Origin of the sequence: Achromobacter sp. Root565 (genome assembly GCF_001427425.1) — a bacterium.
Lineage (GTDB): Bacteria > Pseudomonadota > Gammaproteobacteria > Burkholderiales > Burkholderiaceae_B > Achromobacter > Achromobacter spanius_D.
On record NZ_LMGO01000001.1, the window covers coordinates 2,202,664 to 2,258,200 of the forward strand.

A 55,537-nucleotide genomic window follows, 5' to 3' on the forward strand; every position below is an offset into this window, starting at 1 on the left:
AAGTATGCCCCCACGCTTCACCCGCTGCGCGGGTTCTCTGCCCCCCGAGGGGGCGCTTTTCCCCTTGGGGCGGCCCGGCGGGGAAAGTATGCCCCCACGCTTCACCCGCTGCGCGGGTTCTCTGCCCCCCGAGGGGGCGCTTTTCCCCTTGGGGCGGCCCGGCGGGGAAAAGGCCTTCTTGCGGGCAGGGGCAGGTTCTTTACAGTTGCTGGCCCGCGTTTCTCTTCAGTAGTCCACCCATGAGCCTGTTCCGTTCGGCGGCCACGGTCAGCAGCTTTACGTTGCTGTCCCGCATTTCCGGCCTGATCCGCGACATCCTGGTGGCCCGCGCCTTTGGCGCCGGCCCCATTACCGATGCCTTCTGGGTCGCTTTCCGCATTCCCAATCTGCTGCGCCGCCTGTTCGCCGAGGGCGCCTTCGCTCAGGCCTTCGTGCCCATCCTGGGCGCCGCGCGCAACAACCGTTCCGAAGAAGAAGTCCGCACGCTGCTCGACCGCGTGGCCTTGCTGCTGACCGCCGCATTGATGCTGGTCACGCTGATCGGCATCGTCGCGGCGCCCTGGGTGGTGTCGGCCATGGCCAGCGGCCTGCGCGGCGCGGCGCGCGACACCGAATTTGGCGCGGCGGTCTGGATGACGCGGATGATGTTTCCCTACATCCTCTGCATGTCCCTGATCGCCTTCGCGTCCGGCGTGCTCAATACCTGGCGGCGCTTTGCGGTGCCCGCCTTCACGCCCGTGCTGCTGAACCTGTCCATGATCGGCGCCTGCATCTGGCTTGCGCCGCGCATGGACGTGCCGGTCTACGCGCTGGCCGTCGGGGTCATGATCGGCGGCGTGCTGCAGTTGGCCGTGCAATGGGTGGCCCTGGCGCGCCTGGGTCTCACGCCGCGCTTCTCGCTGCGCTTCCGGCAGGCCTGGGCCGATCCCACCGTGCAGCGGATTCTCAAGCAGATGGCGCCCGCCACGCTCGGCGTGTCGGTGGCGCAGATTTCCCTCCTGATCAACACCAATATAGCGACGTGGCTGACGCCTGGCAGCGTGACCTGGCTGTCGTTCGCCGATCGCCTGATGGAATTCCCCACGGCGCTGCTGGGCGTGGCGCTGGGCACCGTCCTCTTGCCCAGCCTGTCCGCGGCGCATGCCCGCGACGACCACGGCGGCTACAGCGCGCTGCTCGACTGGGGCCTGCGCCTGGTGCTGCTGCTGGGCCTGCCCGCTGCGGTGGGCATGGCCATGCTGTCGGACGGGCTGGTCGCCACGCTGTTCCATTACGGCGCCTTCAGCGCGCAGGACGTGCTGCAGACGCGCTTGGCCGTCATCTCCTATTCGGCCGGGCTGATCGGCCTGCTGGCGGTCAAGATCCTGGCCCCCGGGTTCTACGCCAAGCAGGACATCCGCACGCCCGTGAAGATCGCCATCGCCGTGCTGGTGGTGACGCAGTTGCTGAACGTGCTGCTGGTGCCGACGCTGGCGCATGCGGGACTCGCCTTGGCCATCGGACTGGGCGCCTGCCTGAACGCCCTGGCGCTGCTGATCGGGCTGCGCCGCCGCGGCGTCTACGTGCCCGGCGCCGGCTGGACGGTGTTTGCCTTGCGACTGGTGCCCGCGCTGGCCGGGCTGGCGGCGCTGCTCTGGTATGCGGACACGCGCATCGACTGGATTGCGCTGCAGACGCATGCCGGCCAACGCGCCCTGTTGCTGGCCGGCGTGCTGGCGGCAAGCGGCGTGGTGTACTTCGGAATGTTGTTACTGTTTGGATTCCGACTCAGGGATTTTGGACGACGTCCTAAGCAGTAATTCCGCCCGTTCGGGCTACATTGCCTTCAAAAAGCCGGCCAAACGCCGGCTTTTGGCATTAATTTCGTCAAGAATTGACAACCACCCCGTAATCTTTGGTAAAAAACCTTTATGATTTAAAAATTGCCACTGAGAGGACCCCCTGTAGGCCCCTGCCTGCGGGAAGCATGAATTGAAGTACGCCCAAGGACAACCCATGGCGGACCAGGTGATCAATTGGCTGCTGTTGCTGCGCTCCGGCAAGGCAACGGCCCAAGACTACAACGACTTCCTGGCTTGGCGAGCGGCCGATCCTGTCCATGAAAACGCCTGGCAGCAACTGACGGGCACCCTGGCAGGATCGTCGTTCGGCCGGCTGGGCGACGCCTACGCCACCGGCAGCGGCGGCGCCGCTGCCGCTGCCCAGTCGCTGATCCCGCCCCCGCCCGCCGCCATCGTGCCGCCCCGCCGCCGTTTTCTGACTGGCGCGCTTGCGCTCGCCAGTACCGGCGCGGCCGCTGCCTATGTCGGCAACGCCTTCTACCCGCTGAACAACGTTGCCGCCGACGCGGCCACCGCAACGGGCGAACGCCGCCGCTACCTGTTGTCGGACGGCAGTCAGCTCCTGCTCGACGCCCGCAGCCGCGTCAACCTGGACTTCACGCCCGCGTACCGTCAGGTGCGGCTGCTCGATGGCGCCGTCACGGTGTCCGTCGCGCCCGACGCCCGGCGCCCCTTCCTGGTGCAAACGGCTCAGGGCACGGTCCGCGCGTTGGGCACCCGCTACATGGTGCGCCAGCAGGCGCAGCGAACGGTCGTGGTGGTGCACGAACACGAAGTCGAAGTCGAAACCATGTCCGGCGCACACGGCACGATCCGCGCCGGCACCGGCGCCCGCTTCGACAATGCCCGTATGGACACGCCGCGCGCCGAGCTCATGGCCGAGGCGGCCTGGGAATCCGGCTGGGTCGATGCCCGTGGCCGCCCGCTGGGAGAAGTCATCGCCGCGCTGCGCCCGTATCGCAGTGGCGCCCTGCGCGTGTCCATGGCCGCCGGCGGCCTGCCCGTGTCCGGCCATTTCCCGCTGGACGATACCGACGCCGCGCTGGACAGCCTGCAAGACCAGATGCCCATCCAGGTGCGCCGTTTTACGCCCTGGTTCGTCTCGATCAACGTCGCCGCCTGACAACGACCGCCCTGAAGGTGTGCCGAGCGGCGCGGTTTCCGTTGTATAATCGATACCTAGTTTTTATCCAGTGGTTTGATCCATTGGTTTTATCGATAGGCGCCGCGAATTTTCCTCGAGTTTTCAAGAGGATCAGACGCAAGGGTTCTCCAACCCGGGAATGTTTCCCAGCAGCGCCCTCCCGCCCGGTTGACGGGCGCTCCATCGGTTGAAGCGACATTAAAAGCTTGCATTCCCCACGGGGCTTGCTACAATGTTCGACTTTGCCGAATTCAACTTACAAAGCAACATGGCCAATACCGCCCAAGCCCGCAAGCGCGCTCGCCAATCCGTTGAGCGCAACAAGCACAATTCCAGCCTGCGCTCGATGCTGCGCACCGCCATCAAGCGCGTTCGCCAATCCATCGCCGCTGGCGACAAGGCTGCGGCTGGCGAAGTGTTCCAGAAGGCCACCAGCGTGATCGATCGCGTGGCTGACAAGAACATCATCCACAAGAACAAGGCCGCTCGCCACAAGAGCCGCCTGGCTGCCGCCATCAAGGCGCTGGCCTAAGCCATTCTGCCGCCCTGGTCTTCCGGGGCGACACGAATACGGCAAATGAAGAAGGATGCCCACGGGCATCCTTTTTTGCTGTCTGCGCGGTTTGGACAGGCCAGTTTCCCGCGCGCGCCTCTGCCTGCGCGCAGGGCCGGCCCTTCGGCCGTGCCCCACCCTCTTACCGCTTCATGCAGATTCTGCTGCCGCGAGCCTGTCCTCAATGGCCGCCGCAGCGTCGCGCAGCGATTCCATGAAAGCGCCGACCAGCGGATTGCCTGGACGGTGTTCCGGAAACACCACGTTGACGCGAAACGGAAACGATTGCGTCAGCGGCCGGATGTGCAGCCCGCGCCCCACAAAGTCCAAGGCGGTCAGCGGGTTGACGATCGCCAGGCCCAGCCCTTGGCGCACGAACGTGCAGACGGACACCGCGGTGGGCGTTTCCACGATGGACCGGGGCAGCACGCCCGCCTGGGCGAAGGCTTCGTCGATCTGGACGCGGTAGGGATCGCTGGCCGACAGGCTGATGAAGGCCTGGCCCGCGAAATCCGCCAGTGCCACTGCCGTGCGCGCCAGCAGCGGATGACCGTCAGGCAGCACACAGACCTCGTCGACCTGCACCAGCAGTTCGAGCCGCGTGCCAGCGGGCGCCGAATCATGTTCGGTCAGGCCCAGATCGTAACGCTGCGCCGTCAGCCACTCTTCTAGCAATGGCGATTCCTGGGTTTCGACCGACAGGCTCACGCCGGCGTGGCGGCCATGAAAGCGTCGAAATGCGTCGGGCAGGATCGAATGCGAAAACGCAGGCAAGGTGATCACCGATAGCTGCCCCTCGCGGAACGCCCGCAAGCGGGCCGCAGCGGACGCCACGCGCTCCAGGCCGGCGTAGGACTGCCGCACCTCTTCAAAGAGCGCCAGCGCCGGCATTGTGGGCCGCAGGCGTCCGGCAATGCGTTCAAAGAGCGCGAAACCGATTGTCTGCTCCATGCGAGCCAGCTCGCGGCTGACTGTGGGCTGCGACGTATTGAGCAGATCGGCGGCCTTGGTGACGCTGCCGGCGATCATCACCGCCCGGAAGACTTCGATATGCCGATGCGTGAGCATCGCCCCCCCATATCAAGAATGAATCGGTCTTGGAAATTTAAGCATTTTACTGGATGGATAGGCCGAGGCATCATGCCGCCTTCACTTCCCTTCCCAAACGGTTTCCTTCCATCATGACCTTCGATCCGCGCCAGCTCACCCAACTTGCCGCCGAACACGGCACGCCGCTCTGGGTGTACGACGCCGCCGTCATCCGCGAACGCATCGCTCAACTGCGCCGCTTCGATACGATCCGCTACGCCCAGAAGGCGTGCTCGAACCTGCACATCCTGCGCTTGATGCGCGCGCAAGGCGTGGTGGTGGATGCGGTATCCCTGGGCGAAATCGAACGCAGCCTGGCCGCCGGCTTCGACCCGCGCAGCGAACCGGAAGGCATCGTCTTCACGGCGGACCTGATCGACCATGCCACGCTGGCCACCGCGCTCAAGCACGGCATCACGGTCAACGCCGGATCGCTGGACATGCTGTCGCGCGTGGGCGAGGCGTCGCCGGGCCATCGCGTCTGGCTGCGCATCAATCCGGGCTTCGGACACGGCCATAGCAACAAGACCAATACCGGCGGCCCGCAAAGCAAGCACGGCATCTGGATTGACGACGTGGCTGAAGCGGTTGCCATCGTCCGCCGCCACGGCCTGAAACTGGTGGGCGTGCACATGCACATCGGTTCGGGTGTGGACTACGGCCACCTGTCCAGCGTGTGCGACGCCATGGTGGACGTGGTGAAGGCGCTGGATCACGACATCGAAGCCATTTCAGCGGGCGGCGGATTGTCCATCCCCTACCGCGACGGCGAGCCGCGCATCGACTGCGATCACTACTTCGAGCAATGGGATGCGGCGCGCCAGCGCATCGCCCAGTATCTGGGTCATGAGATCCGCCTGGAGATCGAACCCGGCCGCTTCCTGATCGCCGAGTCGGGCGTGCTGGTTGCCGAGGTGCATTCGATCAACCGGCGTCCCGAGCGCGACTTCGCCCTGGTCGATGCGGGCTTCAATGATCTGATGCGCCCGGCCATGTATGGCAGCTATCACCGCATCTCGGTGCATGCGCCGGACGGCAGCGCCCCGCAGGACACGCCGGAAACGCGTATCGCGGTGGCCGGCCCGCTGTGCGAATCGGGCGACGTGTTCACGCAGAACGAAGGCGGCGTCATGTCCGACCAGTTGCTGCCGCGTCCGCGCATCGGCGACTTCATGGTCTTTCACAACGCGGGCGCGTACGGCTCGTCGATGTCCTCGAACTACAACAGCCGACCGCTGGCGCCGGAAGTCCTGCTGGACCAGGGCGAGGCGCGCCTGATCCGCCGCCGCCAGACGGTCGCCGAGCTGCTCGCGCTGGAAGAATAAGCCGCCTGTAAAAGCAAACGGCGCCGGACAGTGTGCCTGTCTGGCGCCGGCGTAACGGTTTCGCTTGCAACGGCCAGTGCCCCGCACGGGGCCTGGCACATCAAGGCATCAGGTCGGAAACGCCTCGCGCAAGGCGAAGGTTGCCTGCTTGAACACACCCAAGTCGGTCCCCACAGCCACGAAGTGCATGCCCATGTCCAGATAACGGCGCGCGTCGGCATGCACCGGCGCCAGGATGCCCACGGCCTTGCCTTGCGCGGTCACGCGCTGATGCAGGTGGCGGATCGCTTCCTGCACTTCGGGGTGGCCGGGATTGCCAATATGTCCCAGGGCTGCCGCCAGGTCCGACGGGCCGATGAACACGCCGTCCACGCCTTCGACGGCGGCGATCTCGTCCACCGCCTCGATGCCCGGACGGCTTTCAATCTGCAGCAGCACGCAGATGTTGTCGTTGATGGTGTGCAGATAGTCCGGCACCGTGCCGTAGCGGTTGCTGCGCATCGCGCCCGCCACGCCGCGGATGCCTTGCGGCGGGTAGCGCGTGGCGGCCACCGCGCGGCGCGCGTCCTCTTCGGATTCGATGAACGGAATCAACAGGTTGTAGAAGCCAATATCCAGCAGCCGCTTGATCTCGACCGGATCGTTCCAGGACGGACGGCCAACGGCCGCACTGGCGCTGCCCTGCAAGGCCTGGAGCTGCTGCAGGAACATCGGCACCTCGTTGGGCGAGTGTTCGCCATCCAGAAGCAGCCAGTCGAAATCGGCCAGGCCGACGAGCTCGGCGGTGATGTGGCTGGACATGCACATCCAGAATCCGATGAGCCGCTCGCGGGCCAGGATGCGTTGCCGGAAGCGATTGGGAAGAGGTGAATTCATAGCCGCCTTCATGTCTTTAAGAGAGGGGATCCAGCAGGTACGGCGTGCCCGCGCGGTCGCAGATGCCGAGCAGGCGTTCGGCCAGCGCCGCAGGAATCGGGATGCCCTCGCGCAGCCGGCGCATGCGCTCGGCCGCTTCGGGCTCACCCGCCACCAGCACAGGTTCGGCGGGATCGGCGGGCGGGGTGTCGTGCATGGCGTCGATCATGTCGTCCATGTCGCTCTCGAACGACCCGGCCGCCCGGAAGGCGTCGGGGTTGAGCGCCAGGAAGAAATGTCCGACGTCGTCGGGTTCACCCGGACGGCGCGTGGCCGCACGCCGCGCGGCGAACGCGCTGCCGCTGAGCGTGCCGCCCAGGATCTGCGCCATCATCGCCAGGCCATAGCCTTTGTGGCTGCTCATGGCGGTCGTGCCGCCCAATGGGGTAAGGCCGCCTTCCGGGTGCTTGAAGATGAACTGCATGGCCGCGTCGGCGTCCGTGACCGGCGCGCCCTGTCCGTCCACGGCCCAGCCCGGTGGCAACGGCTTGCTCAGGAAGTCATAGACCTTGACCTTGTTGGCCGCCACCGTCGTCGTTGCCATGTCGAGCACGAAGGGTTCGTTGTACGCCGCGGGTGCGCCGAACGCGATGGGATTGGTGCCCAGCATCGGCATCGCGCCGCGCGTGGGCACCATGATGACGCCGTTGGCGCTGCTGGTGACCAGCCCCACCACGCCGCGGTCGACGGCGATGCGCGCGTAGACGCCCGCCGCGCCGAAATGATGCGAGTTGCAGACCGCCACCGCGCCCACGCCGTGCTCAAGGGCCTTGTCCACGGCCAGGTTCATGGCCTGCGCCGCGACCGGATAGCCCAGCCCGCCCATGCCGTCGATCAGCGCGCTGGCGCCGCCGTCGCGCACCACACGGGCCCGCGCGTCCAGCCGCAGCGTGCCGGCGCGCCATTTTTCCTCGTACGCGGGCAGCATCGAGATGCCATGCGAATCGATGCCCAGCAGGTCCGTACGCGCCATCAGGCCTGCCGTGGTGTGGGCCAGGTCTTCGGCCATGCCCCAGGCCATCAGCACCTGCAAGATCTGTTCACGCACCTGCTCCACCGGCACGGCCGTGGCGATTGCTCCGTTCCCTGACACTGTCTGTCTCCTGTTGCTTTGTATGTGTGGCGGGCGTTGGCGGCGGCGTCAGTCCCGGTCGCGATCGACCAGCCTGTGGCGGGCCTGGCCCAGATGGAATTGCATGGCGACGCGCGCGCGTTCGCCGTCCTGTTCGCGGATGGCGTCCAGGATGGCGGCGTGCTCGTCCACGACGCGCTGCGCGCGCTGGCGCGAGCCGGTGCGCGTCAGATTGAGGGTCAGGCGCATGAAGCCGCTGATGGACTCATGGATGCTTTCCAGCACGCCCAGATAGAAGTCGTTGCCGCTGGCCTCGGCGATGCTGGCATGAAACGCCAGGTCCGCTTCGGCGGATACCTGCCCCTTTGCAAGCGTGTCGGCAAAGGCGGCGTGGGCCAAGGCGATCTTGCCGAGCTGCTCGTCCGTGCGCCGCAGGGCGGCCAGGCGCGCGGCATCGCCTTCCAAGGCCACGCGCACCTCTTGCGCGCGCAGGTACGCGCTGACATTCTGCACATCGTTGAAGGCTTTCAGGCGCGGCGCGGGCTGGTGGCTGACAAATGTGCCCAAGCCCTGGTGCGCGGTGATGAGACCATCGGCGCGCAGGCGCAGCAGCGCTTCGCGCACGACGGGCCGTGACACGCCGAAGCGTTCGGAGATTTCGTTTTCGGACGGCAGCTTGTCGCCGACGTTCAGTCCGCCGGACACGATCTGTTCGAAGATCTGCCCGTAAAGCTGGTCCGCCAGCCGCACCCGATGCCCGCGTTCCAGCACAGGCGCGGCGGGCGCTTGCGGCGCGTCGGGCTTGTGCGGCGTGGATGGGGGGGATGCCTTGGGTCGAGCCACGTAACCTCCTGGTAGTAGGGCCTGTCCGCGCGCGGGGAACAGGCCCTGGGAGATGGCTGCGACGCGCGGACGGCGCTCATCGTACCTGCATTGCGTCCGCCGCGCCGCAGGGCGTTACGCCGTGGCGGTTTCGCGGTCCCAGGCGGCCAGCGCACGCGCCACGGGCGCCACGCGTTCGCGCTCGGCGCTGGAGATGCCGGTCAGGAGCGGCAGCATCGGGCCCATGTCCGCCACGCCTGAGAGCGTGACGGCGTCGTGCAGCACGCGGATGGGGCTGATGCCATCGCGGCAATCTTCCAGACCCATGTACTGTTCGCGCACGGCTTCCGCTTCATCAAAGCGGCCCTCGTGCAGCAGATGCAGCAGGCGCATCGAACCGCGCGGCGCCACGCACACGGATCCCGAGGTGAAGCTCTTCAGGCCAAATTCACGGTAGTGCACGATGGCCGGGCGCTCGCCGATGCCGCTGACGACCCAGCGCGAATCCACGGCTTGCAGCAGCGAGGACAGGTAGGCATCCTCAGAGGGATTGTCGCGCACGACGGCGTATTTGAAGGCGACGAGGCGCCCTTCCTCGATCAGGCGCGCCGCGGTTTCCGGGGCCAGGTAGTCGGCCGACTTGATGTAGACCACCGCGGGCTTGCCCAGCGCATCCGTGAAACGGCGCACGCCGTCGGCCAGCCCCGCGTCGGTGTACGGAAAGGACATGGGCAGCAGCATCGCAGTCGGAAAGGCGCGCGAGCGCAGGATGGCGGCCTGATCCATCATCTTGCCGTAGTCGGGTCCCACCGAAGGCAGGATCCACGTGTCCGGGCCCGCCAGACTTGCCAGCATATCCACGATGCGTGCATATTCGCTCACGCCCACGTTGTAGAAATTGGCGTTGCCGCCATACATGACGTTGCGCACGCCGCCCGCTTCCAGGTGGCCGAGCAGCGCCTTGTTGGCCGATTCGTTCAGCGACAGATCGGCGTTGCGCGCCAGCGGCGGCACGGCGATGACCGAGCGCTGCAGATCCTGGGCGGTGACCGGGGTGGTTTTCATGGACGGGCTCCTGGCGAATGGGGTTGTCAGTGCAGTTGTCAGATAAGTAAGGTGAAAAAAGTATACTTGGTTGACAAGCTATAGCTCAATACCTATATTTGTTTTACAAGTAGTTCGGCAGCACACAAGTCGCATGAGGCGCGGGCCGCATGCGGCTTTGAGCTCCCGGCTCGCCGGGAGCGGAATACCCCCAGAAACGATGCGCGGCCACGCGCACACCGAGGAGACGAATTCCATGCATGCAGCCCCTGTGCGAGGCCGGTTTCTTGCGGCCGCCCTGCTGACGGCCACCGCCTTTGCCCTGCCGGCCTCGCCGGCCTTCGCGGACTACCCCGAACGCGAAGTCAAGATCATCGTGCCCTTCCCCGCCGGCGGCACCGCCGACATCGCCGCGCGCGTGGTGGCGGCCGAATTGGGCAAGAGTTGGAACAAGCCCGTGGTCGTGGACAACAAGGCGGGCGCCGGCGGCAACGTCGGCTCGGCCGAAGCCGCGCGCGCCACGCCCGACGGCTATACCTTCCTGATGGGCACGGTCAGCACCCACGCCATCAATCAGTCCGTGTACGCCAAGCTGCCGTATGACCCGGTCAAGGATTTCGTTCCGGTGACGCTGGTGATCCCGGTGCCCAACATCCTTGAGGTCAACCCGAAGTTCGCCGACAAGCACGGCATCCGCAACGTGGCGGATCTGATCACGTATCTGAAGGCCAATCCCGACAGCGTCAACATGGCGTCCACGGGCAATGGCACGTCCACGCACCTGTCGGGCGAACTCTTCCAGAGCATGACCGGGACACGCATGACGCACGTGCCTTACAAAGGCAGCAGCCCCGCGCTCACCGACGTGATGGCCGGACAGGCGGACCTGATATTCGACAATCTCCCCTCTTCCATGGGCTTCATCAAGGCCGGCAAGCTGCGCCCGCTGGCCGTGACGACCGCTAGCCGCTCGCCCGCCTTGCCCGACGTACCCACGATGGCCGAAGCCGGCGTGAAGGGTTACGAGGCATCGAGCTGGTTCGGCCTGCTGGCCCCGGCCGGCACTCCCCCCGCCATCGTCGAAAAAGTCCAACGCGACGTCGCGGCGGCCTTGCAGCAGGAGCCCGTGCGCGCACAGCTCCAGGCGCAAGGCGCGACCCCGTCCGGCAACACGCCCGCCCAGTTCAAGCAGTTCATGGCCCAGGAAACCGTCAAGTGGGCCGACGTTGTGAAGAAATCCGGCGCCAAGGTCGACTGACCCTGCACCGATCCGGGGCCCGTCCGCAACGCGTGAGCGGCGGGCTCTTCATCATCACGCGAACCAGGAGACACCATGAACAAACTGATCAGCGCCGTATTCGCGGCGGGCGCCGTTGTGCTTGGGTCGCCGGCGGCCCATGCCGCCGGTTACCCGGAAAAGCCCGTCACCATGATCGTGCCCTTCGTGCCAGGCGGGTCGTCCGACATTACAGGGCGCTCGGTCACGCCGGCGCTGTCGAAGATCCTGGGACAGACCTTCGTCGTCGAGAACAAGCCGGGCGCGAACAGCGCGATCGGCGCGCAGGCGCTGGCCCGCTCCACGCCCGACGGCTACACCATGATGGTCGGCTCCATCGGCACCTTCGCCATCAACGAAGCCCTGTACAAGAATCTGTCGTACAACCCCAGCAAGGACTTCACCTACCTGACGCAGGCGGTGCGCAATCCCAACGTGCTGGTCGCGGCCACGTCCTTTCCGGCCAGCACCGTGGCCGAGCTGGTCGACTACGCCAAGAAGAATCCGAACCGCGTGTCGTACGCCTCGTCGGGCACGGGATCGTCGGATCACCTGTCGGCCGTGCTGTTCCGGCAACGCACGCAAAGCACCGGCGTCGACGTGCCGTACAAGGGCGGCGGCGCCGCCATTGCGGACCTGATCGGCGGACAGGTCAACGTGTCCTTCCAGAATCTGGGCGCGGTGCAGAACCACATCAAGGCGGGCAAGCTCAAGGCGCTGGCCATCACGGGCGACACGCGCGCGACGGACCTGCCCGACGTGCCGACGCTGGCCGAGGCCGGCATCAAGGACATGGTCGTGTATTCCTGGCAGGGCTTTGCCGTGCCCAAGGGCACGCCGCAGCCGGTCGTCGACAAGCTGGCCGAAGCCCTGCGCACCGCGCTGCGCGAACCGCAGACGCAACAGACACTGCAAGGCTTGGGCTTTGAAGTGGTCGCCAACACGCCGCAGCAGTTTGCCGACTTCCAGCAGGCCGAGGTCAAGCGCTGGAAGGACGTGATCCAGAAAGCCAACATCCAGCTGGAGTAAAGAGACGGGATGCCCGAGCGCGGGCATCTTTTCGTCCGGGGCCTGTCCCGTCGCCACGAAGGCAGGACGGGCCCGCAGCATCCCTGCTTGAATCAAGTAGCATGAAACCTTCGCCACCCAACCGTACGACAACATGACCACCAAGCAACGCATCATCCAGGTCGGCTCGCTGGCCGGCTCTCCCTCCGCCAACAAGCGCCTGGCCGACGGCTATGACGTCATTGAATTGTGGAAGTATCCGGATCGCAAGGCCGCGCTGGCCGAGCACGGCAAGGGCGTCACCGCCGTCGTCACGTCCGCGAACTTCGGCGCCAACGCTGAGCTCATCAACGCGCTGCCGGACCTGAAGGCCATCTGCAGCTGGGGCGTGGGCTACGAGACGATCGATGTCGAGGCCGCGCGCAAGCGTGGCGTGCTGGTCAGCAATACACCGGACGTGCTGACGGATTGCGTGGCCGATCTGGCCTGGGGCCTGTTGATCGCCGGCGCGCGCCGCATGGGCCAGGGCGAACGCTTCGTGCGTGCCGGCCAATGGGGCCAGGTGCACGGCAGCATCCCGCTGGGGTTGCGCGTCAGCGGCAAGAAGCTGGGCATTGTGGGCCTGGGCCGCATCGGCGAAGCCATCGCCAAGCGCGGCACGGGCTTTGACATGGATGTGCGCTATCACAACCGCAAAAAGCGCGACGACGTCGACTTCGGCTACGAGGCCTCGCTGACGGACTTGGCCAAGTGGGCCGATTTCCTGATCGTGGCGACCGTCGGCGGTCCGAGCACGCGCCATCTGGTGAATCGCGGGGTGCTTGAGGCGTTGGGCCCCAAGGGCATCATCGTCAACATCGCACGCGGTCCGGTCATCGACGAAACCGCGTTGGTCGCCGCGCTTGAAGACGGCAAGCTGGGTTGCGCCGCGCTCGACGTGTTCGAGCACGAGCCCAAGGTGCCCGAAGCGCTGATCAAGAGCGACAAGGCCGTGCTGCTGCCGCACATCGGCAGCGCCACCGAAGAAACGCGCCTGGCGATGGAAAACATGATGCTGGAAAACCTGCAGTCGTTCTTTGAAACCGGACGCGTGATCACGCCGGTGGAATAAGCGAATGCGGCCGCCGCGCGCGCGGCGCGCGGCTCGAATGCAGAAACAAAAAAGCCTCTCGGCGCCCATACCGAGAGGCTTTCGACTTTCCGGCCCCCGCGTGTCCGGTCAGTCTTCGTCGCGCAGAGGAACGTGGGCGTTGCCGCCCGGCGCGGTTACTTCGTCGGCGTAGTGGCGCCGGACTTGTGGTTGGTCGCTGCGCCTGCCGAGTGCTTGGCGGACGACTTGTCAGCCTTGTGATGCTTGTGATGCGCCTGGGTCTTGGTGTCGCCGGACTTCGCGCCAGCCGCGAAAGCCGACGGTGCGGCAGCGAGGCCGAGGCACAGGGCCGAGGTGGAAAGAAACGCAGCAATGCGGGAGTGAGTCGTCATGTAAGTACTCCTGGTTGGTGAAGGGCAGATGCCCTCTTCCGATACGGGGCGGCACGATGCCGCAAGTCCCGTATGCGGTTGGAAGCATGCCCCGCCAGAAGGTTCAACGCGGAACCACAAATTTTCTGTCACTCAAGAATTGTTGCTATCCCTCGAACGCCAGCAACGCGACGGTCGCGAACAACATCAGTGCAAAGCAAGCTCTCAGCTTTCGTTCAGGAAGCCGGTAGGCAAGCCGCACGCCGATGGGAACGAAGATGAGGCTGCCGATCGCGAGCGGCGCGCCCACCATCCAGTTGGCCTGCCCTGCCCACGTGTACGTGATGAGCGCGATCATGGAACCGGGTATCACCATGCTGAGCGCGAGGGCTTGCGCGGCGGTTTGCGGCAGGCGGAAGACTGACGTGATGATGGGAACGGCCAGCACCGCCCCGCCCACGCCGAAGAACCCGCCCAGCGTGCCGCACAGGATGCCCAGCACGCTGGCGCGCCGCGGCGTGAAGACGGGCGTGGCGCGGGTAGGCGGCGGCGCGTGGCGGGCCGCCGGGCGCGAGGCGCGCCACGTCTGCCAGACGTAGAACAGCGCAATGAAGAAAAGGAACACCGCGAAGCTCTGGCGCAGCAAGGTCGAGTCGATGCCCAGCGCCATCTGCGCGCCCACCCACGTGAACACCACGGCGCCCGCTGCCCCGGCGAGCGCGACGCGCTTGTCGATGCGCGTCTGCTGGTTGTACTTGCGCACGGCCATCATGATGGTCGGCAGAACCATGATGAGCGCCGTGCCCTGCGCAAGCTGCTGCGACATTCCCATCAGCAGGACCAACGCTGGGATGGCGATCAGCCCGCCCCCGATGCCCAGCACGCCGCCCATGAAACCGATCATGCAGCCGGCGGCCAGGCATGCGGCGATGACGAACAGACTCACGTATTGCTCCAACCAACGACGCCGCGCATCAGCGCAGCTTTTCCAATGCCGCGTCCAAGCGGTCCACCGCCCAGATCTCCAGGCCTTCAATAGGCTGGCGCGGCGCGTTGGCCTTGGGGATGAGCGCCACCGAGAAACCGAGCTTGGCGGCTTCACGCAGGCGTTCCTGCCCGCGCGGGGCGGGACGGATTTCGCCGGCCAGACCGATTTCGCCGAAGGTGATCAAACCGCGCGGCAGGGGACGGTCGCGCAGCGAAGACATGATGGCTAGCAAGACCGGCAGGTCGGCTGCCGGTTCGGTGATGCGCACGCCGCCCACCGCATTGACGAAGACGTCCTGGTCGAAGGTGGACACGCCCGCATGCCGGTGCAGCACGGCCAGCAGCATGGCGAGACGGTTGCCTTCCAGGCCAACCGTCAGGCGGCGCGGATTGGGCGCGTGGGAGCTGTCGACCAGCGCCTGGATTTCGACCAGCAAGGGGCGCGTGCCTTCCTGCGTGGCCATGACGCACGAGCCAGCGACCTGTTGTTCGTGTTGCGACAGGAACAGGGCAGAGGGATTGGCCACACCGCGCAGGCCGCGGTCGGTCATGGCGAATACACCCAGCTCGTTGACGGCGCCAAAGCGGTTCTTGAACGCGCGCACCAGACGGAACGACGAATGCGTGTCGCCCTCGAAGTACAGCACGGTATCCACAATGTGTTCCAGCACGCGCGGGCCGGCCAGCGCGCCGTCCTTGGTGACGTGGCCGATCATGACGATTGCGATGCCCGTCTGCTTGGCTAGCCGCGTGAGCTGCGCGGCGCATTCGCGCACCTGCGACACCGACCCCGGCGCCGCCGTGAGCTCGCCGCTGTACAGCGTCTGGATCGAGTCGATGACGGCAACCGACGGCTTCTGTTCCGACACCGCGGCCTGGATGGCTTCGAGGCGGATTTCGGCCAGCAGGTTGACGTTGCCGGTTTGCAAGCCGAGCCGGCGCGCGCGCAGCGCGACCTGTTCGGCGGATTCTTCTCCCGTCACGTACAGCACATTGGTGGACTCGGACAGCGATGCCAGCGCCTGCAGCAACAGCGTCGACTTGCCGATACCAGGATCGCCGCCGATCAGCACCACCGCGCCGGCAACCAATCCGCCGCCGAGCACGCGGTCGAATTCGTCCAGGCCGGTGGGCGTGCGCGGGGTTTCGCGGGCTTCGATTTCGGACAGGCTGCGCACGGGGCTGGACGAGGCCAGCGGCGCATAACGGTGGGCAGCGGCCGCGGGCGCGGAGGACTCCACGGTTTCTTCAAGCGTGTTCCAGGCATTGCAATGCGGGCATTTGCCCTGCCACTTGGGGGTGGTGCCGCCGCAATCGGCGCACACATATACGGTTCGGGTTTTTGCCATGCGCGAAAGTGTACCCGGCAACCTGTTAGCGCTGCGCCAGTACAGCGACCGTTTTGACACGCTGATCGCGTGCGTCTGAAAGGCATTTCTTTCAGACAGCTTTCACAAACAGGGACGCACAGCAGTTACATGATGCAAACACAAGAAATTTCCTGCCCGATCCGTTGCAAATCGCGCATAATCGCCAGGTGCAGCGCATATTGTCGAACCGTCCCAACCGGACGGCATACTCCACGATGGACGTCCTTGCGACGCACTCTGTGGGGAATCGCGGCGCAATCACTCGCGGCCTTTCACGAGACCGCCCGAACCGGAACATGACCCCAGCACGACCAGACGCCGGACCACCGGCGCGGCGCACGCAAAGGTCAAACGCGGATACGCTGTGCCACCCGGCGTATGTGCGAGGAGTACGCGCATGAGCATTACCTATCGCCCCCCTTTTGACGAAGACGATGAACGGGATCTGCGCGCCCTGTACCGCAAGCCGGGCCCCGGCGCCAATCCGGAACTGGATGCCGCGGTACGACGCAGATGGCACCCCGGCCATAGCTGGCATCCCGGTTGGGGCGCCGCCGCCTGCGCCGTGATGGTCGCAGGCCTTTTTGCATGGACCGACATGCGTGAGGCCATCGACGACACCGAGCCGCAAATGCAATTGGTGGCCGTTCAAGAAAGCGACACCGCGCAAGATGCGTCTTCCGCATCCGCCACGCCGGCCAGCGATCCATCGCCCCTGCGCCGCGTCGTCGCCCTGCAGCAAGAGCCGGTCGCCCCGGCCCAGGCCGCGGTGATGCAGCCTGCGGTGATGCAGCCCACCGTGACGCAGCCCGCAGCGAGCCAACCCGTAGCGCCGCACTCTGCAGCGACGTCATCCGCCGTGGCCGCTGCGCCCGCCGAAGCGGCCACGGCTGCCGCTGAAACTGCCGCGCAGGCACCCGCACAGACGGCCGCTCAGGAAACGCCTGCGGAAGCGCAGCAGGTCGCCGCCTTCACCGAGCAAGATATCGAGGCGCGCGTCGCCCAGATCCGCGGCCTGATCGTGGACGACCGCGAAGAAGACGCCGTGCAGGCGTTGCGCGAGTTGCAGCGCGGCGCGCCTGATTTTGCGCTGCCGGACGACCTGCAAGAGCTGTCCCGCCAGAATCCGGCGTGACACCCGGGGCCGGCACCGCGCCGGTCCCGACGCTCTGCCCTGCCACATCCCTACGCTGGCCTTTGATCTGGCCCTGCTCCGGCCCCTGATTCGCGCCCCTGACCTGCCCCCCGCCCCGGCCCGCCGCCACACTGGCGCAGGCCGCGCGCGGGCTTGAAGAATTGAGCATTTTTTGGGCGGCTCTTGCTAACATAGCCGCCATGAGTCCGAGCTTCCACCACCGCAATCTTCCCCATTTGCTGCTCTACGCGCGCGAAACGCTGATGGCGCATTTCCGCCCCATTCTGCACGCAGCCGGCGTCACCGAACAGCAATGGCGGGTCTTGCGCACGTTGAGCGAGGTGGGCTCCCTGGAACCCAATCAGATCGCCCGCGCCTGTCAGATCCTGAGCCCCAGCCTCACGCGCATGCTGGCCGGCATGGAAGAGCAAGGGCTCATCAAGCGCACGCGCTCCAGCGCCGACCAACGCCGCCAGGAAATTTCCCTGACCGCCAAGAGCAACAAGCTCATCGATCGCATGCGGCCCCAGGTCGACGCGAAGTACCAGGAAATCGAAGAGCGGATCGGCAAGGAACTGCTGGAGCGCCTGTACGCCGATGTGGACGCGATGGTCGACCTCATCAAGCGCGACGGCCCCTCGCGCGATGCCGGTACGCCTTGAACGTCAACCCTCCTCCCTCCTACCCGATCCCCAGTCCATGGACCTCCTGACCAACACGTTCAAGCAAGCCCTGCGCGACGGCAAACCTCAGATCGGCCTGTGGGCCGGCCTGGCCAGCGCCTATACCTCGGAAATCCTTGCCGGCGCCGGATTCGACTGGCTGCTGATCGACGGCGAGCACGCACCCAATACGCTGGACTCCACCCTTGCCCAATTGCAATCCGTGGCCGCCTATCCGGTCGCGCCCGTGGTGCGTCCGGCATGGAACGACCCGGTGCAGATCAAACAGATTCTGGACACGGGAGCGCAGTCGGTGCTGGTGCCCATGATCCAGTCCGCGCAAGAAGCCGCCGCCGCCGTGGCGGCGGTCCGCTATCCGCCGCAGGGCATCCGTGGCGTGGGCAGTGCGCTGGCGCGCGCGTCGCGCTGGAACCGCATTGCCAACTACCTTGAACGCGCCAACGACCAGATGTGCGTGCTGGTGCAGATCGAAACGCCGGACGGCATCGCGGCGCTGGACGAGATTCTTGCCGTGGACGGCGTGGATGGCGTCTTCATTGGACCGGCCGATCTGTCGGCCAGCATGGGCTATCTGGGCCAGCCGGAACATCCCGTGGTCGAGAAGACCATCGACGACGCCATTGCGCGCATCGTGCGGTCCGGCAAGGCGGCTGGCATCCTGCACAGCGGCGTGACGCAGGCCAGGCACTACCTGTCCTTGGGCGCGACCTTCGTGGCGGTGGGCGTCGATGCGGTGCTGCTGGCGCGCGCGGCCGAAGCGTTGGCGGGCGAGTTCAAGGAACTGGCTGCGGTCGCCGCGAGCAAGGGTCCGTACTGACGCGCACGGCGGCGCGTCCACCACAGCCAGACGCCGGTCACGCTTAGCGCCAGCGTGACCACGCCGACCAGCGCCACCATCAGCTGCAACGGCCAGCCCCAGAACGCCGCCATGTGCAGGCTGGTCAGCCAATGCTTGACGGTGTCACCGGCGGCCCGGCCCGTTGGAAGATGGCTGCCCGCCAATTGCCCATCCACCGCATTGAACACGACCGACGTGGCCCCGCTGCGCGCGCGCAGATCCCGGCTGCTGCGCACGCTGTAGCGATACAGCTTGCGGCGCGCATCCAGCGCCAACCAGTGTTCGCCGAGCACGACGAACCCCTCGCGGGCAGCCAGCGCGGCCATCAGCCGCCGCCCCGTATCGCGAGCTTGCGCGGGCGGCATCGGGTCGCCCGCGCTTGCCGCGGCCGCGCGCCGGGGATCGGCCTGATAGCTCAGCGCGGCGCGCATCACCGGATCGTAGACGGTCGGCAGGTTGAGTGCGACGCTGCTCCATGCCATCAGCGTCAACGCGGCCCACAGCCACAGCCCCCCGGCCCGATGCAGATCGAAATTGCGCTTATGCGGACCGCCCTGCCAGCGAATCCGCCAGGCGGGCGCCCAACGCTGCCACGCGGATGATGCCGTCTTGCGCACGCGGGTTCGCGCCGGCAGCGTGAGCCACGCGCCGACAAATCCATCGAGCGTCCACGCCAATGCGACGATGCCGAGCAACAGCTCGCCGATGCCCTCGAACAGCAGCGCCGTATGGAGCCGATGCAGGAACGGCATCAGGTTGCGCAGCCCTTCACCCAGATCGCCCCATCGGCGCAGGCCCAGGATGGCGCCGGTATACGGGTCGACGAATACCTCGTGGAGCACCGGCGCGGCCGCGCCCGCCTCGGGCAGCCAGACCGGGAACGGCACGCTGCGGCCAGCCTGCGCGCCGAGCGGCGTCGCGGGCATCACCGCCCCCGGCACGAATCGGGCCACGTGGTCACGCAGCGTCAACGCGTCCAGCCGTGCGGCATCCGCCGAAGACGGCGCCACGCGATGCAATGCCGGCGCGGCCGCGGCATCCAGCGTGTCGTACCAGGCCAGCGGGATGCCGGTCAGCGCCACCAGGCAAAGAAAGCCGGCCAGCACCAGGCCGGTCCAGCGATGCAGCCGCAGCAGCGCGGCGCGCAGGCTCACCAGCGGTAGCTCACCGTGCCGATGATGCGGCGCGGCTCGCCGTAGTCGCACACGCCGTTGTAGCAAATCGACGGGAAGTAGGTCTTGTCCGTCAGGTTGGTGACGTTAAGCGCATAGAGCCACGGGCCGCTTTCATAACTGACGCGCGCATCGATCAGCGTGTAGCCCGCGCCGCCTAGTGAACCGCTGGACGGCCGGTCGGGACGCGCCGACACATAGCGCAGGCCGGCGCCGGCCTTCAGCCCCATCAGCACCCACTCCGACAGGTTCACGTCGGTCCACAAGGAAGCCGCGTGGCGGGGTGTGTTGAAGCGCTCGCCCTCTTCGCCCGGCAGATTGCTCTTGACCACCCGGGCGTCGGTGTACGTGTAGGCTGCAATCACATCGACCTGCGGCGTGACGCGTGCGCGCGCCTCGATCTCCAGACCGCGCGAGCGCACCTTGCCGGTCTGCACCAGAAAGGTCGGATCGACCGGATCCGGCGTGAGCACGTTCTTGCGCTCCAGATTGAACAGCGCCGCGCTCAGCATGACGTCTTGGCCGGCGGGCTGGTATCGGATGCCGACCTCGTACTGCGTCCCGCGGCTGGGCTCGAAGCTGCCTTCGGTGCGGTCACGCCCGCTGGTGGGTTCGAACGACTGGCTGAAGCTGACATACGGCGCCAGGCCGTTGTCCGCCAGATACACCACGCCGGCTCGGCCGGTGAAGGCGGTGTCCTTGTCGTTCGAATTGGTGGACGGCGCGTGCAAGGCGCGGTTCTCGGCGCGCACGTTGTCATATCGTCCGCCCAGCAGCACCACCACCTTGTCCGCGATCTTCAGCTGATCCTGCAGGTAGATGCCAAGGCGATGCTCGTTGTTGCGGCGCTGCTGCCAGGGCAACACCACGACATCGCCGGGCAGGTACACCGGGTCGAAGACGTCGATGGGCCGCAGATTGCCGCGCAGGCGATCGCTGTTGTAGGTGGACCGCGTGTAGTCGAAGCCCGCAAGAATCGTCTGCGTCACGGCCCCCGTTTCGAACCGCTTTTCGATGTTGGTGTCGATCGTCTGCACCGTGGTGCGGTCGTCGAAACCGCGTGCCGACCGGGACACCCGCCGCTGCGTCGCGGCGTCCACGTCGCCTTGCAGCAGCACGTAGCGCATGGTCAGGTCCGCGTCGTAGTAGCGCATCGAGGTGCGGAATTTCAGCGTGTCATTGAACGCATGCTCGATCAGCACGGCCAGCGACGTCGATTCGACATCGAAGCGGTTGTTGTTGGGCTCGCCCAGAAAGCGCGAACGCGGGATCTGTCCGTTCGGGTTGGTCCAGAGCGAGCCGGTGACCGGCACCTCGGTCGGATTGATCGTCTTGATGCGCTGATAGTTGGCCAGCAGCGTGACTGAGGTGGCCGCTGACGGGCGCCACGTCAACGCGGGCGCGATGTAGGTGCGATCGTCGGCGCTGTAGTCGATGAATTGCTTGCTCTCGCGGAACAGGCCGGTCAGGCGATAGGACCACACCCCGGCCTCGTCGATCGGACCGCCGATGTCCGCCGAAATCTGCCGGCGGTCATAACTGCCGCCGTCCAGATTGATCTCGCCCATCGTTTCGCCGGGCGGACGCTTTGTCACGGTATTGACGATGCCGCCCGGCGCCGCAGCCCCATACAGCACCGATGACGGCCCCCGCAGCACTTCGACCCGCTCCAGTCCGTATGGCTCCTGCTTGCCGTTGTACTGATTGATCATGTAGCGCATGCCGTCGCGGTAATAGCTGCCGGTCTGCGGGTTGGCTTCGAAACCGCGGATGCTCATCGTGTCTTCGAACATCGAGCTCTTGGCGACGATGCCGGGCATGATGCCGGGCGTATAGCCCAGCGCCTCTTGCAGGTTCTGCGCCTTCTGAACGCGGATCTGCTCGGCGCTCACCACCGAGATCGACTGCGGCGTTTCGATGATCGGCGTATCGGTCTTGGTGGCCGTGGCGCTGTTCGTGGCGGCGATGCCCAGCACCGGGCCATCCGGGCGTTCGACCTGGGCGGTCACCGCGATCGGTTCCAGCAGCGTCACGTCCTGGCGGCCTTGCCGCAGGACGAAGCCGCCATCGGGCAGACGTTCCGCCACGAGACCGGTGCCGGTCAGCAGCGCGGCCATCCCTGCCTCGGGCGAATATCGACCGCGCACGCCGGGGCTTTGCCGGCCGCTGCTCAGATCACCGTGGCCGCTGACAAAGAGGCCAGCTTCGGCGGAGAACAGGTTGAGCACCTGGCTCAACGGCCCGGCTGGGATGTCGTAGTCGCGGACCTGCGTCTGTGCGGACTGCGCATACACGGCGCTTAGGGGCGCCCCGCCGCTCAGCATCACGCCGATGGCAAGCGCCAGCGGGGCGATGCGCGCGCGGCGGATCGGACGGATGGAAAAAACAGTGAGGGGGTTGGTCATGCCACGGATCCGCGATATGGGTGTTGAATTGCCCATAGGCCGGATGAGCGCGGCAAAAGCGGCAAACTATTTTGTAACAGCGGTGGGATCAGGGGGCTTTCAGCGCGGTTGCAGCGTCGTCCACCAGGGCAGCGGCTGGCTGATACGCACCGGCAGGGCCTCGCTTAACAAGCGCAGCGCGCGGTCGCTGTCATGCAGCGGGAATGTGCCTGTCACACGCAAGTCCGCCACGTCGCTGGCACAGCCGAGATGACCGCGGCGGTAGCGCGCCAGTTCCGCCACCACCTGCGCCAGCGGCGCCTCCTCGAATTGCACGATGCCGCGCGTCCAGTTGTGGTCGTCGGCCCGCAGCGTTGCGGGCGCGTCGATGCCTTGCGATCCGCCGCGCATCCGCATGCCGGCGTCGACCCGAACCCCCGCAGGCGGCGCGCCCGCGAAATGTGCCTGCACCGCGCCCTCCAGCACGGCGAGCGTGGTTTCGCCGTCAAGGCTGCGCACGTTGAACCGCGTGCCCAACGCCTGCAACCGCCCTTCGGGCGTGTCCACCACAAACGTGCGATCCGGGTCAGCCGCGGTGGCGATCATGATTTCGCCGCGCAGCAGCACCAGGCGGCGCTGGTCGCGGGTGTAATCGACCTTCACGGCGGTATCGGTATTGAGTCGAATCTGGGTGCCGTCGGCAAGCCGGCTTTCTTTCGATCCGCCCACCGGGGTGACCAGATCCGCCTGCCACGCCGCCCAGGTTCGGCGGCCGGCCGGCGACTGCGCCACGCCCAGGCCCAAGAGTCCCGTCGCGCCCGCGATCAGCGCAACCGTCAACAACCGGCGGCGCTCGCGCCGGCCCTGCGCGGCGGCATTGAGGCTGGCCACGCTGGCCTCGCGGCCCATCGGCTGCGCGATCAGCGCATCGAACTGCGCGCCCACGTCCTCGACGCGTTGCCACGCCCGGCGATGCGCGTTGTCGGCGTCCATCCACGCCTGCCACCGTGCGCGCTCCCGCTCGCTGGCCGCCCCCGAGCTCAGCAACGCATACCAATGCGCGGCGGCCTCAAGAATGCGCGGGTCGACAGCGGCGGCGCCCATCACCGTCCTGCCTCATCGCCGTGAAATCCAACGGGTTGCAGATCGGCGTCGAGCAGAAAGCACAGCATGGCTTGCGCGATGTCCTTGCGCACCGTCCGCTCGGACACGCGCAGCTCCGCCGCGATGGCCGGATGCGTCATGCCGTGGATGCGGTGCATCAGGAAGGCGGCGCGCGCACGCACGCCCAGGCGATGAAGCTTGCGGTCGATTTCGACCAGTGCCTGGAGCGCCTGGAGTTGCACTTCGGGGGATGGGTGGGTGACTTCGGGACGCGATGCCAACGTGTCGGCCCACGCCAGTTCAATATCCCGGCGGCGCCAGAAATCGACCAGCAGGCCGCGCGCGATCGTGGTCAGGAATGCCCGGGGCTCGCGCACATCGGCAATGGCGTGCCGCCGCACCAGCAAGGTCAGGAAGGTGTCCTGCGTGAGGTCGGCGGCCTGATGATTGTCTTGTAGACGGCGATTCAGCCATTTCTGCAACCAGCCGCAGTGCGCGGTGTACAGGGCGGAAAGCGATGCGCCAACTGCGTGCTCTCGGTCCGACACGGCGAGCATCCATAATGGAAATGATATTTATTATTATACAAACAATGGATGGTCCGATCGGATGGGGGACGCGACGTCAGTCCAGCACCACGCCCGACTCGCGCACCGCGGCCTCCCACTGCCGGGCCTCGTCGCGCCACGCCTTGCCGAACGATGCGGGCGTGTCCTGTCCGGGAACGAAGCCGTTGGCAAGGTAGGCCTGCCGCACCTCGGGCAGACCCAGCACCTCGTGCAAGACGGCTGCAAAGCGCCCGATGCGGTCCGGCGGCGTGCCCTTCGGCGCGGCAAAGCCCCACCAGTTGCCCTGCACCGCGTCCGGCATGCCGGCCTCTTTCGCGGTCGGCACGTCGGGCAACGCGGCAAACCGTTCCGGCGAGGCCACCGCCATCGCCCGAACCTTGCCCTGCGGCACATAGGCGGCCGCAACGCTATAGCCACCGATGTAGAGCTGCACCTCGTTGGCCAGGAGCGCCTGCACACCGGGCGCCGCTCCCCGGTAGGCAATGTGCGTCATGTCCGCACCCATCGCCTTCGACAGGCGATACGCCGACAGGTGCGGCGTCGTGCCCATGCCTGGCGAGCCGTAATTGAGCTTGCCCGAGTGTGCGCGCGCGTACTGCTGGAACTGCCGCCAGTCGGCAGCCGGCGCCTGCGCGCTGACGTAGACGAAGGCGGGCACGTCCGCCAGCTTGCCCACCGGCGCCAGATCGGTCAGCGGATCGAAGCCGAGCTTGCGGTACAGGAACTGATTGATGACGAAGTTGTTGGCCGCGCCCAGCACCAGCGTGTAGCCGTCGGGCTTGGCGCGCGCCACGTCCTGCATGCCGATGTTGCCGCCCGCGCCGGTCTTGTAGTCCACCACCACGGGCTGGCCCAGGCGCTTTTCCAGCAGCGGCTGGATCTGCCGCAAGGCGATGTCGCCCGCCGCGCCCGGCGCGTACGGCAGCACCACGCGGATGGGATGCTCGGGATACTGGGCGCTGGCCGCAGGCGGCACAAGGGCCAGGGCCGGGGCCAGCGCGGCCAGGACGGATACGGCACAAGCTCGATACGGCATCGTGTTCTCCCTGGCCGTCCCGGCGTCGCTGTCCGGGCGGCCGGCCTTGCAACGTTTCGGGTGCTACAGGTCGATACGCATCAGATCGTGGGCCAGACGCAGCGGACCCGGGTAGTGCTTGCGGATGTCGGACACGATCTCATCCATCAGGTGCGGCCCCATGAGTTCCACGGGCAGATGCTTGGCCGCCGCGCGCTTGAGGACCGGACTGGTGGAATCGAAGTGGCCGAAGTGCGTGGCCACCAGGCTTTTCACATTGGCCTCGCGTGCGATCTTGCCCAGGTCCGTCGGGCTGGTGTGGGCATAGGTGCCGACGCCGGTCTTGGCGCGGTGCGCGATGAACGACTCGGGAAAGGTGCACTCGTGGATGAGCAGGTCCGCATCCTTGGCCAGGCGCACCATCGCCGCACAGGGCGCGGTATCGCCGCTGAAGGCGATGACCTTGCCTTCCGCCTCGACACGCACGCCGAAACATTCGCAGACATCGCGCGGAATGTGTTCCACCCAATCCACCGAAATGCGCACCTTGTCGTCCTCGAACACCACGCCGGGACTCACCTCGCGCACCACGGGCCGCATCGCTTCCAGATTGCGCTGGCGCACGGGGTAAGCGGCGCGCGCCTGGAAATCGGTGTGGTACGCACCGTTTTCGAACAGGTGGTCCACGAAGTGCTTCGTGCCCTTCGGGCCCAGCACCAGGGGCGAGCCTTCCTTATTCAGAATCCAGCTTGAAATGACGAAATACGGGTAGTCGCAGATGTGGTCGTGGTGCAGGTGGGTCAGAAAGACAAACCCCACCTTGGCGGGATCGACATTGGCCCGCACCATCTGCCGCGTCGCGCCCTCGCCGCAGTCGAACAGGTAGTGCCGGTCGTCGTCCAGCGTCAGCAGAATCGCGGACTGCGCCCGGTCGGGATCCGGCAGCGCCGCGCCAGTCCCCAGCATGGTGATCTTCATCGGCAACCTCTCTGGTCAAAAGCATGGGCTCGCATGAGCACGAAGCCAGTATAGGAACGGGGTGCATACCGAACGATCAATTATTAGAATGCTGTGAAAACTGTTAGGAATCACTGAACCATGCCCGCCAGCCCCCGCATTCCCGACCTGCGCCACATCAGCGGACGCCTGCGCCTGCGCCACCTTGACCTGCTGCACGCGCTGCACGCGCTTGGAAGCGTGCACAAGGCCGCGGCGCGGCTGGGCATGACCCAGCCCGCGGCCAGCAAGCTCTTGCTGGAACTGGAGGACATGTTCGGCGTCCCGCTATTCGTGCGTTCGCGGCGGGGCATCACGCCGACCGCTTTCGGGCAGGCGCTTGCCGGCAAGACGGACGTGCTGCTGGCCGATCTGGCCGGCGCGCGCAACGAGATCGCCGCCTTGGCCGCCGGCGCGCGTGGCCGCATCCGGGTCGGCGTGCAGCCGGTGGCCCTGCCCGTGCTGGTGCCGCGCGCCATCCAGCGCATGCGCGAACACCATCCCGGCGTCACTGTCATGCTGCACGAGGGCGCGCACGATGCGCTGCTGGACAGCCTGGCCCGCGGTGAACTCGACTGCGTGCTGGGCCGCCTGATGCTCGATGCCGCCCAGGCGGTGTTCCGCACAGAAGTGCTGTACGAAGAGCCGATATGCGTGGTGGCGCGCAAGGGGCATCCGCTGGCGCGGTCGACGCGCATCACCGCCGCGGCGCTTGCGCGTCAGGACTGGATCCTGCCGCCGCCCGATGCGCCGCTACGCCAGCGGATCGACGCCTACTTCGCGCAGCAGGGACTGGCGCTGCCCGCGCCTGTCGCCGAATCGGTATCGCTGCTGGCCAATGAAGTGCTGCTGCGCGGCGCGGACATGCTGGCCGCCATGCCGCGCGCCGTCGCGCATCACTACGCGGATCTGGGCGTACTGGCGATCCTGAAGTTCAAACCGGACTGGAGCTTGCCGGCGGTAGGCGTCGTGCAGCGGGCGCACGTGGAACCGACTGCGGCGCTGGCCCATTTCCTGGACGCGCTGCGCAGCGAAGCCCGCGACTTGCAGGACGTGCCGCCAACGCGCCAGTGAGCAACGCGGCGCCTGCGCTGAGCACAAAAAACGCACCCGAAGGTGCGTTATGCATCCGTGCAGCGGCAACGTTCAGGAGCGGCCCGCCAGACTGCCGCCGCCATCCACACCCAGCACCTGACCGGTGATGAAACCGGCGTCGTCCGACAGCAGGAAGGCGATGGCGGCGGCCACTTCGGCCGGGGTGCCCAGGCGCTTCATGGGAACGGAAGCCAGCGCGCGCTTTTCGTTGTCGCTGCCGGCGGGCCGGGTGGCACGGAACATTTCGGTTTCGATGGGGCCCGGCGCCACCGCATTGGCCGTGACGCCATATTCGGCCAGTTCCAGCGCCCAGGTGCGGGTGCAGCCCACCAGCGCGCTCTTGGCGGCCGAATACGCGGTGCGGTCGAGCGCGCCGTGGATGGAGCGGCTGACCACGTTGACGATGCGGCCGGCGCGGCGCACCTTCATCGATTCGATGAACGCCTGCGTCACCTGCACCGCCACGCGCACGTTCAGGTCCAGCACGTTGTACAGCGTGGCCAGGTCGATTTCGCCCAGGGGCTGGGGCGACACGAGGCCCACATTGTTGACGACGGCGTCGACGGGGAATTTTTCGCGGATTTCGCGCAGGACTTCTTCGGTACGGCCGGCATCGGCCAGATCACAGGCGTACAGATAGCCCGGGAAATCGACATCGGTCGTGTTGCGCGCGATACCAACCACGTGACAGCCCATGTCGGACAACCGCTGAGTAAGCGCCCAGCCTATGCCTTTGGTGGCGCCCGTAATGAGCACGCATTTGTCCTTCATGGATTGAAACCTCGCAGTCTGTTTTCTTGGTCAAAAACGGGCGCCTGAGCGCCCGGTTTCCAAAGTAGACACCATCCGGCGCCGCCTGTCTTGTCATTTGCGCAGCAATTATTGCCCACCGGACGCCGCGCCGCCGCGGGTCAGGCGTCCCGGGTGACCGGGACGCGCGGGGCCAGCGCGCACAGCAGTTCATAGCCGATGGTGCCAGCCGCGCTGGCGACTTCATCCACCGACGGGCCGTCTTCGCCCCACAGCGACACCGGCGATCCGACCCCGGCGGACGGCACGGGGCCCAGATCCACGACCAGCATGTCCATGGACACCCGTCCCAGCAGTTGGGTCCGGATGCCGGCAACCACGACCGGCGTGCCGGTGGTGGCGTGGCGCGGGTAGCCGTCGGCGTAACCGCAGGCCACGATGCCCAGGCGCATGGCGCGTTCGGCGCGGAACAGCGCGCCGTAGCCGACGGAGTCACCGGCCTTGATTTCCTGCACCGCAATGATTTCGGAGCTGAGCGACATGGCGGGCTTCAGGCCGAACGAGGAGGCGTCGGCATCCGCAAAGGGCGACGCGCCATAGAGGCAGATGCCCGGCCGCACCCAGTGCGTCTGGCTTTCGGAGCCGACGGCGATGTCGGCAAAGCGCAGGGCGGCGGCCGAATTGCACACGCTGATCGAACCGGGCAGCTTATGCGTCACCGAATTGAAGACGCTCAGTTGTTCGTTCACGCCTTGCGGACCGTCGGCGCAGGCGAAATGGGTCATTTTGCCGACCGAGCCAAGCGTGCCCTGCTGCTGCAGCAGCGCGGCGCGCTCGTAGGCGGCGGGATAGGCCGTCGGGCTGAAACCCAGCCGGTTCATGCCGCTGTTGAGCTTGAGCATGATGTCCACGCGGCGCGACAGACGGGCGCGGGCCAGCATGTCGAGTTGGTCACGGTGGTGGACGGTGCTGCTGAGGTGGTAGCGGTCGACGATGTCGAGATCCGACGGGTTGAAGAACCCTTCCAGCAGCAGGATCGGTCCACCCCAGCCGGCTTCGCGGCAACGCACGGCTTCTTCGAGGTCCAGCATGGCCAGGCCTTGGGCCTTGGAAAAACCCGCCACGGCCTGTTCGATGCCGTGCCCGTAGGCGTTGGCCTTGATGACCGCCCAGATCGACGGCGGCAGCCCGGCGGCCGCGGCGGCGGTCTGGTCCAGGTGGCGGCGCACGGTGGCCAGATTGTGCGCAAGAGCGGAAACGGAAACGGTGGCGGATATGGGGCGCGGCATGTTGTGAGATCCTGTGGCGTCCAAGTCTAACTGATCGCCGTCCCCGGCGGCAGCGCGCCGGATCAAGCGCGGGCGACTACTCTAAAATGAGACCGTTTTCCGCTTTGCGCCGTTTTTGCAGGTCCGATCCTGCCCACTGGCCTCTTTTTATGTCCATCGATCACTACGAGAATTTTCCCGTTGCCTCGCTGCTCTTGCCGCGCAGGCTGCGCGGCGCCGTGACCGATATCTACCGGTTCGCCCGCGCCGCGGACGACATTGCCGACGAAGGCAGCGCGACCGACGAGGAGCGCCTGGCCCAGCTCGCCGCGTTCCGCACCGAGCTGCATCGCATCGGCGCCGAACCCGGCACGCCCCCCGCTGCCGGCCTGCCGCCCCTGTCCGACATCTTTGCGCCGCTGGCGCAGACGATCGCCCGGCACCAGTTGCCGATCACGCCTTTCTACGACCTGCTGTCCGCGTTCGAGCAGGACCTGACCGTCAAGCGCTACGAGGACTACGCCACCCTCATGGATTACTGCAGCCGCTCGGCCAACCCGGTCGGCCGCCTGATGCTGCACCTGTTCGAAGCCAGCACGCCGCAGAACCTGACCGAGTCCGACGCCATCTGCACCGGCCTGCAGCAGGTGAACTTCTGGCAGGACGTGCGAGTGGACTGGCACAAGCACCGCGTCTACCTGCCGCAGGAAGACCTGCGCCGCCACGGCGTGTCGGACGAAGACCTGGCCGCCTGCCGCCTTACGCCTGCGTGGCGCGAGCTCATGGCCTTCCAGGTCGACCGCACACGCGCGCTGCTACACTTCGGCGCTCCGCTGGCGCGCCGCCTGCCGGGCCGCATCGGCCTGGAGCTGCGCCTGGTGGTGCAAGGCGGGCTGCGCGTCCTGGAGCGGATCGAGGCGAGCGGCTACGATGTATTCATGAATCGCCCCGAATTGGGCGCCAAAGACTGGGCCATCATGTTGTGGCGCTCCATCAAGTAACAGGCCGTGCCTAATGACCCCTGACGAGTATTGCCAGGAAAAAGCCGCCAAAAGCGGTTCCAGCTTCTACTATTCCTTCCTGTTCCTGCCTCCCGAGCGCCGGCGCGCCATCACGGCCCTGTACGCGTACTGCCGCGAAGTGGACGACGTGGTCGACGAGTGCACCGACCCGTCGCTGGCGCGCATCAAGCTCGCCTGGTGGCGCACGCAGATCGACCAGATGTTCGACGGCAAGCCCGACCATCCCGTCACGCGCGCGTTGCAGCCGCATCTGGAAAGCTGTTCGATCACCCGTGACCGCCTGCTGGCCGTGATCGATGGCATGGAAATGGACCTGGACCAAACCCGCTACCTGGACTGGCCCGGCCTGCGCAAGTATTGCTGGCACGCGGCCGGCGTCGTGGGCGAACTGTCCGCCGGCGTGTTTGGCTATTCCGATCCCAAGACGCTGGTCTACGCCGAAAAGCTGGGCCTGGCGTTCCAGATGACCAACATCATCCGCGACGTGGGCGACGATGCCCGCCGCGGCCGCATCTATATCCCGGTCAACGACATGCAGCAGTTCGAGGTCAAGGCCTCGGACATCCTGAATGGCGAGTATTCCGATCGCTTCACCGCGCTGATGAAGTTCCAGGCCGACCGTGCCCGCGAGCTCTACCGCGAGGCGATGAGCAACCTGCCCGAGGCCGACCGCCGCGCGCAGCGTCCGGGACTCATGATGGCCGCCATCTACCATGCGCTGCTCGACGAGATCGAGCGCGACAACTGGCAGGTGCTGCACCAGCGCATTTCGCTCACCCCATTGCGCAAACTCTGGCTCGCCTGGAAAACCTGGGTGGGCGGCGGACGCGGCCTGGTCCGCCGGTTGGCCCGGTGAAGGCGGCGGTCATTGGCGCAGGCTGGGCCGGCTTGGCGGCCAGCGTTGCCCTGCGCGAAGCCGGCGCCAAGGTTACGGTTTTCGAGGCTGGGCACACCCCCGGTGGCCGCGCGCGGCGCGTCTTTCACGGTGACTTCGAAGCGCCGCTGGACAACGGCCAGCACCTCTTGTGCGGCGCCTACAAGGAAACCCTGGCGCTGATGCGCCGCGTGGGCCGCAACCCGGACGCCCTGCTGATGCGGCGTCCCTTGCGCCTGGCAAGCCTGGACGGCCGCTTCAACCTGTCCGCCCCGCGCCTGCCGGCGCCGCTGCACATGGCCCTGGCCGTCCTGCGCGCGCGTGGCGTCTCATGGAGCGACCGGCTTGCGATGCTGCGCCTGATGCGCGGCCTGAAGACCATGTCCTGGTCGCCGCCGCGCGACTGGACCGTGCTGCAACTGCTGCACTATCACGCGCAGTCCGATGTGCTGATCCGGCAGATGTGGGAGCCCCTTTGCCTGGCCGCGCTGAACACGCCGATCGCCACGGCCAGCGCCGTGCTGTTTGCCCGCGTGCTGCGCGATAGCCTGGCAGGCGCGCGCGAAGACAGCGATCTGCTGCTGCCGTGCACGGACCTGTCGGCGCTGTGGCCCGACGCCGCCGCGCGCCAGGTCACCATGCGCTATGGCAGCACGGTGCGCCAGCTGCATCCGTCCGCCGACGGCATCGACATCAACCAGGAACGCTTTGACGCGGCCGTGCTGGCCGTGCCGCCCACCTTCGCCGCGCGCCTGTTGGATGGTCCGCTACGCGAGGCCGGCGCCACCGGGCTGCTCGATGCGCTCAAGGCCTTCGACTATCTGCCCATCGCCACGCTGAACATCCGCCTGGCCGGCCCGTGGCGGCTGCCCGAGCCGATGATGATGCTGCGCGAAGATGCGGCCCGCGGTCATGCCGGCCAGTGGCTGTTCGATCGCGCCCAGCTCGCGGGCGACACCAAGGCTGGGGAACTGGCCGTGGTGGCCAGCGCGGCAATCGGCATGAGCGAACGCAACCGGCGCCAAGTGATTGAAGCCCTGATCGATCAGGTGGCCGAACAGGCCGCGGCGCATCCGCTGCGGCTGCCGCCGATGCCCGAGGTGGCGGCGGCCGAACTGTTCATTGAAAAGCGCGCGACGTTTGCCGCGGTGCCGGGCCTGACCCGCCCTCTGAACTCCACGCCGTGGCCCACGCTGGCATTGGCGGGCGACTGGACGGACACCGGCTATCCCGGCGTGCTGGAAGGCGCGGTACGCAGCGGCCTGCGGGCGGCTCGCGTGCTCAATCCCCGCTCGGACTAGAAAAGATCAGGCGGGCAAGCAGCCCGCCCTTTGCGCACCGGTCAGGCCGGCTTTGTCCCAAACAGGTCGGCCTGGCGCGGATCCGCCGCGGCCAGGTCGTAGCCGATCTGCCCGGCGACCTCGCGCAGGATGTTCTGCGCAAGATTGAAGGCCGTATTGGCCGCCGGCACGCCCGCGTAGATCGCGTTCTGCAGCAGCACTTCCTTGAGTTCGTCGGGCGTCAGGCGCGAGGCATCCTGTGCCGTCAAGGCGGCGCGCACGTGCAGTTCGAATTCTTCCCAACGGCCCAGCGACAACGTCACCGCCAGCACCATCATGCGGCGCGCCTTGTGCGGCAGGCCTGGACGGCTCCAGATATCGTGCCAGGCATAACGCGTGATCATGTTCTGGTAGTCGGCGGTGAACGTGGTGGCGCGATCCAGCGACCGCTGCACCCATTCGTCGCCAAGCACGGCGCGGCGGTTTTCCAGGCCACGCTCAAAATCGTCTTCCCGGCTCATCTGGTCAATCTCCATTCGGATCGGGGGCTGGCGCGTGCGAACGATGCCGCGCCCGCCCCCGGATGATCAATTCACCTGGATGTTATTGGTTTTCACGACCTCGGCCCAGCGGGTCTGTTCGGCATCGACAAACTTGGCGAAGTCGGCGGCGCTGCTGCCGACCGGCGTCAGGCCCAGCTTGGCAAGCTTCTCGCGGGTATCGGGACGCGCCAGCGCCTTTTGCACGAGCTCCTGCAGCTTGGCCACCACTTCCGGGCTGGTGCCCGCCGGCAGGAAGAAGCCGTTCCACTCGACCACGTTGAAGTTCTTGATGCCGGCTTCGCCCACCGTCGCCACGTTGGGCAGTTCGGGCATGCGCTGCGACGACGAGACCGCCAGCGCCTTGAGCTTGCCGCCGGTGACGTAGTTCAGGCTGGACGCGGCGTTGGCGAAGTAGACGTCGACCTGACCGCCCATGACGTCCACGATGGCCGGCGCGCCACCCTTGTAGGGCACGTGCACCATATCCAGGCCCGCATCCTTCTTGAGCAGCTCGGCGGCCATCTGCGCCAGGCTGCCCGGTCCATAGGACGCGAACGTCAGGCGGCCGGGCTTGGCGCGCGCCGCATCGATGAAGTCCTGCAGGTTGTTGAAGCTGGAACCGGGCGCGGCCACCAGGATGTTGGGCACGCTGACGGCCTGCGAGACCGGAATGAAGTCCTTCTTGGCGTCATAGGGCAGCTTGCGCAGCACCGGATTGATCGAGAAGGACGACGCGTCGAACAGCACCGTGTAGCCATCGGGCTTGGCCCGCGCCACGAACGCCGCGCCGATGGAGCCGCTGGCGCCGCCCTTGTTCTCGATCACCACGCTCTGGCCGGCGACTTCGCCCATGCCTTGCGCGATGATGCGCGCGGCGTTGTCCGCGCCGCCACCGGCGGAATACGGCACCACCACGGTGATGGGCTGCTCGGGGTAGCCGGCGGCGTGTGCGGCGCCAAACGTGGCGGCCAGGCCGATGGCGGCGGCCAGCGGACGAATTGCGGCCAGGGCCGTGCGACGGGTTTTCTTCATGTGTGCTCCTCGGGTCTCCCCTGTGGGGATGTTCGATCGGTCAAGGGTCGTGGCGCGAGCCGTCTTCAGACGGTCGCGATGGGGTTGACCGGCGCGCCGACCAGACCGGGCACGTACATGGGCGCCGCGGTCAGGAAAAAGGCATGCCGGCCGTGCTGGCGCAACCATTGCGCCAGCGGGGTCAGGTGCCAGAGCTCGCCCAAGGGCAGGCCCAGCTTGAAAAGACATTGCTCGTGCAGGGGCAGCAGCGCGCCCTTGCCGGTGTCCAGATGATGGTTGCGCAGTTCGACCGCGTGATTGTCGGCGGCGATGGCCGCGATCCGGCTGTCCTTGATCCACGCCAGCAGGTCCGCGTCGGCGCCGTCCAGCACGCAGCAGCTCGTCTTGAGCCGCTCCTGCTCGTCGTCGCCCAGCGTCAGCGCCAGGTCTGCCAGCCCTGTGTGCAGACACAGCACGTCGCCCGGCCGGACTTCCACGCCATCGGCGCGCATCACGTCCATCAGCTCGCGGTGGGACACCTTGCGCTGCGCATCACCGAAATGCGCGCGCAGGTCCACCATGACGCCGCGCCCCTGGATGCCGTGGCGCGCCATCGGCGCGATGGACAGGTCGCGGGTGCCGGTAAAACCTTCGGTGGCAGGCTCGCTGACGGCGAAGCCGTTGTAGCCCGTGGGCTGCGGCTGGCCGGTGCCATGCGCGTCGTACATCGAGCCCACATGGCCCAGCGCGTCCCATTGCGTGGAGTACTGCGGCGACAGCGTGACGCGGTCGTCGCTGATGACGTCGGTGGCGCCCGGCACATCGCGGTCCAGCGGATAGCGGTAGACCGGCACGCCGTTCTTTTCGGCGGGCTGGATAACCGGGCCCTTGCGGCGCGGGTTGAGCACGGGCGCACGCGGGACGGTCAGCGGCAGGCTCAGCGAAAACGACATCCCGGTGCGAATTTCGGCAACCGCGGCCAGACGCGCCTGGACGTCCAGGTGATTGAGCGTGCCCAGTTGGTCGTCGTGCCCGAAATCGCCCCAGTTCGATCCGTCCGGGCGGCGCACATACCGTTGCGCTTGATTCATGATTTCTGTCTCCTCGCCCTTTTGCCGGACGATTCTTGTCTTGGTTGTTACTTCTTATTGCACCACGGATGTGTGCAGCAATTGGTCGATTTCGTCCGCTGTGTATCCCAGGGCGGACAGAATTGTGCGGCTGTGCTCGCCAAGGCCCGGGGCGGCGCGCACGGCGCCGGCATGGACTTCGTCTTGCACGGCCCCGCCAAACTGCGCCCATTGCGCCAGCCCGAGATAATTGCCCGCCTTCTCGCTGTGATAGGGGCGCATGAATCCCATGGCCTCCACTTGCGGGTGGTCGAACATGTCCTCGACCGGCCGGACCTCCGCGCAAGGCACGCTCTGGCCAAAGCGTTCGGCCCATTCACGGGCCGATGCGCGCGCCAGGGCCTCGCGCACCAGCGGGACCAGCACCGCCGCCTGCGCCGCGCGCTTTTTCACGGTGTCGTAGTCGGGATGGTCGGCCAGATCCTGCAGGTCCAGATGGCCGCACAGCGCCCGCCAGAAATGCGGCGTGTTGGCCGAGATGTACAGATGGCCTTCACGCGTGGGATGGATGCCGGTGATGCCGCCCGAGCGCATGTCGCGTTCGATGCGGCGCGGTTCGCCCTCGGCCCAGACCAGGCGGGCCGATTGCATGGCGAGCGCGCTGCCCAGCAGCGACACTTCGATGGCCTGCCCGCGCCCGGTTTTTTCGCGCTGATAGAGCGCGGCGGACACGCTGTTGGAGATCAGCGCGGCGCCGTAGTAGTCGACCACCGATCCGTACAGCACTTCAGGCGGACCGTCGGCCTTGGCCTGCGCCGCGCACATGCCGGTCATCGACTGCAGCACCTGGTCGTAGCCCGCGTGGCGCGCCATCGGACCGGCCGCGCCGTAGCCCGTCATTGCGCAATAGATCAGGCGCGGGTTGATGGCGGCCAGCGTGGCGAAGTCGATGCGCAGGCGCTCCGGAACGCCGGGGCGGAAATTGTGGACCAGCACATCGGCCTCGCGCACCAGCCTGACCAGCACCTCGTAACCCGCCTCGTCTTTCAGATTGAGGCACAGGCCGCGCTTGTTGCGGTTGATGCCCAGAAAGGCGCGGCTCTCAGTCGGCAGGGTCGACGGGTACTTGCGCAGGTTGTCGCCTTCGGGCGGCTCGACCTTGATCACGTCGGCACCCATGTCGCCCAGCAGCGCGCAGCCGTACGGACCCGCGATGTAGGCGCTGAGATCCAGCACCTTGACGCCGGCCAGCGGCAACTGAGCGGGGGTTTCAATTTCCATCATGCAATTCATCCGATAAAAAGCTCGGCCGCGAATAGCGCAGGCCGTTTCAGGCGGCGCGTCCTGCCGCCAGCAGGACGTCTCGGGCGCGCCGCACGAAGGGCGCGTCGATCATCTTGCCGTCCAGCACAAATGCGCCCACCCCTTCCTGCGCCTGGCTCGCCGCGACGATCCGTTCGGCCGCGTCGATCTCTTCGGCGCTGAATCCGAACACGTCGTTGGCGATGGCGATCTGGCTGGGATGCACGCAGGATTTGCCCAGGAAACCGAGCGAGCGCGCCAGTTGCGCCTCGGCGCGGAAGCCCTCGGCGTCGCGCACGCGGGCATAGGCGGCGTCCATGGCGTACTTGCCCGCGGACCCTGCGCCCAGCCGCAACGCCAGCATCACCGCGCGCAGCGTCTCGGGCTGGTAACGGTCGATACCCAACGGTTCGAACAGGTCGGCCAGCCCCAATTGCAGGCCCGCGACGCGCGGGTGCGCGGCCAGCTCGGCCGCACGGGCCAGCGCCAGCGGCGTTTCGACGGTGACCAGCAGTTCGCCCTCGAAGCCGACCGTGGCAGCGTGATCGGCGGCTTCGCGCAGCGCATCCGCGGACTCGACCTTGGGCAGATTCAACAGGTCGATCGGCGAGCGGCCCAGCGCGTCCAGGTCGTCCGCGAAATAAGGCGTGTCCGACGCATTGACGCGAACGATAATTTTCTTGGGATGTTGAGCTTGCGCCGCCTGAAAGGCGGGCGACCCGAGCCAGCGGGCCAGCTCGGCGCGCGCGGCCGGCTTGCGCGGCGGCGCGACCGCGTCCTCCAGATCGAAAGACAGCGCATCGGCTTCGCTGGCCATGGCTTTGTCGAATAGTTCCGGGCGTGACGCCGGCACGAAAAGCTTACTTTTCATTATGGTCTCCTCGCCGCATTGTGACCGTGCGGCACGCCGCCAGGGGAAAGCCGGCATACGATAAGAAGATAGAATCCCTATCATCATGAACACCGACTTTCTTCAAACGCTGTCCGCCGTGGCGCAACACGGCTCCATGGCCGAGGCCGCCCGCCGCCTCGGACTCACGCACGGCGCCGTCGCGCAGCAGGTGCGCAAGCTGGAACAGGAACTGGGCGTGCCGCTGGTCGCGCGCGCCGGCCGCACCGTGCACTTGACGGCCAAGGCGATCGAACTGATCGGACCGATGCGCGAAGTCCTGGAGCGGATCGAGAAGATCCGCTACCTGGCGCGGTCGGGCGAGATGATGGGCGAGCTTCGGCTGGGCGCCGGCAACACCGCGCTGAACTCCATGGTGCCGGCCATTCTTGAGCACCTGGTCGGACGCCATCCGCTGATCAGCGTGGAGATCCAGCCCGGGCACTCCGCCCGCTTCTACCCGGCCATCGAAAGCGGCGAACTCGATGCCGCCATCGCGCTGGAGGCGCCCTACCCCCTGTCCAAAAGCCTGGGCTGGCAGTTGCTGCGCGAAGAACCCTACGTGCTGGCGGTGGCGCCGCGCCACGCGGGCCGGCATCCGCACAGCCTGCTTACCGCGGAGCCGTTCATCCGCTATCAGCGCAACGACTGGAGCGGGCGTCACGTGGACGACTATCTGCGCCGCGTCGGCATCACGCCGCGCGATCGGTTTGAACTGAACGCGATCGAATCCATTGCGGTGATGGTGAGCCGGGATCTGGGCGTGGCGATCCTGCCCCGGTCCACCAACGGCACGATCGAGCGGCTGGGCCTAGTCGCCCTGCCCCTGCCCGCGCACTGCGAACCGCGCCGCTTCGGCTTGATCTGGTCACGCGTATCGCCACGCCTGGCGTTGATCCAGGCGTTCCGGGACATCGCCATCGTGGAGTACGCGAAGGTGGCAGATGCGCCCGGCCGTTGACGCCTTCCTACGGGGAAACGATCTGGTGCGCACCGTCCTGTCTCCCTATACTTGTATTGTCCTCAATACAACATATCAGGAGACAAATCATGCCGGGACTGCATCGGATCGCCGCGCGTTGCGCGCTGCTGGCCGCGTTTGCCTTACCAACTGCCCCCGCCCTCGCGCAGGCAGACGCCATCAGGCTGGTCGTGGGCGCGCCCCCGGGCGGCACCACCGACACCGTGGCGCGCAGCATCGCGCAGCACATGGCAGTGGACTTGAAGCGCACCGTCGTGGTCGAGAACAAGCCAGGCGCGGGCGGCAACATCGCCGCCGACTATGTCGCCAAGAGCAATCCCGACGGCAATACCTTGCTGGTCACCTTCACCAGCTTCTCCATCAACGCCACGCTGTACCGGAACCTGCCTTTCGACCCCGTGGCCGATTTCACGCCGATCAGCATGCTGGCCAACGTGCCTAGCGTGCTGGTCGTGCGCAAGGACTTCCCGGCACGCACCATGCCGGAGTTCGTCTCGCTGGTCAAAGCCAGCCCGGGCAAGCACACGATGGCGCTGGGCGCGATCGGCTCGTCACTGCACATGGCCGGCGAACGCATGAAGATGATGGCGGGCCTGGACATCCTGAACGTGCCGTACAAGGGCACGGCGCCGGCCATCACCGACCTGCTGGGCGGCCAGGTGGACATGATGTTCGCCAGTTCGCTGAATGCGCTGCCGCATATCAAGAGCGGTGCGTTGCGGGCGCTGGGGGTCACCAGTCCGCAGGCGCTGCCGCAGTTTCCCGGTGTGCCGCCCATCGGCGATACCATCAAGGGTTTCGAATCGAACGCGTGGTTCGCGCTGTTTGGCCCGGCCAAGATGCCGGCCGACAAACTGGCGGCGCTGAATGCCGCGGCGCGCAAGGCGGTCGATACGCCGTCGTTCCGCAAGCTGCTCGAGGGCGAGGCCGCCAGCGCGGTAAGCAGCAGCCCCGAGGAACTGGGCGTCTTCGTGCGCCAGGACATCGCGCGATACGCCGAGATCGTCAAGTTCACCGGCGCGACCGTCGACTGAACGTCAACCAGGAGCCCCATCGTGTCCGACAGCCCGCTGCCGCTTTATCACAAGGTCTACCTGCTGCTGAAGCAACGGCTGGAAGCGGGCGGGTTCGCCACGGACAGGGCGATGCCCGGCGAAAACGCGCTGGCCGCCGAATACGGCGTGTCCCGGCTGACAATACGGCGCTCGCTTGATGCGCTGGCAGCCGATGGCCTGATCGAGCGGCGGCAGGGACGCGGCACGTTCGCGGCCGCGCCGGCGCCGTTTCCCGGCCCGCAGCACGGCGCGGGCATGGACGCGCTGATGGCGCACCTGGCCCGCATGGGCATGCACACGCAGGTGCGCCTGCTTGAACTGGAAACCGCGCCCGCCACGCCGCTGGTGGCAGCGCGCCTGGAACTGCCGCCGGGCGCGCCCGTGCAGCGCGCCGTGCGCGTGCGCAGCCACGAAGGCCAGCCGTTTTCTCACCTGACCACGTTCGTGCCGGACGACATCGGCCAGCGCATCCGCCGCCAGGACCTGGACGCCAAGCCGCTGCTGGCCATCTTCCGCGACCTGGGCGTGCGCGTGGCACGGGCCGAACAGTCGATGTCGGCCGTGCTGGCCGAGCCCGGCATCGCCGAGCTGCTGGACGTGCCAGTGGGATCGGCCCTGCTCAGCCTGCACCGCGTGGTGCGCGACGAGTCTGGGCGGCCGGTGGAATGGCTGCATGCCCGCTACCGGCCGGACCGCTACGAATACCGCATGAACATGCAGGCGCACGACATGCCCGGCCAGCCGACGTGGCTGCCTGCGGCGTCAGCCACCGCTGAAGCCGACGCGTCGACGACCTAGCGCAGCAGACTGACCGTGGCCAGCCCCGCCGCCGTCAGCGCCAGCGACCCCGCCAGGCTGAATCCGGCATAGCCCAGCGCGCTGACATACGCGCCGCGCTCCAGCATCGCGACCGTCTCGGCGGAAAAGGTCGAGAACGTGGTCAGCCCGCCCATGAAACCGGTAATGGCGCCCAGCCGCACCCACGCCGGCCACTCGGGATGCCCGGCCACCAGCGCCAGCGCCACGCCGACCAGATACCCGCCCGCCAGATTCACCGCCAGCGTGCCCCACGGCCAGGAGCCGGCATTCAGCCACAGGCCGACCAGCCAGCGGGACCACGCGCCAAGGATCGCGCCCAGGCCCACGGCCAGGAAATTCAGGGGAACCAGCGTTTGATAAGCGGACATGGAGGTCAGACGGTGCCGTGTTGTTTGAGACGCAGGGAAAAGACCAGCAGCAGTATGCCGAAGAACACGGCGTAGATGCCGATCACCCACACCAGCGCCAGCGCGCCAGCGCCCGGCTGCATGACCAGCATGGCGCCGAAGGCCACCGACACCAGCCCGGAAAGGCCCAGCAGCCATTCGTTGCGGATGGCCTTGCGAAAGCGCACGGCGGCGATGATCTGGAACACGCCCGCCACGATCGCCCAGATGGCGATGATGTAAAGCAGGATCAGCGCGGTAAGTCCGGGCCACAGAAAGGTGACGATACCCGCCGCCACGCCCAGCAGACCCACGATGATCAGCGCCCACAGCGGTTTGCCGTTGTCCCGGATGCGGAATCCGGCGATCAGCGCCAGCACCCCGTCCACCAGCGCAAACGCGCCCCACACCAGCACCAGCGCCGACAAGGTGATGGCCGGCATGAACATGGCCATGAACCCAAACAGGATGGCGACGACGCCGCGAAGCGCCACCCATCCCCAATGACGACCGATTTGATCCACGACTTGCTGTTGCAGCATGACGACCTCCGGTGTTTGCAAAGGGTGGCCTATCTTAGTCCCGCCAACCGGCAAGCGCATCGTTCAGCGTGTGTTCAGCTACCGTCAAAAAGGCGCTTGGCAGCGAAATCGATTGAAATTTCCGCACGCGCGGCGGCCCTGCTTTTTTAAGAGTAATTCTCATTAAATGTTAGAATCCGGCCGCTTCCCGCCCGACATTCCATGGACACCCAACCCGCTCCCCGCCGCCGCGCCTACTGGCTCAAGACACTGCATCAATGGCACTGGATCAGTTCTGCGCTCTGCCTGCTGGGGATGCTGTTGTTCGCGGTGACGGGGCTGACGCTGAACAACGCGTCGCACATCGAATCGAAGGCCGTGGTGACCAGCCGCGAGGCCCGTCTTCCCGATGCCATCCTGAAGCAGCTCGCTGCCGCGCCCACGGCAAAAAAGGCGCCCTTGCCCGCACCGGTCGCCGCATGGCTGGACCAAACGTTGGACGCCTCGACGGCCGGCAAGACCGCCGAGTGGTCCCCCGACGAGGTCTACCTGTCGCTGCCCCGCGCGGGCGGCGATGCCTGGCTGTCCATCGACCGCGCGAGTGGCGACGTCGAATACGAGCGCACCGACCGCGGCTGGATCTCCTACCTGAACGACCTGCACAAGGGCCGCAACACGGGGCTCGCCTGGAGCTGGTTCCTGGACATCTTCGCCGTCGCCTGTCTGGTGTTCTCGCTGACCGGACTGGTGCTGCTCAAGATGCACGCCGGCAACCGCAGCGCGACCTGGCCCATGGTGGGGCTGGGCGTTGTGATTCCGCTGGTGCTGGCGCTGCTTTTCATTCACTGATTCCATCGATACGCCCTGGAGATTTCCATGCGCAAGTTGCTGTTGCCGGCGCTGCTCGCCGGCCTGATCGCCCGAACGGCCCACGCGGCAGACATCGGCCTGTCCATCGAGGTGCCGCGCCTGGACGTGGCCGAATACCATCGCCCGTACGTGGCGATCTGGATCGAGAACCCCGACCAGAGCGTGGCCACCGACCTGGCCGTCTGGTACGACGTGGCCAAGAAGAACAACGAAGGCACCGAGTGGCTCAAGGACATGCGCCAGTGGTGGCGCCGCAGCGGCCGCAACCAGCAGTTCCCGGTGGACGGCGTCAGCGGCGCGACCAAGCCCGTGGGCAAGCACGCGCTGTCGTTTGACGCGGCCAGCAAGCCACTTGCGCAGCTCAAGCCCGGCCAGTACGCGGTGGTGGTCGAAGCCGCGCGCGAAGTGGGCGGCCGCGAACTGGTGCGCATCCCCTTCCAGTGGCCGCCGCAAAAGGCCGAGCAGCTAAGCGCGCGCGGCGAGCACGAATTGGGCGCCATCGCGCTCGATCTCAAACCCTGACCGGCCTCGTGACGAGCCCCTTTCGAAACGCAAGGAACGCAACGATGAAATCCGCCGCCAAACTGGCCGCCGCCCTGGCGCTGTGCCTGCCCTTTGCCGCTCACGCCCATGACGTCTGGATCGTGCCGTCCTCGACGGTGCTGTCGGGTACCGACAGCTGGATCACCGTGGACGCCGCGGTCGGCAACGACAAGTTCTACTTCAACCACGCGCCGCTGCGCCTGGACGGCCTGACCGTCACCGCGCCGGACGGCAATGCCGCCGAAGCCGAGAACATCAACCGCGGCAAGCTGCGCAGCACGTTCGACCTGCAGATCAAGCAAGCCGGCACCTACCGCGTTGCCGTGGTCAACGACGGCGTGTTCGCGCGCTGGAAGGAAAACGGCAAGAACAAGCGCTACTTCGGCAAGGTTGAAGGCATGGCGCAGGCCGTGCCGGCCAAGGCCGACGAGCTTGAAGTCTCGCAAAGCCTGGGCCGGGTCGAGACCTTCGTCACTGCCGGCAAGCCGTCGGCCCTCAAGCCCGTGGGACGCGGCCTGGAGCTGGCGCCGGTGACGCACCCGAATGACCTCTTCACCGATGAGGCCGCCACGTTCCAGATGCTGCTGGACGGCAAGCCCGCCGCGGACCTGGAGGTGAACGTGGTGCCCGGCGGCAGCCGCTATCGCGACAAGGTCGGCGAAATCCAACTGAAGACCGACCAGGACGGCAAGTTCTCGGTGAAGTGGCCGCAGCCGGGCCTGTACTGGATCGAAGCCGGCATGGAAGACGCCAAGGTCACCGTGCCGCAGGCCAAGAAGCGCCGCCTGTCGTACGCCGGCACCGTCGAAGTGCTGCAACCGTAAGGCAAAGGCGCGCGCGTGGCGACCTCCCCTTCCTTCGCACCGCGCAACGCGGCGGCGTCGGCCGTTCGCGTCGCCTACGGCGCAATGCCAGCGCGCCCGGCCGCGCTGGCAGGCGCCACCATGGGCACCACCTGGTCCGCGCGCCTGGCGCTGCCCGCGAGCGTAACGGAAGCATCGGCACGGCAAGGTATTCAGGCCGCGCTGGATCAGGTCGTCGCGCAGATGAGCACCTGGGAAGCGGACTCGGACATCACGCGCTACAACCGCGCCGAGCCCGGCTGGCAGGCGCTGCCGCCCGAGTTCCTCCATGTGCTGCATCATGCGCTGATGCTGGCCGAGGACAGCGGCGGCGCCTACGATCCCACCGTGGGGCCGCTAGTGAATGCGTGGGGTTTCGGGCCGCACCAGCGCGCCTTCGAACCGCCCTCGCCCGCCGCCATCCAGACCGCGCGTGATCGCTGCGGCTGGCGGCGCGTGCCGCTGGACGAAGAGCGCCGTGCCGCCTGGCAGCCCGGCGGCGTCTATCTGGACCTGTCGTCCATCGCCAAGGGGTACGGCGTGGACCGCGCGGCGATGGCGCTCGACGCCTTGGGGATCACCGATTACCTGGTCGAAGTCGGCGGCGAATTGCGCGCCCGCGGCAAACGTCCCGACGGACAATCCTGGCGTGTGGCCATCGAGGTTCCCGACGCCAGCGACGAGCATGCGCTGGCCTTGCCGCTACACAATTGCAGCATCGCCACGTCGGGCGACTACCGGCGCCATGCGGGCGACGGCGATGCGCGCTACGCCCACACGCTCGACCCGCGCACCGGCCACCCGGTGCGCAATGCGGTGGCCTCGGTGACCGTGCTGCACCCCGTTTGCATGCAGGCCGACGCGCTGGCCACCGTGCTGACAGTGCTGGGCGAAGCTGATGGGATGGCCTATGCGCGCCGCCATGCGCTTGCCGCGCTGTTCATCGTGCGCGGCGAAGACGCGTGGCGCGTCATGGCCACGCCGCAGTTCGAGGCCCTGGCCCTCGCGCCCTGAATGCCCATGTTGCATACCCGGTTGATCGCGGCAACGTGCGTGGTGCTGACCTGGCTGCTGCTGTGCCTGTGGGCCTGGCAGCGCGCCCGCCGGCAACAGGCGCAACAGATGCTGGCGATGCAGGCGCTCGACGCACCGGCGTCCGACGACGCCGTGCTGGTGGCCTACGCCAGCCAGACCGGCTACGCCGAGTCGCTGGCCATGCAGACCGCCGACTCTCTGCGCGCCGGGGACCTGACCGTACGCGTCGCCTCGCTGTGTCAACTGGACCTTCAACGCCTGGCCGCCTACCGGCGCATGCTGTTTGTCGTCAGCACCTATGGCGAGGGCGATCCGCCCGATGCGGCGGCGGCCTTTGCCGGCCAGATGCAAGAGACGCAGCAAGGCGCCGCACTGGCAGGCGCGCAATATGCTGTCCTGGCGCTCGGCGACAGCGAATACGCACAGTTCTGCGGCTTTGGCCACCGATTGAACGAGTGGCTGCACGCGCAAGGCGCGACGCCGCTGTTCGACCTGGTCGAAGTCGACAACGACGACGCGGCCGCGCTGCGCCATTGGCAGCATCACCTGGGCCTGCTGGCCGGCCGCAGCGATTTGCCTGACTGGGAGGCGCCCGTCTATGACACCTGGCGCCTGGCCAGCCGGACGCTGCTGAATCCCGGCAGCCAGGGCGGCCCCTGCTTCCTGCTGACGCTGACGCCCCCGCCCGAGAACGCGGCCGCATGGCAGGCGGGCGACATCGCAGAAATCGGCCCCCGTCGTGAACGCGGCGGCGCGTTGCAGGCGCATCGCGAATACTCCATCGCGTCGCTGCCCGCCGACGGCGCCATCCAGCTGCTGGTGCGCCAGATGCGCGGTGCCGACGGCGCGCTGGGCCTGGGCAGCGGCTGGCTCACGCACATAGCGCAGACGGGCGACGAGATCGCGCTGCGTGTGCGCGCGAACCGCAATTTCCACCCGCCGGCTGACGACCGCCCGTTGATTCTGATCGGCAATGGCACCGGCCTTGCGGGCCTGCGCGCGCTCATCAAAGCGCGCCGCGCCGCCGGCCAACGCCGCAACTGGCTGGTCTTTGGCGAACGCAATGCCGCCTGCGACGGGTTCTGCCGTGAAGAGATCGACGCGTGGCGGCAAGACGGCACGTTGGAACGCGTGGATACGGTGTTTTCACGCGATCAGGCCGAACGCCGCTATGTGCAGCACTGTTTGCGCGAACAGGCGGACGCTGTGCGCACCTGGGTGGACGCCGGCGCTGCCGTGTATGTCTGCGGCAGCCTGCAAGGCATGGCGGGCGGCGTGGATGCCGCGCTGCAGGACATCCTGGGCGCGGACCGCCTGCAAGCCCTGCAGCACGCCGGCCGTTACCGGCGCGACGTGTACTGAAGACGCGCCAGCGTTCTTGCGTTTCGCAGGCCCTTACTGCAGCTTGATCTGCGCGCGCTCGATCACCGTCTTCCAGCGATCGCGTTCGGTGCTGATCTGCTCGCCAAACTGCGCCGGCGTGTTGCCCAGCGGGAACGCGCCCGTCTCTTCCATCTTTGCCGCCGTCGCCGGATCGCGCACGGCGCGGGCAAAGGCATCCGCCAGCTTGTCGCGCACGTCGGCCGGCATGTTGGCTGGACCGACCACGCCGTACCAGGCCGTCACGTCGTAGTCCTTGTAGCCCTGCTCGGCAAACGTCGGCACATCCGGCAGGCGCGGATTGCGGGCCGTCCCGGTAATCGCCAACGGCTTGAGATGATTGCTTTTGACGTACGGCAGCGACGACGGAAAGTTGTCGAAGATCACCGGCACCACGCCGCCCACCGTGTCGGTCAGCGCCGGGGCCGAACCGCGATACGAAATGCTGTTCATCTTGCCGCCGATGATCTGCAGGAACCAGATCATGCCCAGGTCGTTCACGCCGCCCGCGCCCGCGTTCGCGTAACCGTCCTTGCCGGGATTGGCGCGCACGTGTGTCACGAACTCGGCCAGCGTCTTGGCCGGAAAGCTCGGATTCACGCTGAGGATGTTGGGGCTCGTCACCAGGTTGCTGATGGGCGTGAAATCCTTGACCGGGTCGTAGGCCAGATTGGGAAACAGATGCGGCGCCGTGCCGTGCGTGCTGACGGTGGCCAGCCCCACGGTGTAGCCGTCCGGCTTGGCGCGTGCGGTGGCCGCCATGCCGATAGTGCCCGACGCGCCCGTGCGGTTTTCCACCACGATCTGCTGGCCCAGAATCTCGCCCGCCTTGGCCGCGGCAACACGGCCGACGATGTCCGTCGGGCCGCCCGCCGGGAACGGCACGATCAGCGTGATGGGGCGGTCGGGAAAGGCGGCGTGGGCGGACGGCAGCGCGGCGGCCAGCGCCAGGGCGGCGCAAGTCTTGCGGAACATGATGGTGGGTCTCCTGGTAGGGCTGTTGTTATGAAAAGCGTGTGGTCATGAAAGCGGCTTTGCCGCGGCCTGATCGCGGCAAAGAATCCGGCCGGGACGCGACGTGCCTGCCGCGGCCGGAAAAACGGGCGTGCCGTTGACCAGCACGTGTTCCACGCCGGCAGACGCAAGCGTCGGCGCTTCCCACGTGGCACGGTCGATCACCGTCTCGGCATCGAACACGACAATGTCGGCCCACGCGCCCACGGCAATCTGGCCTCGGTCCGCCAGCCCGAAGACGCGGGCCGGCAACGCAGTCATCTTGGCCACCGCCGCCTCCAGCGTGGCGAGCTGGGCCTCGCGTACGTAGCGGCCCAGCACGCGCGTGAAACTGCCCCACAACCGGGGATGCGGATGCGCGTCGTTCGGCAGACCGTCGGATCCGACCATGCAGCACTCGTGCTGAAAGATGCGGCGGACCTCGTTCTCGTCCATCGCGAAATAGATCGCGCCGGCCGGGCACAAGCGTTCAGCTGCCGTGGTCTTGTCGCACCCCCAGCGCGCCGCGATATCGCTCAGGTATTCGCCGCTGCATTCGGGGTGGGGCGTCGACCACGTGATGCGGATGTCGTCGATGGTGTCGGCGCGCTCCGGAATCAGGATGGTGGAACTGCCGGGATACGGGTAGATGTCCAGCGCCACGTCCACGCCCTCGGCGCGGGCGCGGTCAATGTTGGCAAGCGTGACGGCGCTTTTGCCCCAATTGCGCGGCATCATGCACTTGTGATGCGACAGCACGGTCGCGCAGCCGGTGTTGCGGCCAATGGCCAGCACCTCGTCGACGGCCGCCTCGACCGCGTCGCCCTCATTGCGGATATGGCTGGTGTGCATCGCGCCGCGCGCCGCGGCCACGCGGGCCAGCCCTTCCAGCTCGGGCGGCTGCGCCGCCCCGCCCGGCTGATACGCCAGACCGGTGCTGAAGCCCACGGCGCCCGCATCCAGCGCGTCGGCCAGCATCTGCTGCATGGCGGCTTGTTCGTCGGGCGTGGGCTGCGCCGTTGGATCGCGCATCGCGGCAAGGCGCAGGTTCGCGTGCCCCACCAGCGCGGCCACATTGATGACGGGCTGGCGCTCGCGCAGCTCGTCGAAATAGTGCGTCATGCTGGCAAAAAGCGGCGTCTCGCCCAGCAGCGCCAGCGCGGCGGCCGTGTTGCCCGGCAACGGCGCGGGTGCGCCGCTGACGCCGCAATTGCCCACCACGACCGAGGTAATGCCCTGGCTGGTCTTCCACGCCAGGTCGGGCTTTTCCACGAACATCAGATCGTCGTGACCGTGCACATCGATGAAGCCGGGCGCGACGATCTTGCCGGCGGCATTCACGCGAGCAACCGCCGCCGTCCCGGCCAAGTCGCCGATCGCCACAATGCGTTCGCCCGCCACGCCCACGTCGGCGCGCCGCCGCGGGCCGCCCAGCCCGTCGATGAGCCAGCCGCCTTCGATGATCAGATCCAAAGTCCCCTGCATGGTGTTCCTGCCTTGGTGAAGGACCTAGTATCGTCCGCGCGATCAATCTGGAAAAATTGTTTTTATTGATCCATCTATCGCGTTTTGAAATGCATCGCCTGCCCAAACACGTCACCTTGAAGCACCTGACCGCTTTTGTGGCCGTGGCCCAGGAGTCCAGCTTCACGCATGCCGCCAAGCGCCTGTTCCAGACGCAATCGTCCGTCACCAGCCTGGTGCGCCAATTGGAAGATGCGCTGGGCACCCAGCTCTTTGCGCGCACCAGCCGGCGCGTGCTGCTGACACCGGCCGGCGAGGAATTCCTGCCGCGCGTCATGCGGCTGCTGGCGGATTTCGATGGGGTGATCGAGGACGTGGTGCGCTTTGGCGCCCTGGAACGCGGACGCGTGGGCGTGGCGGCCGCGCCGTCGGCCATCACGCAGTTGATCGCACCCGCGGCCGCCGTGTTCGCCGCGCAGTATCCGGCCGTGCGGCTTTATCTCAGCGACGACAACTCCGGCCGCATCCAGCGCAAGGTGGCCGCGCGCGAGGTCGATTTCGGCCTGACCAGCCGCTGGGCCGACGCCCCCGGCCTGCAATTCGACGCCTTGCTGGAAGACCGTTTCGGCGTGCTATACCGCCAGGACGACGCCACCCTGCGTCCGGGACGCGACGGCGCCATGCGCTGGTCCGACCTGACCGGCCGCAAGCTGGTGGGGGTGGTGGATGAAACGGGCATCATGGCGCTGCTGCGCGCCCGCGCCGATCTGCCGATCGAGGCGGCGGCGCCGTTCTATGAGGCATCCAGCACAACGTCGCAGGCAGCGCTGGTCAAGGCGGGAATGGGCGTGGCCCTGCTGCCGGCGCTGGCCGCGCAACGCGTGATGGAGCCGGGACTGGGCTACGCGCTGCTGGCACGGCCAACGGTGGTGCGCACGCTGTGCATCATCCGCAACAAGGAATACCCACTGAGCCCGGCCGCACAGGCCTTGATCGCGTCAATTCACGACTACCTGCGCACGGCCCAGCTGCCCGCAGGCTGCCGCCGCCTGTCCGCTGCGCGGCAGAAGCACTAGGTGTGCGGGCGTCACCACCGCGCTGATCGGCGCCGCCAATGCCATTAGGTGTCTGACACCCTAGGTACGCTGCCGCAAGTGCAAGCCGATCTCACCAGGGTGTCAGACACCGCCACCACCTCGCGCAAAGGTGTCTGACACCCCTGAAACGCTGCCGCAAGCTCGACCCGACGCTACCCGGGTGTCAGACACCGTCGTCCAAAAGTTATCAGCCACCCGCCCGCAGCTTCTCATCCAGCGCAGCCAATCCCGCCGCAAACACGTTCTGCCCGACCGCCGCGGCAACATCACTCAACGCCGCGCCCTCAACGCGAAAATCAGCCCACCATTGCACCAGCGTGCCGCCGCCCTCGGTAATCGGGTGCAGCGACACACCCGCGACGTAATCGCGCATCGGCAGGTCGGTTTCGATGATCGAATACCGCAACTCGGTATTCGGATCGTCCAGCATCAGCAACTGTTCGCGCACGAAGCCAGAAGGCTTGAGCGTCAGATGCCGAACCGAACCCACCGCGTCATGGCGGCCGCCCTCTTCCAGCCGGCTCTCTGCAACGCCCGGATGCCAGCCGCCCAGGCCGTTGAAGTCGCGGAACAGCGGCCAGACCTTGTCCAGCGGCGCGTTGACGATGGCGGTGATGTGTACGGTATGCGGCATATCGGCTCCGGCGGACGCAGTGCGCGTCGAATCAGGGTGGAAACTGCGGCAATGCAGGTCAGAAGGTCAGGTTCTTGAATTCGCGCGTGGCGGCCGTCAGGGCCTGTTCGGTAGGCAGGCGCTCCATCGAGCTGGCGCCATAAAACCCGTGGCAATGCTTGCACGCGCGCAGCACGTGCGCCGCGTCCTCGGGCGTGGCGATCGGGCCGCCGTGGCACAGCACGATGATATCCGGGCGCACCGCCAACGCGGCCTCGGCAATGCGGTCGATGGCGCCCACGCAATCATCCAGCGTCAGCGCCGTCTCCGCGCCAATGGACCCGCCGGTGGTCAGCCCCATGTGCGCCACGATGATGTCCGCGCCCGCCCGCGCCATGGCCACGGCATCGTCCTCGTTGAAGACGTACGGCGTCGTCAGCATGCCCTTCTTGTGCGCCAGGCGGATCATGTCGACTTCCAGCGCATAGCCCATGCCGGTCTCTTCAAGATTGGCGCGAAAATTGCCGTCGATGAGACCGACGGTGGGAAAGTTCTGCACGCCGGCAAAACCCTGGCGTTTCAGATCATCCAGAAACACGTCGAAATCGCAGAACGGATCGGTGCCGTTCACGCCGGCCAGCACCGGCGTCTTCTTGACCACCGGCAGCACTTCGCGGCCCATGTCCACGACGATCTCGTTGGCGTTGCCATACGCGAGCAGACCGGCGAGCGAGCCGCGGCCGGCCATGCGGTAGCGGCCCGAGTTGTAGATCACGATGAGGTCGATGCCGCCCGCTTCCTCGCACTTGGCCGACAGCCCGGTGCCCGCGCCCCCGCCCACGATGGGTGTGCGCGCGCGCACCATGGCGCGAAACTTGTCCAGCAGTTCGTTACGGTCAAAACGCGGCATGGCGGCAATCCTTCAATGTGCGGCAATTTCAAGAAAGTGGTCGACCGCCGTCTTGGCAAACAGCGGATCGTTGATGTGGCAAGGCACGCGGATCAGACGGCGGTCTGCCGTCTGCTGCACGTTGGCCTCCAGCGCGGCAAACAGCGCTGCGTCGGCCTCGGGATCCCAGAACGCCTGGCCCGGCGCATCCAGCGCGGACACGCCGCCTTCCGGGATCAGGAAGCGCACCGGGCCGTCGCAACGGTTCAGCCGGTCGGCGATCCATTCGCCCTGCCGCGTGTTTTCCTCGGCTTTCGTGCGCATCAGCGTGACCTGCGGGTTATGCGGATAGAAGCGGCGGCTGCGGTAGCGCTCGGGTACGGTGTCCATCGCGCCGAAGTTCACCATGTCCAGCGCGCCGCACGATCCGACATACGGCGCGCCCGTGCGCGCCACCGCGCCGAAGCGGTCGTCCGTGCAAGCCAGGACGCCGCCAAACAGCAGGTCGCAGACTTCAGTGGTGGTCAGGTCCAGCACGCCGGCAAGCAGGCGGCTGTCCAGCAGTTTTTCCATCGACTGCCCGCCCGTCCCCGTGGCATGGAACACCAGGCAATCAAATTGCGATTCCAGGAGCGGCGTCACCTGCTGCACGCAGGCGGTGGTGACGCCGAACATGGTGATGCCCACCGCCGGCCGGCCATCGTCAGCCGCTGCGGCCAATGCCTGACGGAACGCGCCGCCGATCGCGCCGGCCGCATTGGCCAGCACGCGGCGCGAGATGCGGTTCAGGCCCGCGACGTCGGTCACGGAGTACATCATCGCGATGTCCGACGGCCCCACGTAAGGCGCGACATTGCCCGACGCCATCGTGGACACCATCACCTTGGGCGTGCCGATGGGCAGCGCGCGCATGGCCGGCGTGATCAGCGCCGTGCCGCCGGATCCGCCCAAGCCCAGCAGTGCGCCGATATCGGCGTTGCCGGCGGCGTAGCGCTCGAACGCCAGGGCCATCGCCGCAATTGCCGTGCCGCGGTCGCCCGTGAAGACCGCCGCGGCGCCGTCCGGATGGCTGCGCGCGACCTCTTGCGCCGAGACCTGCGCGGCGCTGGGCGCGCCCGAGGTCGAGACATCCACCGACACCACGTCCAGCCCCTCGCGCCGGAGCAGATCCGCCACGTATTCGGCCTCGTGGCCCTTGGTGTCGTAGGTCGCGGCGACAAAGACCCGCTGCTTGGTATGCGTCATGACTCCTCCGCGGGCGGCTACACTGCGTGCGCGCCTCGATATGTGAGGCCAAAGGCCTGTAGAATCCAGAAATGAGACGAAAGAATCATACTGAGACACCAGTCTCACGTCAATCCGAAACCCCTGCCCGCAAGGCGCCCGCGGCAGCCGCCGGCACGAAGCTGATCGCCCCCGCCAGCCCGCAGGCGGCCGCCAGCGGCGAACCCCCGCACGGACCGCGCGCCCGGATGCGCAAGACCCTGCTCGACGCCGCCCAGCAACTGATGGCGCAGGGCGTCACGCCCTCGGTCGCCGAGCTGGCCGAACATGCCCATGTCTCGCGCGCCACCGCCTACCGCTACTTTCCCAGCCAGAGCGCGCTGATCGCCGCCGTGGTGGACGAAAGCCTGGGCCCCATCCTTGCTTGGGATTCCGACGCACCTGACGCGGCGGCACGCGTCGATGAGCTGCTGCGCTTCGCGTATCCGCGGCTGGCGGCGCACGAGGCGCCGCTACGCGCCGCCATTCAGGTGTCGCTGCAACAGCATGCGCAGGCCAGCGCCGGCAAGGCGGGCGCCGAGCCTCAACTGGTGCGCGGCCATCGCGTCGACATCCTAAGGCGCGCCATCGCCCCCTTGGCCGCGGAGCTCACGCCCGCGCAGCAGGACCGCGTCGCGCAGGCCTTGTCGCTTGTGTACGGCACCGAGGTGTTCCTCGTGCTCAAGGACATCTGGAAGCTCGACCTGCCCGAGGTCACCGACGTCGTGCGCTGGACCGCCAACGCCATCATCACGCAGGCGTTGGCCGAAGCCCGGTCCAAAATGAAATAGCGCCACTGTCATTCCCACGTCATTCCCCGCCCGCATAGTTGCGCGCTTCGCGGCTTGCGTGTTGCACGCCGTCATGACGTTGGAGTGTTGTAGATGCAGTTCGAAGTATCCCGCCTGCGGCGAGCCATCATGCCCTTGTCGCTGGCTTGCGTAACCCTGTTGAGCGCCTGCGGTGGCAGCGATGACGATGATGAGGCGGCCGCCCCCGCGCCGACGCCACCCGCCGTGACTGACCCCACCCCGCCCACAGAGCAACCCAAGCCGGTCGAGACGGGCGCGTGGTCCACGGGCGATCTGCACGTGCACACGTTCCAGTCGGACGACGCGCAGGTCAGCCTGGAAAGCGCGCTGGACCAGGCGTTCGACCGCTACAAGCTGGACTGGGCCGCCATCTCGAACCATCTGCGCCTGTCCGCCCGCGACCATACCGGCGTCAACCTGCCCGGCGGATCGATTCCGTTCTCGCAAGGCATGGCGCAGTACGAAGCGCCCTACATCAAGCAGGCGCAGGCCGCGGGCCGCTACGCCGGCAAGATCATCTTCTCGTCGTTCGAATGGGACATGCCCACGCATGACCATGTGAACATCGGCATCGGCTACAACGATCCGCAGTCGCCCAAGTCGCTGGAGGCCGTGGCCGAGTTCGAATACCTGTTCACCAACCGCGACCCCAACCTGTTCGACCCGCTGCTGGTCTCGCGCCTGTCCGGCGAAACGCGCGCCTACACCACGCACGCCGACTCGCTGGCCGCGCTGAAGTGGCTGCGCGACAAGTACCCCGACAGCTACATGCTGCTGAACCACCCGTCGCGCTACGCGGGCAAGTACACCATCGGCCAGCTGCGCGAGATGAACGACCTGGCCCCGAACGTTTTCTTCGCCATCGAAGGCATGGTCGGCAACCAGATGGAGCCGGACCGTGGCGGCTACGCCACCGCCTACACCACCCCCTTCCTGCCCAACCGCACCTATGGCGGCGCCGACTACCTGGTCGCGCATCTGGGCGGCACGTGGGACGCGCTGCTGGGCGAAGGCCGCCGCATCTGGAACGTGGCCGATTCGGACTACCACTTCCGCACGAGCCAGGGTCTGTACAGCAGCGGCTACGCGCCCGGCGAGTACTCCAAGACGCACGTCTGGAAGGACGGCGACGACATGGCGGCCGTGGTGGCCGGCCTGAAGAGCGGCCGTATGTTCGGCGTCTTCGGCGACCTGATCGACGCGCTGGATTTCCAGGCCAAGGGCGCGGCCGGCGCCGTGCACATGGGCGGTGAACTCAAGGCGGCAAAGGGTGAAGAGGTCGAGGTCACCATCCGCTTCCGCAGCCCCGAGCGCAACAACTACGAGTACCCGATCGAAAGCGGCAACCCCACCTACGTCAAGCCCACCGTGAACCACGTGGACCTGATCGTGGGCGACGTGACCGAGCGCGCCAAGTCCGGCACCCCGGAATACGACGTCGACACCAACCCCTCGACGCGCGTGCTGGCCCGCTTCACCAAGGCCGACTGGAAGGTGGACGAGGACGGCTACAACGTCATCACGACCACGATCACCGCCGACAAGAGCCAGTACCTGCGCTTGCGCGGCACCAATCTGGGCGTGGACGTGGCCGGCGAAACCGCAGCGGGCGAACCGCTGCCGGATGCCAAGGTCGATTTTGCCGACAACGCGGCGCGCTTCAACGCCATCAACGCCCGCAACTACAACGACCTGTGGTTCTACTCGAACCCGGTGTTCGTGACGGTCGCGAACTAATCTGACTGGCCCGCGCCGGCGCCGAGGTTATCGGCGCCATGGCGTGGACAAAAAAAATGCCCGGCAGATTTATGCCGGGCATTTTGCTTATTGCAGCGCGATCACTGCAACGTGCGGGTGAAGACGAACTGGCCGTCCTGCCAGTCCACCGGCACCACGTCGCGCGGGCCGAACCTGCCTTCCAGGATCAGGCGCGCCACCGGGTTCTCGATCTGCTGCTGGATCGCACGCTTCAAGGGCCGTGCGCCAAACACCGGATCGAAGCCGGAGCGGGCCAGTTCCGCCAGCGCCGGTTCCGTGACCTCCAGCCGCATCTCCTGCTTTTCCAGGCGTTCGCCCAGACGGCGAAGCTGGATGCGGGCGATGGACTCGATGTGCTGCGCTTCCAGGCCATGGAACACCACGACTTCGTCGATGCGGTTCAGGAACTCAGGCCGCAGCGTCTGCTTGAGTTCATCCCACACCACTTCCTTGACCACGTCGTACGGCTGGCCAGCCAGCGTCTGGATATGGTGCGAACCCAGGTTCGACGTCATGACGATCACGGTATTGCGGAAGTCCACCGTGCGGCCCTGGCCATCGGTCAGGCGGCCGTCGTCCAGCACTTGAAGCAGCACGTTGAACACGTCCGGGTGCGCCTTTTCGACTTCATCGAGCAGCACCACGCTGTAGGGCTTGCGCCGCACGGCCTCGGTCAGGTAGCCGCCCTCTTCGTAGCCCACGTATCCCGGCGGCGCGCCGATCAGCCGCGCCACCGAATGCTTCTCCATGAACTCGCTCATATCGATGCGGATCATGTGCTCCTCAGAATCGAACAGAAACTCGGCAAGCGCGCGCGTCAGCTCGGTCTTGCCCACGCCGGTGGGGCCCAGGAACAGGAACGAGCCATACGGGCGGGCCGGATCCGCAAGACCCGCACGCGAACGGCGGATGGCGTCGGACACCAGGCGCACGGCCTCGTCCTGGCCCACCACGCGCTTGTGCAGGAACTCTTCCATGTGCAGCAACTTCTCGCGCTCGCCCTGCATCATCTTCGACACGGGAATGCCCGTGGCGCGCGACACGACTTCCGCGATTTCCTCGGCGCCGACACGCGTGCGCAAGAGGCGCGGACGCGACTCGTCGCCTTCGGCGTTTTCGGCGGCCTCGGCGGCGCCCACCTCGGCGGCCTTCAGGCGCGCTTCAAGGTCCGGCAGCTTGCCGTACTGCAGCTCGGCCAGCTTGTCGAATTGGCCCTTGCGCTGCAGCTCCGCCATTTCGGCGCGCACGCTGTCGATCTCTTCCTTGATGGCTTGCGTGCCTTGCACCGCGGCCTTCTCGGCCTTCCAGA

General features: G+C 66.9%; 53 protein-coding genes and 1 pseudogene (1 of these 54 cut by a window edge). 25 read left to right on the forward strand and 29 right to left on the reverse strand.

The genetic code is table 11. The annotated features are described in order from the left end of the window. Nucleotides 1-239 precede the first annotated feature (239 nt). The 3 genes from murJ to rpsT all read left to right on the forward strand — a co-directional run bounded on the left by murJ (nt 240) and on the right by rpsT (nt 3,517). Nucleotides 240-1,799 (forward strand): murein biosynthesis integral membrane protein MurJ, encoded by a 1,560-nt coding sequence (murJ, locus tag ASD71_RS09845; RefSeq protein ID WP_056562663.1) that lies wholly within the window; start codon nt 240-242, stop codon nt 1,797-1,799. A gap of 196 nt (nt 1,800-1,995) precedes the next feature. Then, nucleotides 1,996-2,964 carry a FecR domain-containing protein gene (locus ASD71_RS09850; protein ID WP_056562665.1) on the forward strand — a complete coding sequence of 323 codons (969 nt, stop codon included), beginning with the start codon at nt 1,996-1,998 and terminating at the stop codon, nt 2,962-2,964. Between the two features lie 289 nt (nt 2,965-3,253). Then, on the forward strand, nt 3,254-3,517 hold the full coding sequence (rpsT, locus tag ASD71_RS09855) for a 30S ribosomal protein S20 (protein WP_043542310.1): 264 nt from the start codon (nt 3,254-3,256) through the stop codon (nt 3,515-3,517). A gap of 171 nt (nt 3,518-3,688) precedes the next feature. Here the strand turns inward: rpsT and ASD71_RS09860 are convergent, their stop codons facing one another. Then, nucleotides 3,689-4,606 carry a LysR family transcriptional regulator gene (locus tag ASD71_RS09860; RefSeq protein WP_056562669.1) on the reverse strand — a complete coding sequence of 306 codons (918 nt, stop codon included), beginning with the start codon at nt 4,604-4,606 and terminating at the stop codon, nt 3,689-3,691. 113 nt (nt 4,607-4,719) lie between these two features. On the opposite strand from ASD71_RS09860, the gene lysA reads away from it, so the two are divergent. After that, nucleotides 4,720-5,952 (forward strand): diaminopimelate decarboxylase, encoded by a 1,233-nt coding sequence (gene lysA / locus ASD71_RS09865; RefSeq protein WP_056562671.1) that lies wholly within the window; start codon nt 4,720-4,722, stop codon nt 5,950-5,952. 108 nt (nt 5,953-6,060) lie between these two features. On the opposite strand, the gene garL is transcribed toward lysA, so the two are convergent. From garL to ASD71_RS09885, 4 genes are all read right to left on the reverse strand, one after another. Next, on the reverse strand, nt 6,061-6,828 hold the full coding sequence (garL, locus tag ASD71_RS09870) for a 2-dehydro-3-deoxyglucarate aldolase (RefSeq protein ID WP_056562673.1): 768 nt from the start codon (nt 6,826-6,828) through the stop codon (nt 6,061-6,063). A gap of 16 nt (nt 6,829-6,844) precedes the next feature. Further along, nucleotides 6,845-7,960: an Ldh family oxidoreductase gene (locus tag ASD71_RS09875; protein WP_056562676.1), complete on the reverse strand. Its 1,116-nt coding sequence runs from the start codon at nt 7,958-7,960 to the stop codon at nt 6,845-6,847. Between the two features lie 48 nt (nt 7,961-8,008). Beyond that, entirely contained in the window at nt 8,009-8,710 is a 702-nt protein-coding gene (locus ASD71_RS09880) for a FadR/GntR family transcriptional regulator (RefSeq protein WP_056562679.1), read from the reverse strand. Nucleotides 8,711-8,896: 186 nt separating this feature from the next. Next, entirely contained in the window at nt 8,897-9,826 is a 930-nt protein-coding gene (locus ASD71_RS09885) for a dihydrodipicolinate synthase family protein (protein WP_056562682.1), read from the reverse strand. A gap of 235 nt (nt 9,827-10,061) precedes the next feature. On the opposite strand from ASD71_RS09885, the gene ASD71_RS09890 reads away from it, so the two are divergent. The 3 genes from ASD71_RS09890 to ASD71_RS09900 all read left to right on the forward strand — a co-directional run bounded on the left by ASD71_RS09890 (nt 10,062) and on the right by ASD71_RS09900 (nt 13,200). Continuing rightward, on the forward strand, nt 10,062-11,063 hold the full coding sequence (locus tag ASD71_RS09890; protein ID WP_056566714.1) for a tripartite tricarboxylate transporter substrate binding protein: 1,002 nt from the start codon (nt 10,062-10,064) through the stop codon (nt 11,061-11,063). A gap of 75 nt (nt 11,064-11,138) precedes the next feature. Continuing rightward, complete coding sequence (locus ASD71_RS09895; protein WP_056562686.1) at nt 11,139-12,110, forward strand: tripartite tricarboxylate transporter substrate binding protein; 972 nt, start codon at nt 11,139-11,141, stop codon at nt 12,108-12,110. Nucleotides 12,111-12,243: 133 nt separating this feature from the next. Next, nucleotides 12,244-13,200 (forward strand): 2-hydroxyacid dehydrogenase, encoded by a 957-nt coding sequence (locus ASD71_RS09900; RefSeq protein WP_056562689.1) that lies wholly within the window; start codon nt 12,244-12,246, stop codon nt 13,198-13,200. A gap of 155 nt (nt 13,201-13,355) precedes the next feature. On the opposite strand, the gene ASD71_RS09905 is transcribed toward ASD71_RS09900, so the two are convergent. The 3 genes from ASD71_RS09905 to radA form a co-directional block, all read right to left on the reverse strand. After that, a complete protein-coding gene (locus tag ASD71_RS09905; RefSeq protein ID WP_056562693.1) occupies nt 13,356-13,571 on the reverse strand; it encodes a hypothetical protein in 216 nt (71 codons plus the stop codon). Between the two features lie 145 nt (nt 13,572-13,716). After that, nucleotides 13,717-14,496 carry a sulfite exporter TauE/SafE family protein gene (locus ASD71_RS09910; RefSeq protein WP_056566716.1) on the reverse strand — a complete coding sequence of 260 codons (780 nt, stop codon included), beginning with the start codon at nt 14,494-14,496 and terminating at the stop codon, nt 13,717-13,719. Nucleotides 14,497-14,524: 28 nt separating this feature from the next. Continuing rightward, a complete protein-coding gene (radA, locus tag ASD71_RS09915) occupies nt 14,525-15,886 on the reverse strand; it encodes a DNA repair protein RadA (protein ID WP_056562696.1) in 1,362 nt (453 codons plus the stop codon). 418 nt (nt 15,887-16,304) lie between these two features. Here radA and ASD71_RS09920 point away from each other — a divergent pair, with 418 nt between their 5' ends. From ASD71_RS09920 to hpaI, 3 genes are all read left to right on the forward strand, one after another. Further along, a complete protein-coding gene (locus tag ASD71_RS09920; protein WP_056562699.1) occupies nt 16,305-17,042 on the forward strand; it encodes a hypothetical protein in 738 nt (245 codons plus the stop codon). Nucleotides 17,043-17,242: 200 nt separating this feature from the next. Further along, complete coding sequence (hpaR, locus tag ASD71_RS09925; RefSeq protein WP_056562701.1) at nt 17,243-17,704, forward strand: homoprotocatechuate degradation operon regulator HpaR; 462 nt, start codon at nt 17,243-17,245, stop codon at nt 17,702-17,704. Between the two features lie 37 nt (nt 17,705-17,741). Then, nucleotides 17,742-18,542, forward strand: coding sequence for a 4-hydroxy-2-oxoheptanedioate aldolase (hpaI, locus tag ASD71_RS27610; RefSeq protein WP_082578847.1), 801 nt, complete (start codon nt 17,742-17,744; stop codon nt 18,540-18,542). A gap of 23 nt (nt 18,543-18,565) precedes the next feature. On the opposite strand, the pseudogene ASD71_RS28365 reads toward hpaI, so the two are convergent. The 6 genes and pseudogenes from ASD71_RS28365 to ASD71_RS09960 all read right to left on the reverse strand — a co-directional run. Next, a pseudogene (locus ASD71_RS28365) lies at nt 18,566-19,768 on the reverse strand (PepSY-associated TM helix domain-containing protein); the annotation flags it as partial. Beyond that, nucleotides 19,714-22,140, reverse strand: a complete 2,427-nt coding sequence (locus tag ASD71_RS09940) for a TonB-dependent siderophore receptor (protein ID WP_056562709.1) — start codon at nt 22,138-22,140, stop codon at nt 19,714-19,716. The pseudogene ASD71_RS28365 and the gene ASD71_RS09940, both read right to left, overlap by 55 nt. Before the next feature lie 99 nt (nt 22,141-22,239). Further along, nucleotides 22,240-23,223, reverse strand: a complete 984-nt coding sequence (locus ASD71_RS09945) for a FecR domain-containing protein (RefSeq protein ID WP_082578849.1) — start codon at nt 23,221-23,223, stop codon at nt 22,240-22,242. Next, nucleotides 23,223-23,771: a sigma-70 family RNA polymerase sigma factor gene (locus ASD71_RS09950; protein ID WP_235512083.1), complete on the reverse strand. Its 549-nt coding sequence runs from the start codon at nt 23,769-23,771 to the stop codon at nt 23,223-23,225. The genes ASD71_RS09945 and ASD71_RS09950 overlap by 1 nt, the downstream gene beginning before the upstream one ends. 76 nt (nt 23,772-23,847) lie before the next feature. Next, nucleotides 23,848-24,828, reverse strand: a complete 981-nt coding sequence (locus ASD71_RS09955) for a tripartite tricarboxylate transporter substrate binding protein (protein ID WP_056562716.1) — start codon at nt 24,826-24,828, stop codon at nt 23,848-23,850. 63 nt (nt 24,829-24,891) lie between these two features. Further along, nucleotides 24,892-25,785: an MBL fold metallo-hydrolase gene (locus ASD71_RS09960; RefSeq protein ID WP_056562719.1), complete on the reverse strand. Its 894-nt coding sequence runs from the start codon at nt 25,783-25,785 to the stop codon at nt 24,892-24,894. 120 nt (nt 25,786-25,905) lie between these two features. Here ASD71_RS09960 and ASD71_RS09965 point away from each other — a divergent pair, with 120 nt between their 5' ends. Further along, on the forward strand, nt 25,906-26,877 hold the full coding sequence (locus ASD71_RS09965; protein ID WP_056562722.1) for a LysR family transcriptional regulator: 972 nt from the start codon (nt 25,906-25,908) through the stop codon (nt 26,875-26,877). A 72-nt stretch (nt 26,878-26,949) separates the two neighbouring features. Here the strand turns inward: ASD71_RS09965 and ASD71_RS09970 are convergent, their stop codons facing one another. Both ASD71_RS09970 and alr read right to left on the reverse strand, forming a co-directional pair. Next, nucleotides 26,950-27,669, reverse strand: coding sequence for an SDR family oxidoreductase (locus ASD71_RS09970; RefSeq protein ID WP_056562724.1), 720 nt, complete (start codon nt 27,667-27,669; stop codon nt 26,950-26,952). 140 nt (nt 27,670-27,809) lie between these two features. Further along, nucleotides 27,810-28,937: an alanine racemase gene (gene alr / locus ASD71_RS09975; protein ID WP_056562727.1), complete on the reverse strand. Its 1,128-nt coding sequence runs from the start codon at nt 28,935-28,937 to the stop codon at nt 27,810-27,812. A 149-nt stretch (nt 28,938-29,086) separates the two neighbouring features. Here alr and hpnC point away from each other — a divergent pair, with 149 nt between their 5' ends. Genes hpnC through hpnE form a run of 3 tightly spaced genes read left to right on the forward strand, consistent with a single transcriptional unit; the run spans nt 29,087 to nt 32,113 of the window. Further along, entirely contained in the window at nt 29,087-29,917 is an 831-nt protein-coding gene (gene hpnC, locus ASD71_RS09980; RefSeq protein WP_056562730.1) for a squalene synthase HpnC, read from the forward strand. 13 nt (nt 29,918-29,930) lie between these two features. Beyond that, complete coding sequence (gene hpnD, locus ASD71_RS09985; protein ID WP_056562733.1) at nt 29,931-30,794, forward strand: presqualene diphosphate synthase HpnD; 864 nt, start codon at nt 29,931-29,933, stop codon at nt 30,792-30,794. After that, entirely contained in the window at nt 30,791-32,113 is a 1,323-nt protein-coding gene (hpnE, locus tag ASD71_RS09990; protein WP_056562736.1) for a hydroxysqualene dehydroxylase HpnE, read from the forward strand. The genes hpnD and hpnE overlap by 4 nt, the downstream gene beginning before the upstream one ends. A gap of 41 nt (nt 32,114-32,154) precedes the next feature. Here hpnE and ASD71_RS09995 read toward each other — a convergent pair whose 3' ends face one another. The 5 genes from ASD71_RS09995 to ASD71_RS10015 form a co-directional block, all read right to left on the reverse strand. After that, a complete protein-coding gene (locus ASD71_RS09995; RefSeq protein ID WP_056562738.1) occupies nt 32,155-32,613 on the reverse strand; it encodes a carboxymuconolactone decarboxylase family protein in 459 nt (152 codons plus the stop codon). A 66-nt stretch (nt 32,614-32,679) separates the two neighbouring features. Next, complete coding sequence (locus ASD71_RS10000; RefSeq protein WP_056562740.1) at nt 32,680-33,666, reverse strand: tripartite tricarboxylate transporter substrate binding protein; 987 nt, start codon at nt 33,664-33,666, stop codon at nt 32,680-32,682. A 65-nt stretch (nt 33,667-33,731) separates the two neighbouring features. Continuing rightward, complete coding sequence (locus ASD71_RS10005; RefSeq protein WP_056562745.1) at nt 33,732-34,736, reverse strand: cyclase family protein; 1,005 nt, start codon at nt 34,734-34,736, stop codon at nt 33,732-33,734. Between the two features lie 54 nt (nt 34,737-34,790). Beyond that, on the reverse strand, nt 34,791-35,996 hold the full coding sequence (locus ASD71_RS10010) for a CaiB/BaiF CoA-transferase family protein (protein ID WP_156395192.1): 1,206 nt from the start codon (nt 35,994-35,996) through the stop codon (nt 34,791-34,793). Between the two features lie 49 nt (nt 35,997-36,045). Next, nucleotides 36,046-36,888, reverse strand: a complete 843-nt coding sequence (locus ASD71_RS10015; RefSeq protein WP_056562751.1) for a CoA ester lyase — start codon at nt 36,886-36,888, stop codon at nt 36,046-36,048. A gap of 85 nt (nt 36,889-36,973) precedes the next feature. Here ASD71_RS10015 and ASD71_RS10020 point away from each other — a divergent pair, with 85 nt between their 5' ends. The 3 genes from ASD71_RS10020 to ASD71_RS10030 all read left to right on the forward strand — a co-directional run bounded on the left by ASD71_RS10020 (nt 36,974) and on the right by ASD71_RS10030 (nt 39,741). Further along, entirely contained in the window at nt 36,974-37,867 is an 894-nt protein-coding gene (locus ASD71_RS10020; RefSeq protein WP_056562752.1) for a LysR family transcriptional regulator, read from the forward strand. A gap of 89 nt (nt 37,868-37,956) precedes the next feature. After that, nucleotides 37,957-38,922, forward strand: coding sequence for a tripartite tricarboxylate transporter substrate binding protein (locus tag ASD71_RS10025; RefSeq protein ID WP_056562757.1), 966 nt, complete (start codon nt 37,957-37,959; stop codon nt 38,920-38,922). A gap of 21 nt (nt 38,923-38,943) precedes the next feature. Continuing rightward, the gene (locus ASD71_RS10030) at nt 38,944-39,741 is read left to right on the forward strand and encodes a GntR family transcriptional regulator (protein WP_056562758.1); all 798 of its coding nucleotides are present in this window, start codon (nt 38,944-38,946) and stop codon (nt 39,739-39,741) included. Here the strand turns inward: ASD71_RS10030 and crcB are convergent. Continuing rightward, nucleotides 39,738-40,130: a fluoride efflux transporter CrcB gene (crcB, locus tag ASD71_RS10035; protein ID WP_056562761.1), complete on the reverse strand. Its 393-nt coding sequence runs from the start codon at nt 40,128-40,130 to the stop codon at nt 39,738-39,740. The two genes, ASD71_RS10030 and crcB, sit on opposite strands and share 4 nt — an antisense overlap. A gap of 5 nt (nt 40,131-40,135) precedes the next feature. Beyond that, a complete protein-coding gene (locus tag ASD71_RS10040) occupies nt 40,136-40,690 on the reverse strand; it encodes an HdeD family acid-resistance protein (protein WP_056562763.1) in 555 nt (184 codons plus the stop codon). A 201-nt stretch (nt 40,691-40,891) separates the two neighbouring features. On the opposite strand from ASD71_RS10040, the gene ASD71_RS10045 reads away from it, so the two are divergent. The 5 genes from ASD71_RS10045 to ASD71_RS10065 are packed head-to-tail and all read left to right on the forward strand — an operon-like array spanning nt 40,892 to nt 45,321. Beyond that, nucleotides 40,892-41,518 carry a PepSY-associated TM helix domain-containing protein gene (locus tag ASD71_RS10045; protein WP_056562766.1) on the forward strand — a complete coding sequence of 209 codons (627 nt, stop codon included), beginning with the start codon at nt 40,892-40,894 and terminating at the stop codon, nt 41,516-41,518. A 27-nt stretch (nt 41,519-41,545) separates the two neighbouring features. Beyond that, on the forward strand, nt 41,546-42,061 hold the full coding sequence (locus tag ASD71_RS10050; RefSeq protein WP_056562769.1) for a DUF2271 domain-containing protein: 516 nt from the start codon (nt 41,546-41,548) through the stop codon (nt 42,059-42,061). 44 nt (nt 42,062-42,105) lie between these two features. After that, nucleotides 42,106-42,906 carry a DUF4198 domain-containing protein gene (locus tag ASD71_RS10055; protein WP_056562772.1) on the forward strand — a complete coding sequence of 267 codons (801 nt, stop codon included), beginning with the start codon at nt 42,106-42,108 and terminating at the stop codon, nt 42,904-42,906. Between the two features lie 15 nt (nt 42,907-42,921). After that, nucleotides 42,922-43,938 (forward strand): FAD:protein FMN transferase, encoded by a 1,017-nt coding sequence (locus ASD71_RS10060; protein WP_082578850.1) that lies wholly within the window; start codon nt 42,922-42,924, stop codon nt 43,936-43,938. Between the two features lie 6 nt (nt 43,939-43,944). Then, the gene (locus ASD71_RS10065; protein ID WP_156395111.1) at nt 43,945-45,321 is read left to right on the forward strand and encodes a sulfite reductase subunit alpha; all 1,377 of its coding nucleotides are present in this window, start codon (nt 43,945-43,947) and stop codon (nt 45,319-45,321) included. A gap of 33 nt (nt 45,322-45,354) precedes the next feature. On the opposite strand, the gene ASD71_RS10070 is transcribed toward ASD71_RS10065, so the two are convergent. Continuing rightward, nucleotides 45,355-46,314 (reverse strand): tripartite tricarboxylate transporter substrate binding protein BugE, encoded by a 960-nt coding sequence (locus ASD71_RS10070; RefSeq protein ID WP_056562778.1) that lies wholly within the window; start codon nt 46,312-46,314, stop codon nt 45,355-45,357. A gap of 45 nt (nt 46,315-46,359) precedes the next feature. Further along, entirely contained in the window at nt 46,360-47,817 is a 1,458-nt protein-coding gene (locus ASD71_RS10075; protein WP_056562781.1) for an amidohydrolase family protein, read from the reverse strand. 89 nt (nt 47,818-47,906) lie between these two features. Here ASD71_RS10075 and ASD71_RS10080 point away from each other — a divergent pair, with 89 nt between their 5' ends. Then, nucleotides 47,907-48,872 carry a LysR family transcriptional regulator gene (locus ASD71_RS10080; RefSeq protein ID WP_056566724.1) on the forward strand — a complete coding sequence of 322 codons (966 nt, stop codon included), beginning with the start codon at nt 47,907-47,909 and terminating at the stop codon, nt 48,870-48,872. A 208-nt stretch (nt 48,873-49,080) separates the two neighbouring features. Here ASD71_RS10080 and ASD71_RS10085 read toward each other — a convergent pair whose 3' ends face one another. From ASD71_RS10085 to ASD71_RS10095, 3 genes are read right to left on the reverse strand one after another with little or no spacing between them, the layout of a single operon-like run. Continuing rightward, nucleotides 49,081-49,527, reverse strand: coding sequence for an SRPBCC family protein (locus tag ASD71_RS10085; RefSeq protein WP_056562784.1), 447 nt, complete (start codon nt 49,525-49,527; stop codon nt 49,081-49,083). Nucleotides 49,528-49,585: 58 nt separating this feature from the next. Then, a complete protein-coding gene (locus ASD71_RS10090) occupies nt 49,586-50,416 on the reverse strand; it encodes a phosphoenolpyruvate hydrolase family protein (protein ID WP_056562787.1) in 831 nt (276 codons plus the stop codon). A 12-nt stretch (nt 50,417-50,428) separates the two neighbouring features. Beyond that, complete coding sequence (locus ASD71_RS10095) at nt 50,429-51,640, reverse strand: Tm-1-like ATP-binding domain-containing protein (protein WP_056562789.1); 1,212 nt, start codon at nt 51,638-51,640, stop codon at nt 50,429-50,431. Nucleotides 51,641-51,801: 161 nt separating this feature from the next. On the opposite strand from ASD71_RS10095, the gene ASD71_RS10100 reads away from it, so the two are divergent. Both ASD71_RS10100 and ASD71_RS10105 read left to right on the forward strand, forming a co-directional pair. Further along, complete coding sequence (locus ASD71_RS10100; protein WP_056566726.1) at nt 51,802-52,449, forward strand: TetR/AcrR family transcriptional regulator; 648 nt, start codon at nt 51,802-51,804, stop codon at nt 52,447-52,449. Nucleotides 52,450-52,542: 93 nt separating this feature from the next. After that, nucleotides 52,543-54,207 (forward strand): hypothetical protein, encoded by a 1,665-nt coding sequence (locus tag ASD71_RS10105; RefSeq protein ID WP_056562792.1) that lies wholly within the window; start codon nt 52,543-52,545, stop codon nt 54,205-54,207. Between the two features lie 101 nt (nt 54,208-54,308). On the opposite strand, the gene clpB is transcribed toward ASD71_RS10105, so the two are convergent. After that, nucleotides 54,309-55,537: the 3' end of an ATP-dependent chaperone ClpB gene (gene clpB / locus ASD71_RS10110; protein WP_056562793.1), read on the reverse strand. Its footprint extends 1,378 nt past the window's final position; only the last 1,229 of its 2,607 coding nucleotides appear in the window; its start codon lies beyond the right edge, outside the window; it ends in the stop codon at nt 54,309-54,311.

Coding starts and splice junctions, on each gene's coding strand:
- murJ (WP_056562663.1), top strand. CDS start 240: ATGAGCCTGTTCCGTTCGGCGGCCACGGTCAGCAGCTTTACGTTGCTG.
- ASD71_RS09850 (WP_056562665.1), top strand. CDS start 1,996: ATGGCGGACCAGGTGATCAATTGGCTGCTGTTGCTGCGCTCCGGCAAG.
- rpsT (WP_043542310.1), top strand. CDS start 3,254: ATGGCCAATACCGCCCAAGCCCGCAAGCGCGCTCGCCAATCCGTTGAG.
- ASD71_RS09860 (WP_056562669.1), bottom strand. CDS start 4,606: ATGCTCACGCATCGGCATATCGAAGTCTTCCGGGCGGTGATGATCGCC.
- lysA (WP_056562671.1), top strand. CDS start 4,720: ATGACCTTCGATCCGCGCCAGCTCACCCAACTTGCCGCCGAACACGGC.
- garL (WP_056562673.1), bottom strand. CDS start 6,828: ATGAATTCACCTCTTCCCAATCGCTTCCGGCAACGCATCCTGGCCCGC.
- ASD71_RS09885 (WP_056562682.1), bottom strand. CDS start 9,826: ATGAAAACCACCCCGGTCACCGCCCAGGATCTGCAGCGCTCGGTCATC.
- ASD71_RS09890 (WP_056566714.1), top strand. CDS start 10,062: ATGCATGCAGCCCCTGTGCGAGGCCGGTTTCTTGCGGCCGCCCTGCTG.
- ASD71_RS09895 (WP_056562686.1), top strand. CDS start 11,139: ATGAACAAACTGATCAGCGCCGTATTCGCGGCGGGCGCCGTTGTGCTT.
- ASD71_RS09900 (WP_056562689.1), top strand. CDS start 12,244: ATGACCACCAAGCAACGCATCATCCAGGTCGGCTCGCTGGCCGGCTCT.
- ASD71_RS09905 (WP_056562693.1), bottom strand. CDS start 13,571: ATGACGACTCACTCCCGCATTGCTGCGTTTCTTTCCACCTCGGCCCTG.
- radA (WP_056562696.1), bottom strand. CDS start 15,886: ATGGCAAAAACCCGAACCGTATATGTGTGCGCCGATTGCGGCGGCACC.
- ASD71_RS09920 (WP_056562699.1), top strand. CDS start 16,305: ATGAGCATTACCTATCGCCCCCCTTTTGACGAAGACGATGAACGGGAT.
- hpaR (WP_056562701.1), top strand. CDS start 17,243: ATGAGTCCGAGCTTCCACCACCGCAATCTTCCCCATTTGCTGCTCTAC.
- hpaI (WP_082578847.1), top strand. CDS start 17,742: ATGGACCTCCTGACCAACACGTTCAAGCAAGCCCTGCGCGACGGCAAA.
- ASD71_RS09940 (WP_056562709.1), bottom strand. CDS start 22,140: ATGACCAACCCCCTCACTGTTTTTTCCATCCGTCCGATCCGCCGCGCG.
- ASD71_RS09945 (WP_082578849.1), bottom strand. CDS start 23,223: ATGGGCGCCGCCGCTGTCGACCCGCGCATTCTTGAGGCCGCCGCGCAT.
- ASD71_RS09955 (WP_056562716.1), bottom strand. CDS start 24,828: ATGCCGTATCGAGCTTGTGCCGTATCCGTCCTGGCCGCGCTGGCCCCG.
- ASD71_RS09960 (WP_056562719.1), bottom strand. CDS start 25,785: ATGAAGATCACCATGCTGGGGACTGGCGCGGCGCTGCCGGATCCCGAC.
- ASD71_RS09965 (WP_056562722.1), top strand. CDS start 25,906: ATGCCCGCCAGCCCCCGCATTCCCGACCTGCGCCACATCAGCGGACGC.
- ASD71_RS09970 (WP_056562724.1), bottom strand. CDS start 27,669: ATGAAGGACAAATGCGTGCTCATTACGGGCGCCACCAAAGGCATAGGC.
- alr (WP_056562727.1), bottom strand. CDS start 28,937: ATGCCGCGCCCCATATCCGCCACCGTTTCCGTTTCCGCTCTTGCGCAC.
- hpnC (WP_056562730.1), top strand. CDS start 29,087: ATGTCCATCGATCACTACGAGAATTTTCCCGTTGCCTCGCTGCTCTTG.
- hpnD (WP_056562733.1), top strand. CDS start 29,931: ATGACCCCTGACGAGTATTGCCAGGAAAAAGCCGCCAAAAGCGGTTCC.
- ASD71_RS09995 (WP_056562738.1), bottom strand. CDS start 32,613: ATGAGCCGGGAAGACGATTTTGAGCGTGGCCTGGAAAACCGCCGCGCC.
- ASD71_RS10000 (WP_056562740.1), bottom strand. CDS start 33,666: ATGAAGAAAACCCGTCGCACGGCCCTGGCCGCAATTCGTCCGCTGGCC.
- ASD71_RS10005 (WP_056562745.1), bottom strand. CDS start 34,736: ATGAATCAAGCGCAACGGTATGTGCGCCGCCCGGACGGATCGAACTGG.
- ASD71_RS10010 (WP_156395192.1), bottom strand. CDS start 35,996: ATGGAAATTGAAACCCCCGCTCAGTTGCCGCTGGCCGGCGTCAAGGTG.
- ASD71_RS10015 (WP_056562751.1), bottom strand. CDS start 36,888: ATGAAAAGTAAGCTTTTCGTGCCGGCGTCACGCCCGGAACTATTCGAC.
- ASD71_RS10020 (WP_056562752.1), top strand. CDS start 36,974: ATGAACACCGACTTTCTTCAAACGCTGTCCGCCGTGGCGCAACACGGC.
- ASD71_RS10025 (WP_056562757.1), top strand. CDS start 37,957: ATGCCGGGACTGCATCGGATCGCCGCGCGTTGCGCGCTGCTGGCCGCG.
- crcB (WP_056562761.1), bottom strand. CDS start 40,130: ATGTCCGCTTATCAAACGCTGGTTCCCCTGAATTTCCTGGCCGTGGGC.
- ASD71_RS10040 (WP_056562763.1), bottom strand. CDS start 40,690: ATGCTGCAACAGCAAGTCGTGGATCAAATCGGTCGTCATTGGGGATGG.
- ASD71_RS10045 (WP_056562766.1), top strand. CDS start 40,892: ATGGACACCCAACCCGCTCCCCGCCGCCGCGCCTACTGGCTCAAGACA.
- ASD71_RS10050 (WP_056562769.1), top strand. CDS start 41,546: ATGCGCAAGTTGCTGTTGCCGGCGCTGCTCGCCGGCCTGATCGCCCGA.
- ASD71_RS10055 (WP_056562772.1), top strand. CDS start 42,106: ATGAAATCCGCCGCCAAACTGGCCGCCGCCCTGGCGCTGTGCCTGCCC.
- ASD71_RS10065 (WP_156395111.1), top strand. CDS start 43,945: ATGTTGCATACCCGGTTGATCGCGGCAACGTGCGTGGTGCTGACCTGG.
- ASD71_RS10070 (WP_056562778.1), bottom strand. CDS start 46,314: ATGTTCCGCAAGACTTGCGCCGCCCTGGCGCTGGCCGCCGCGCTGCCG.
- ASD71_RS10075 (WP_056562781.1), bottom strand. CDS start 47,817: ATGCAGGGGACTTTGGATCTGATCATCGAAGGCGGCTGGCTCATCGAC.
- ASD71_RS10080 (WP_056566724.1), top strand. CDS start 47,907: ATGCATCGCCTGCCCAAACACGTCACCTTGAAGCACCTGACCGCTTTT.
- ASD71_RS10085 (WP_056562784.1), bottom strand. CDS start 49,527: ATGCCGCATACCGTACACATCACCGCCATCGTCAACGCGCCGCTGGAC.
- ASD71_RS10090 (WP_056562787.1), bottom strand. CDS start 50,416: ATGCCGCGTTTTGACCGTAACGAACTGCTGGACAAGTTTCGCGCCATG.
- ASD71_RS10095 (WP_056562789.1), bottom strand. CDS start 51,640: ATGACGCATACCAAGCAGCGGGTCTTTGTCGCCGCGACCTACGACACC.
- ASD71_RS10105 (WP_056562792.1), top strand. CDS start 52,543: ATGCAGTTCGAAGTATCCCGCCTGCGGCGAGCCATCATGCCCTTGTCG.